This is a genomic window from Corallococcus macrosporus (genome assembly GCF_017302985.1).
GTDB lineage: Bacteria > Myxococcota > Myxococcia > Myxococcales > Myxococcaceae > Corallococcus > Corallococcus macrosporus_A.
In genome coordinates, this window is record NZ_JAFIMU010000007.1 from 1,768,661 (window position 1) to 1,824,509 (window position 55,849).

General features: G+C 70.7%; 53 protein-coding genes (3 of these 53 running past the window's edge). 18 read left to right on the forward strand and 35 right to left on the reverse strand.

Annotation, left to right across the window (positions count from 1 at the left end; translation table 11 throughout):
- The 3 genes from JYK02_RS19525 to JYK02_RS19535 form a co-directional block, all read right to left on the reverse strand.
- A protein-coding gene (locus JYK02_RS19525) for an NAD-dependent epimerase/dehydratase family protein (protein WP_207053063.1) crosses the window boundary here: on the reverse strand, positions 1-655 show its 5' portion. Its footprint begins 515 nt before the window's first position; 655 of the gene's 1,170 nt are visible here — the first part of the coding sequence; its start codon is at positions 653-655; its stop codon lies beyond the left edge, outside the window.
- A complete protein-coding gene (locus tag JYK02_RS19530) occupies positions 652-1,944 on the reverse strand; it encodes an NTP/NDP exchange transporter (protein ID WP_207053065.1) in 1,293 nt (430 codons plus the stop codon). The genes JYK02_RS19525 and JYK02_RS19530 overlap by 4 nt, the downstream gene beginning before the upstream one ends.
- Positions 1,945-2,012: 68 nt before the next feature.
- Positions 2,013-3,308 (reverse strand): pyridoxal phosphate-dependent aminotransferase, encoded by a 1,296-nt coding sequence (locus JYK02_RS19535; protein ID WP_207053066.1) that lies wholly within the window; start codon positions 3,306-3,308, stop codon positions 2,013-2,015.
- A 174-nt stretch (positions 3,309-3,482) separates the two neighbouring features.
- Here JYK02_RS19535 and JYK02_RS19540 point away from each other — a divergent pair, with 174 nt between their 5' ends.
- Complete coding sequence (locus JYK02_RS19540; RefSeq protein ID WP_207053068.1) at positions 3,483-4,160, forward strand: AMIN-like domain-containing (lipo)protein; 678 nt, start codon at positions 3,483-3,485, stop codon at positions 4,158-4,160.
- A gap of 21 nt (positions 4,161-4,181) precedes the next feature.
- On the opposite strand, the gene JYK02_RS19545 is transcribed toward JYK02_RS19540, so the two are convergent.
- Positions 4,182-4,595, reverse strand: coding sequence for a hypothetical protein (locus JYK02_RS19545; RefSeq protein WP_207053070.1), 414 nt, complete (start codon positions 4,593-4,595; stop codon positions 4,182-4,184).
- Positions 4,596-4,627: 32 nt separating this feature from the next.
- Positions 4,628-5,539: a helix-turn-helix domain-containing protein gene (locus tag JYK02_RS19550; protein WP_207053072.1), complete on the reverse strand. Its 912-nt coding sequence runs from the start codon at positions 5,537-5,539 to the stop codon at positions 4,628-4,630.
- A 50-nt stretch (positions 5,540-5,589) separates the two neighbouring features.
- Between JYK02_RS19550 and JYK02_RS19555 the strand changes: the two genes are divergently transcribed.
- A complete protein-coding gene (locus JYK02_RS19555; protein WP_207053075.1) occupies positions 5,590-6,705 on the forward strand; it encodes a putative glycolipid-binding domain-containing protein in 1,116 nt (371 codons plus the stop codon).
- A 663-nt stretch (positions 6,706-7,368) separates the two neighbouring features.
- Here the strand turns inward: JYK02_RS19555 and JYK02_RS19560 are convergent.
- The 9 genes from JYK02_RS19560 to JYK02_RS19600 form a co-directional block, all read right to left on the reverse strand.
- Positions 7,369-9,300 carry a 4-alpha-glucanotransferase gene (locus tag JYK02_RS19560; protein WP_207053077.1) on the reverse strand — a complete coding sequence of 644 codons (1,932 nt, stop codon included), beginning with the start codon at positions 9,298-9,300 and terminating at the stop codon, positions 7,369-7,371.
- Between the two features lie 72 nt (positions 9,301-9,372).
- Positions 9,373-12,558, reverse strand: a complete 3,186-nt coding sequence (locus JYK02_RS19565) for an efflux RND transporter permease subunit (RefSeq protein WP_207053079.1) — start codon at positions 12,556-12,558, stop codon at positions 9,373-9,375.
- A 45-nt stretch (positions 12,559-12,603) separates the two neighbouring features.
- A complete protein-coding gene (locus tag JYK02_RS19570; RefSeq protein WP_207053081.1) occupies positions 12,604-13,872 on the reverse strand; it encodes an efflux RND transporter periplasmic adaptor subunit in 1,269 nt (422 codons plus the stop codon).
- Positions 13,873-14,118: 246 nt separating this feature from the next.
- Positions 14,119-16,002, reverse strand: a complete 1,884-nt coding sequence (locus tag JYK02_RS19575) for a hypothetical protein (RefSeq protein ID WP_207053083.1) — start codon at positions 16,000-16,002, stop codon at positions 14,119-14,121.
- Positions 16,003-16,266: 264 nt separating this feature from the next.
- A complete protein-coding gene (locus JYK02_RS19580; RefSeq protein WP_207053084.1) occupies positions 16,267-17,235 on the reverse strand; it encodes an ADYC domain-containing protein in 969 nt (322 codons plus the stop codon).
- Between the two features lie 185 nt (positions 17,236-17,420).
- On the reverse strand, positions 17,421-21,236 hold the full coding sequence (locus JYK02_RS19585; RefSeq protein ID WP_207053086.1) for a protein kinase domain-containing protein: 3,816 nt from the start codon (positions 21,234-21,236) through the stop codon (positions 17,421-17,423).
- A 119-nt stretch (positions 21,237-21,355) separates the two neighbouring features.
- Entirely contained in the window at positions 21,356-21,826 is a 471-nt protein-coding gene (locus tag JYK02_RS19590; protein WP_014393311.1) for a response regulator, read from the reverse strand.
- 175 nt (positions 21,827-22,001) lie between these two features.
- Positions 22,002-23,840 (reverse strand): Ig-like domain-containing protein, encoded by a 1,839-nt coding sequence (locus JYK02_RS19595; RefSeq protein WP_207053088.1) that lies wholly within the window; start codon positions 23,838-23,840, stop codon positions 22,002-22,004.
- A 175-nt stretch (positions 23,841-24,015) separates the two neighbouring features.
- On the reverse strand, positions 24,016-25,665 hold the full coding sequence (locus tag JYK02_RS19600) for a carboxypeptidase-like regulatory domain-containing protein (RefSeq protein WP_207053090.1): 1,650 nt from the start codon (positions 25,663-25,665) through the stop codon (positions 24,016-24,018).
- Positions 25,666-25,806: 141 nt separating this feature from the next.
- On the opposite strand from JYK02_RS19600, the gene JYK02_RS19605 reads away from it, so the two are divergent.
- The 3 genes from JYK02_RS19605 (at position 25,807) to JYK02_RS19615 (ending at position 29,656) form a co-directional block, all read left to right on the forward strand.
- On the forward strand, positions 25,807-26,250 hold the full coding sequence (locus tag JYK02_RS19605; protein WP_207053092.1) for an HIT family protein: 444 nt from the start codon (positions 25,807-25,809) through the stop codon (positions 26,248-26,250).
- Positions 26,251-26,336: 86 nt separating this feature from the next.
- Positions 26,337-29,204 carry a TonB-dependent receptor domain-containing protein gene (locus JYK02_RS19610; RefSeq protein ID WP_207053094.1) on the forward strand — a complete coding sequence of 956 codons (2,868 nt, stop codon included), beginning with the start codon at positions 26,337-26,339 and terminating at the stop codon, positions 29,202-29,204.
- A 14-nt stretch (positions 29,205-29,218) separates the two neighbouring features.
- On the forward strand, positions 29,219-29,656 hold the full coding sequence (locus tag JYK02_RS19615; protein ID WP_207053095.1) for a GNAT family N-acetyltransferase: 438 nt from the start codon (positions 29,219-29,221) through the stop codon (positions 29,654-29,656).
- A gap of 3 nt (positions 29,657-29,659) precedes the next feature.
- On the opposite strand, the gene JYK02_RS19620 is transcribed toward JYK02_RS19615, so the two are convergent.
- Positions 29,660-30,871 (reverse strand): MFS transporter, encoded by a 1,212-nt coding sequence (locus JYK02_RS19620; RefSeq protein WP_207053096.1) that lies wholly within the window; start codon positions 30,869-30,871, stop codon positions 29,660-29,662.
- 129 nt (positions 30,872-31,000) lie between these two features.
- Here JYK02_RS19620 and JYK02_RS19625 point away from each other — a divergent pair, with 129 nt between their 5' ends.
- On the forward strand, positions 31,001-31,456 hold the full coding sequence (locus JYK02_RS19625; protein ID WP_207053097.1) for an FKBP-type peptidyl-prolyl cis-trans isomerase: 456 nt from the start codon (positions 31,001-31,003) through the stop codon (positions 31,454-31,456).
- 13 nt (positions 31,457-31,469) lie between these two features.
- Here the strand turns inward: JYK02_RS19625 and JYK02_RS19630 are convergent, their stop codons facing one another.
- Positions 31,470-31,694 carry a hypothetical protein gene (locus JYK02_RS19630; RefSeq protein ID WP_207053098.1) on the reverse strand — a complete coding sequence of 75 codons (225 nt, stop codon included), beginning with the start codon at positions 31,692-31,694 and terminating at the stop codon, positions 31,470-31,472.
- Between the two features lie 91 nt (positions 31,695-31,785).
- Here JYK02_RS19630 and nudC point away from each other — a divergent pair, with 91 nt between their 5' ends.
- Positions 31,786-32,622 (forward strand): NAD(+) diphosphatase, encoded by an 837-nt coding sequence (gene nudC / locus JYK02_RS19635; RefSeq protein WP_207053099.1) that lies wholly within the window; start codon positions 31,786-31,788, stop codon positions 32,620-32,622.
- 109 nt (positions 32,623-32,731) lie between these two features.
- Positions 32,732-33,424: a radical SAM protein gene (locus tag JYK02_RS19640; RefSeq protein ID WP_207053100.1), complete on the forward strand. Its 693-nt coding sequence runs from the start codon at positions 32,732-32,734 to the stop codon at positions 33,422-33,424.
- Between the two features lie 9 nt (positions 33,425-33,433).
- Here the strand turns inward: JYK02_RS19640 and JYK02_RS19645 are convergent, their stop codons facing one another.
- The gene (locus JYK02_RS19645) at positions 33,434-33,925 is read right to left on the reverse strand and encodes a hypothetical protein (RefSeq protein WP_207053101.1); all 492 of its coding nucleotides are present in this window, start codon (positions 33,923-33,925) and stop codon (positions 33,434-33,436) included.
- 13 nt (positions 33,926-33,938) lie between these two features.
- The gene (locus JYK02_RS19650) at positions 33,939-34,220 is read right to left on the reverse strand and encodes a hypothetical protein (protein WP_207053102.1); all 282 of its coding nucleotides are present in this window, start codon (positions 34,218-34,220) and stop codon (positions 33,939-33,941) included.
- Positions 34,221-34,312: 92 nt separating this feature from the next.
- Between JYK02_RS19650 and JYK02_RS19655 the strand changes: the two genes are divergently transcribed.
- Positions 34,313-34,618 (forward strand): hypothetical protein, encoded by a 306-nt coding sequence (locus JYK02_RS19655; protein ID WP_207053104.1) that lies wholly within the window; start codon positions 34,313-34,315, stop codon positions 34,616-34,618.
- A gap of 9 nt (positions 34,619-34,627) precedes the next feature.
- On the opposite strand, the gene JYK02_RS19660 is transcribed toward JYK02_RS19655, so the two are convergent.
- The 3 genes from JYK02_RS19660 to JYK02_RS19670 form a co-directional block, all read right to left on the reverse strand.
- Positions 34,628-35,032, reverse strand: a complete 405-nt coding sequence (locus JYK02_RS19660; RefSeq protein ID WP_207053106.1) for a hypothetical protein — start codon at positions 35,030-35,032, stop codon at positions 34,628-34,630.
- Between the two features lie 188 nt (positions 35,033-35,220).
- Positions 35,221-35,460: a GIY-YIG nuclease family protein gene (locus JYK02_RS19665; RefSeq protein ID WP_120527084.1), complete on the reverse strand. Its 240-nt coding sequence runs from the start codon at positions 35,458-35,460 to the stop codon at positions 35,221-35,223.
- 69 nt (positions 35,461-35,529) lie between these two features.
- A complete protein-coding gene (locus JYK02_RS19670; RefSeq protein ID WP_207053107.1) occupies positions 35,530-35,841 on the reverse strand; it encodes a CBS domain-containing protein in 312 nt (103 codons plus the stop codon).
- 152 nt (positions 35,842-35,993) lie between these two features.
- Here JYK02_RS19670 and JYK02_RS19675 point away from each other — a divergent pair, with 152 nt between their 5' ends.
- The 4 genes from JYK02_RS19675 (at position 35,994) to pdxA (ending at position 40,294) form a co-directional block, all read left to right on the forward strand.
- Positions 35,994-37,013 carry an alpha/beta hydrolase gene (locus JYK02_RS19675; protein WP_207053109.1) on the forward strand — a complete coding sequence of 340 codons (1,020 nt, stop codon included), beginning with the start codon at positions 35,994-35,996 and terminating at the stop codon, positions 37,011-37,013.
- Positions 37,014-37,190: 177 nt separating this feature from the next.
- Positions 37,191-38,201: a peptidylprolyl isomerase gene (locus tag JYK02_RS19680; protein ID WP_207053111.1), complete on the forward strand. Its 1,011-nt coding sequence runs from the start codon at positions 37,191-37,193 to the stop codon at positions 38,199-38,201.
- Between the two features lie 63 nt (positions 38,202-38,264).
- Positions 38,265-39,236 (forward strand): peptidylprolyl isomerase, encoded by a 972-nt coding sequence (locus JYK02_RS19685; protein ID WP_207053113.1) that lies wholly within the window; start codon positions 38,265-38,267, stop codon positions 39,234-39,236.
- Positions 39,233-40,294 carry a 4-hydroxythreonine-4-phosphate dehydrogenase PdxA gene (gene pdxA / locus JYK02_RS19690; RefSeq protein ID WP_347402530.1) on the forward strand — a complete coding sequence of 354 codons (1,062 nt, stop codon included), beginning with the start codon at positions 39,233-39,235 and terminating at the stop codon, positions 40,292-40,294. Before JYK02_RS19685 ends, pdxA begins: the two co-directional genes overlap by 4 nt.
- On the opposite strand, the gene JYK02_RS19695 is transcribed toward pdxA, so the two are convergent.
- Genes JYK02_RS19695 through JYK02_RS40775 form a run of 4 tightly spaced genes read right to left on the reverse strand, consistent with a single transcriptional unit; the run spans position 40,206 to position 43,024 of the window.
- On the reverse strand, positions 40,206-40,535 hold the full coding sequence (locus JYK02_RS19695) for a hypothetical protein (protein WP_207053115.1): 330 nt from the start codon (positions 40,533-40,535) through the stop codon (positions 40,206-40,208). The genes pdxA and JYK02_RS19695 overlap by 89 nt on opposite strands.
- An 8-nt stretch (positions 40,536-40,543) precedes the next feature.
- A complete protein-coding gene (locus tag JYK02_RS19700; protein ID WP_207053116.1) occupies positions 40,544-41,038 on the reverse strand; it encodes an SRPBCC family protein in 495 nt (164 codons plus the stop codon).
- A complete protein-coding gene (locus JYK02_RS19705) occupies positions 41,035-41,385 on the reverse strand; it encodes an ArsR/SmtB family transcription factor (protein WP_207053117.1) in 351 nt (116 codons plus the stop codon). The genes JYK02_RS19700 and JYK02_RS19705 overlap by 4 nt, the downstream gene beginning before the upstream one ends.
- Before the next feature lie 43 nt (positions 41,386-41,428).
- Positions 41,429-43,024: an AgmX/PglI C-terminal domain-containing protein gene (locus JYK02_RS40775; RefSeq protein WP_207053118.1), complete on the reverse strand. Its 1,596-nt coding sequence runs from the start codon at positions 43,022-43,024 to the stop codon at positions 41,429-41,431.
- A 265-nt stretch (positions 43,025-43,289) separates the two neighbouring features.
- Here JYK02_RS40775 and JYK02_RS19715 point away from each other — a divergent pair, with 265 nt between their 5' ends.
- Positions 43,290-43,562, forward strand: a complete 273-nt coding sequence (locus JYK02_RS19715) for a type II toxin-antitoxin system RelE family toxin (RefSeq protein ID WP_207053119.1) — start codon at positions 43,290-43,292, stop codon at positions 43,560-43,562.
- Here JYK02_RS19715 and JYK02_RS19720 read toward each other — a convergent pair.
- The 9 genes from JYK02_RS19720 to JYK02_RS19760 all read right to left on the reverse strand — a co-directional run bounded on the left by JYK02_RS19720 (position 43,486) and on the right by JYK02_RS19760 (position 51,855).
- A complete protein-coding gene (locus tag JYK02_RS19720; RefSeq protein ID WP_207053120.1) occupies positions 43,486-43,836 on the reverse strand; it encodes a type II toxin-antitoxin system Phd/YefM family antitoxin in 351 nt (116 codons plus the stop codon). The genes JYK02_RS19715 and JYK02_RS19720 overlap by 77 nt on opposite strands.
- Positions 43,837-43,908: 72 nt before the next feature.
- On the reverse strand, positions 43,909-44,994 hold the full coding sequence (locus JYK02_RS19725) for an aldo/keto reductase (protein WP_207053121.1): 1,086 nt from the start codon (positions 44,992-44,994) through the stop codon (positions 43,909-43,911).
- Positions 44,995-45,148: 154 nt separating this feature from the next.
- Positions 45,149-45,748, reverse strand: a complete 600-nt coding sequence (locus tag JYK02_RS19730) for a TlpA family protein disulfide reductase (protein WP_207053123.1) — start codon at positions 45,746-45,748, stop codon at positions 45,149-45,151.
- Positions 45,749-45,859: 111 nt separating this feature from the next.
- On the reverse strand, positions 45,860-46,195 hold the full coding sequence (locus JYK02_RS19735; RefSeq protein WP_207053124.1) for an HPF/RaiA family ribosome-associated protein: 336 nt from the start codon (positions 46,193-46,195) through the stop codon (positions 45,860-45,862).
- A gap of 101 nt (positions 46,196-46,296) precedes the next feature.
- Entirely contained in the window at positions 46,297-47,703 is a 1,407-nt protein-coding gene (locus JYK02_RS19740; protein ID WP_207053126.1) for a S41 family peptidase, read from the reverse strand.
- 54 nt (positions 47,704-47,757) lie between these two features.
- Positions 47,758-48,393: a DUF1360 domain-containing protein gene (locus JYK02_RS19745; protein ID WP_207053128.1), complete on the reverse strand. Its 636-nt coding sequence runs from the start codon at positions 48,391-48,393 to the stop codon at positions 47,758-47,760.
- Positions 48,394-48,488: 95 nt separating this feature from the next.
- Entirely contained in the window at positions 48,489-49,496 is a 1,008-nt protein-coding gene (locus JYK02_RS19750; RefSeq protein WP_207053130.1) for a zinc-dependent alcohol dehydrogenase family protein, read from the reverse strand.
- Between the two features lie 55 nt (positions 49,497-49,551).
- On the reverse strand, positions 49,552-50,394 hold the full coding sequence (locus tag JYK02_RS19755; RefSeq protein WP_207053132.1) for a GIN domain-containing protein: 843 nt from the start codon (positions 50,392-50,394) through the stop codon (positions 49,552-49,554).
- A 33-nt stretch (positions 50,395-50,427) separates the two neighbouring features.
- Positions 50,428-51,855, reverse strand: coding sequence for a hypothetical protein (locus JYK02_RS19760; RefSeq protein WP_207053135.1), 1,428 nt, complete (start codon positions 51,853-51,855; stop codon positions 50,428-50,430).
- A 126-nt stretch (positions 51,856-51,981) separates the two neighbouring features.
- Here JYK02_RS19760 and JYK02_RS19765 point away from each other — a divergent pair, with 126 nt between their 5' ends.
- Entirely contained in the window at positions 51,982-52,914 is a 933-nt protein-coding gene (locus JYK02_RS19765) for an aldo/keto reductase (RefSeq protein WP_242588812.1), read from the forward strand.
- 3 nt (positions 52,915-52,917) lie between these two features.
- Here JYK02_RS19765 and JYK02_RS19770 read toward each other — a convergent pair whose 3' ends face one another.
- Positions 52,918-53,412: a hypothetical protein gene (locus tag JYK02_RS19770; protein WP_207053137.1), complete on the reverse strand. Its 495-nt coding sequence runs from the start codon at positions 53,410-53,412 to the stop codon at positions 52,918-52,920.
- Positions 53,413-53,578: 166 nt separating this feature from the next.
- Between JYK02_RS19770 and JYK02_RS19775 the strand changes: the two genes are divergently transcribed.
- Entirely contained in the window at positions 53,579-54,100 is a 522-nt protein-coding gene (locus tag JYK02_RS19775) for a pyridoxamine 5'-phosphate oxidase family protein (RefSeq protein WP_207053139.1), read from the forward strand.
- Positions 54,101-54,532: 432 nt separating this feature from the next.
- Positions 54,533-55,849, forward strand: the 5' portion of a protein-coding gene (locus JYK02_RS19780; protein ID WP_207053141.1) for an inositol-3-phosphate synthase. 18 nt of this gene lie beyond the right edge of the window; only the first 1,317 of its 1,335 coding nucleotides appear in the window; its start codon is at positions 54,533-54,535; its stop codon lies off the right edge, out of view.
- Positions 55,845-55,849 carry the start of a phosphatase PAP2 family protein gene (locus JYK02_RS19785; protein WP_207053142.1) on the forward strand. It continues 931 nt past the right edge of the window, so the window shows 5 of its 936 coding nt (coding positions 1-5); the start codon lies at positions 55,845-55,847; its stop codon lies beyond the right edge, outside the window. Before JYK02_RS19780 ends, JYK02_RS19785 begins: the two co-directional genes overlap by 23 nt.

The following is a 55,849-nucleotide window of genomic DNA, read 5'->3' on the forward strand; positions in this document are numbered from 1 at the left end:
AGTAGGTGAAGCGGTCGGAGCCGTCATCCGGGCCCACGATGAGGCCGGGGCGGATGTTGAGCGTGCGGCCGGGCAGCGCGGCCTCGGCCGCCTTCTCGCAGAGCGCCTTGAGCGGGCCGTAGCTCGTCTCGCTGACCTCCTCCTTCGTCTCGTCCGGGAGGGTGCCCACGGCGTCGGACTCGTTGAGGTCCTTCTTCGTCATCTCCTTGTAGACGGACACGCTGGAGATGAAGACGTACTGCCCCACGTTGGGCGCGAGCAGCTCCGCGGACGCCTTCACGATGCGCGGCACGTAGCCGGACGTGTCGATGACCGCGTCCCACTTGCGGCCCGCCAGCGCCTTCAGGCCTTCACCCTTGTTGGGGTCGCGGTCGCCCTGGAGCTTCTCCACGTCCGGGAAGAGGCCCGGGTTGGACTTGCCGCGGTTGAAGAGCGTGAGCGTGTGGCCGCGCGCCTGCGCCGCCTGCACCAGCGCGGGGCCCAGGAACCGGGTGCCACCCAGGATGAGGATGTTCAGGGGCTTGCCCGGACCAGCGTCATCCCCGCCCTTGCTCGCGTCGGCCGGGCCCGCCTTGGGGGACGATGCACAGCCCAACACCTGGACCGCGCCCAACGCGGCCGCTGCTTGAATCACGCCTCTTCGGGACAGCTTCATGCCGTGGTTCCTCCGGGAAGGGTCGTCTGCGTCTGCGGAATGCTTTCAGCGGCGCGCGTCTTCTGCTGGCGCGCCAGGTACAGGGCCACCGCCAGCCACAGCGCGGCCACGGGCACGGCCGCCAGCGACAGGCCCGTCATGCCCAGGCCCAGCGCCGTGAGTCCGCCCTGCAGCCACGCGCTCAGCGTGTCGCTGCCGCGGTACACCACCGTGTCGATGAAGCTCTTGGACTTGTAGCGGGCCTCGCGGTCCACCGTGGTGAACAGGATTTCGCGCGACGGGCGCTCCAGCGCGTAGTGGCTCGCGCCCCTCAGCGACTTCACGCCGATGAGCACCGCCAACACCGGCGCGAACGCGAGCACCCCAAACCCTATCAACGTCAGCACCGGCGCCACCGCCATGGCCACGCCCAATCCCAGCCGGGAGATGACGCGCCCCGTGACCAGCGTCTGGATGCCCAGCGTCAGCACCTGCACCCAGAAGTCGATGTCCGCGAACGCCGCCGTGCGCGCCGCCGCGTCCTTCGCCAGGGAAGCGACCAACTGCACCTCCTGGTAGTACAGGAACGTGGAGGTCGCCGCGTACAGCAGCACCTGCATCCCCAGCGCGAGCAGGAACGGCGACGTCACCAAGAGCCGCAAGCCCGCGAGCATCCCGCCGCCCACCGGCCCCTCGCGCGTGGCGGGCTGGTGCTGCACGTCCCGCGCCCAGTGGCCCAGGCGGCGCACGCACTGCGCGCTCACCTCCAGCATCACCGCGGACACGAGGATGAGGTTCACCGGCCCCACCGGCTCCGCCAGCCGGCCCACCAGGAACGGGCCGACAATCATCCCCGTGGTGCCGCCCGCGGCGATGAAGCCGAAGAGGCGCTTGCCCTGGTCGCTGGCGAACACGTCCGCCATGAAGCTCCAGAAGATGGAGACGACGAACAGGTTGTAGACGCTCAGCCAGACGAAGAAGGCGCGCGCCACGCCCTCCTTCGCCACGCCCCACTTGAGCAGCGCGAAGAAGGCCAGCAGGTTGAAGAGGAAGAAGCGGTAGACGCGCGGCACCACCACCCGCCGGGGGTAGCGCGCCACCAGCGCGGAGAAGGCCGGCACCGCCAGCAGCATCACCCCGAACGTGACGCTGAAGAGCCAGGGCAGGTGCTTCACGTCCCCCGCGGTGCCCATCTCGTTGCGGATGGGCCGCAGGATGGCGTAGCCGCACATCAGCGTGAAGAAGTAGACGAACGCCCCGAGGACCGCCCCCACCTCCTCGTCACGGACGTCCACGAAGCGCTTGAGCATGATGGCGGCGCCCTCAACGTGCGCGGCGGCAGGCTATTCCCTGCCTGCCGGTCTGTGGAGGAAAGTGGCTATTTGGCCGCGAGGATTTCCCGCACGGTGGCCTCTACACGGGGCAGGGCCTCCTCGATTTCAGCCACCGAGGTCGCGCCCACGGAGAGGCGGAACCAGCCGGTGTCCGCCGCCAGGCCGAACGCCTGGAAGGGCACCACCGCGAAGCGGGCCTTCTCCAGGAGGCGCTTGCGGATGGCGTCATTGGTGGTGAGCCCGTCCCTGCCCACCACGTCGAAGCGCACGGTGAGGTAGATGGCGCCCTGCGGCGCGATGGCATCCACCGGCAGGCCCGCGTCCTTCATACGCTGGAAGCCCTTGTAGAGGGCGTCCAGGCGCACCTCCACGCGCTGGCGCATGGTCGTCAGGAAGGACTCGGTGGCCTGGGTGTCGTCCAGGTAGCGGGCGGTGGCGACCTGTTCGGCCTTGGGGGCCCAGGCGCCCACGTGGCCCAGCACGTCGCGCATGCGGGAGATGAGGGTGGGCGCGCCCACGCCCCAGCCCACGCGCACGCCGGTGGAGGCGAAGGCCTTGCTGATGCCGTCCACGAACACGGTGTACGGCGCCATCTCCGGCACCAGCGCCACCGGGGTGACGTGCTTCTTGCCGAAGTTGAGCACCCAGTAGATGTGGTCGTACATCAGGATGAGGGGCTTCTGGCCGCGGCCCTCGCGCGCGCGGTTCTCCTCCACGATGCGCTGGCAGATGGCGCGCAGGGCCTCCGGGTCCAGCATGGTGCCGGTGGGGTTGAGCGGGCTGCACAGGCACAACAGGCGCGCGGTGGACAGGTGCGGCTCCAGCTGCGCCAGCGTGGGCATGAAGCCCGCGGCCGCGTCCGTCGTCACCACGACGCTCTTCGCGCCCAGCATGTGGGCGTAGTGGTTGTTGTTCCACGACGGCACCGGGTAGATGACGACGTCCCCCGGGTCGAGCACCGCGCGGAAGATGGCGTAGATGACGGGGCGCGCGCCGCCCGCGATGGTGATGCCCTCCAGCGGGTACTTCAGCCCCAGGGAGCGCTCGTAGAAGCGCTGCACGGCCTGGCGCAGGTCCAGCACGCCGTCGGACGGCGGGTAGTTCGTCTCACCGGCCTGGAGCGCGGCGCCAATCTGGTCGCGCAGGCCGTCCGGGATGGGGAACTCCTTCGGGCTGAAGTCCCCCACGGTGAGGTTGCACACCTTGTTGCCCTTGGCCACGAGCTCGCGGATCTCCGCCGCGATGCGGAGGATTTCGCTGCCCACGAGCCCACGCGCCATGGAGCTCACGGTGGTGTCGTCGCGGGAGGGACGCGGGAGGGAGGTCAGGTCGAGGGCCATGGGGTGGAACTCTCCAGTGCACGAAGGGGGGCCGGGGAGACACGGCCGGCCGGAACCTATACGCAACGGGCCCGGCAGGGCGCATCTTCCAGGCACCGGGGGCATGGCCTCGGCCCGCGCGGTGTGCGAGGACTCGGGAAGTCCCCGGGTGACGGGGTTGATGGGAGGAACCGGATGCACCTGCGACAGGGGCTGTGCGCGTTGGGAGTGGTTTGTGGACTGCTGGGCCTGGGCTGCCAGAAGCAGGAGCCCCAGACCGTCCCCATGGACGTGCCGGCCGTCCCCCCGCCCTCCAACACCGTGCCCCGGGAGGGCCCGGCGGCCACCGCCCCGGTGGTGCACCAGGTGCTGGACGTGAAGGCGGCCGGCCCCACGGACGCGGGCAGGCCGGCGGCCACGGCGGACGTGGCGGCGGAGGCGGCGTGGACGACGGCGGCGGTGGAGCGGCCGCGCGGCGAGCCGCCCTCCATCACGCTGCGCTCGGTGCGCACGGGGACGCACCCGGACTACGACCGCACGGTGTTCGAGTTCGAAGGGCCGCGCCTGCCGGGCTACCACCTGGGCTACGTGAAGACGCCGGTGCAGCGCTGCGGCTCGGGCGACGACGTGACGCCCCCGGGACAGGCGGCGCTGGAGGTGCGCTTCACGCTGGCTCGGGCGCATGACGACCAGGGGCAGGCCACGGTGGCGCAGCGCACGCTCAAGCCCGCGCTGCCGTCGGTGCTGGAGCTGGAGCGGCTGTGCGACTTCGAGGGCGAGGTGACGTGGGTGCTGGGCACCGCGCGCCGCGCGCCGTTCCGCGTGCTGGAGCTGACGAACCCCACGCGCCTCGTGCTGGACGTCCAGCACTGAGGCGGGGGGCTTACGGGCTCCCTACTTCTTGGCGGCCGGAGGCTGGAGGCGCTTCTTCGCGATGAGGTCGCGCGCTTCGCGCTCCGAGTCCGCGAAGTCCACCTCCACCGTCCACTTGCCCGTGAAGTACAGGGCGAGCATGAGCGCCTTGGCGCCCGCGCGCTGGAGCGGGCCCGTGCCCAGGTAGACGTGGCCGCGGAACCACTCGGCCTTCGCCTGCGCCACCAGCAGCTCGCGCGCGTCCTTCTCGATGCTGGAGTTCGACACGTCGGAGATGACGAACACCGGCCCCTTCGCCGACACCTCCTGACAGATTTCCAGCACCTTCTTCGAGTCCTCCAGCTTCGAGGGCCCGTTGAACTTCATCACCAACAGGTCCGGCTCTTCGAATTGCGCGCGATGCGCTCCGAACTCCCACTCACGATGTTTCGCCACGCGGTCCGTGCCTCACCCAATCAAAGAATTGCCTAGACCGGATAGCATCGAGAACGAGGTTTTCCAAGGAGAGTGGCCGCGCCCCCGGTGTCTGTCCTATCTGACCCGGGTCGTGCGCGAACACGGTAGGCCGAGGGGGTGACGCCGAAGCGAGCGCGGAAGCGGCGGACGAACTCCGACAGGTCCCCGAACCCACACGCGAATGCGATGTCCGCGATGCGCTCTGGACCGGTCCTCAAACGTTCTGCGGCGAGTGTCAGGCGGCGGCCCAGGATGTAGCTGTAGGGGCTCTCTCCCACCACCTTGCGGAAGGTGCGCAGGAAGTGGTGGCGGCCCATGCCCACCTCCTCCGCGAGCAGCGCCAGGGAGAGGGGTTCCTCCAGGTGCGCCTCCATCCACCGCACGGCGTTCCCCATGCGCCGTTCGTCCTGGGACGTGACAGGACGCGCCCTGCCCTCGTGGACACCGCTCAGCGCCGCGCCCGCCATGCGCAGCACGAGTTCCTCCGCGCCGCGCGAGCCTGGCTGCTCGGCCAGCGCCTGGACGTCCGCGAGCAGCGGCGCGAGGCGCTGGAGCGGCGGGAGCCGGTGCACGGGGAAGTCCGTCCGCTTCACGCCGGGCAGTCCTCGCGCCACCTCCTCGATGAGCTCGGGCTCGAAGTGGAAGGCGACGCAGCGGTCGCCCACGCCGTGCTCGTGGCCGCAGCAGAAGGACGCATGCCGCTCCCCCAGCAGCAGCGAGCCGGGCGTCAGCAGCACCCGCCCGTTCCGGGAGCGGTAGGTGAAGCTGCCGGACAGCACGGCGGAGATGGACACGCCCGTGTGCTGTTCCTCGAAGACGGGGTCCTTAGGGCCAGAGCGGCAGACAATCTCTCGCACGCGCCACCCGTCCCCGGAGGCCAGCAGACGCGCGGTGGTCAGGTCCACTTTCCCCAAGTCGGCCACGGTCCGTCCCTCCATCCTGCCCCCCGCACATCCACCGGGGTGACCGAATCATGGCGATGGAAACAACAACCGTCACGCGCGAGCTCATCTGGCGACGCGTGATGGATGACCTGGGTTTCGAGCATGCACGGGCGCGGCGCGGCCAGGAGGGCGCGGAGCTGTCGGGCGTGATTCTCGTCGCGGAGCAGGGCGCACCGCTCCGAGCGGAGTACTCGGTCGTCTGTGACGAAGCGTGGCGCACGCGTCGGGTGAGCGTGACGCAGACCTGGCGCGGCGAGCGGCGGGCGCTCATGCTGGAGCATGACGGCGAGGGCCACTGGCGCAGGGACGGGGCCGTGGCCTCGGAGCTGGAGGGCTGCACGGACGTGGACCTGGGCCTGAGCCCCTCCACCAACGCCCTTCCCATCCAACGGCTGCGACTCCAGGAGGGAACCACTGCGGAGATCCGCGCGGCGTGGGTGCGGTTTCCCGCGCTGGAGGTCGTGCCCGCGCGTCAGGGGTACGCGAGAGTGGGGCCCGCGCGCTATCGCTACGAGAGCCTGGAGAGCGGCTTCACCGCGATGCTGGACGTGGACGCGGAGGGGCTGCCCGTCGAATACGCCGGCATCTGGCGCAGGCTCGCGGAAGGGCCGGCCGCGTCGGAGTCCGTGACACGGGAGTTCGTGGACGCGCTGGTGAGCCCGGGCCCTTCGAGTGAGCTGGGCGAAGCGGCGGCCACGTTCGGGTGGCTGGTCGGAGGCTGGGCCGGGACCATCCAGGACCACGACGCGGACGGAAGCATCCGCCAGAGCCAGGGCGAGTGGTGGTTCCACTGGGTGCTGGAGGGACGGGCGCTGCAGGACGTGTTCATCGTGCCGTCGAGGCACGCGCCTGCACAGTCAGGCCCCGGTGCGAACAGGCGCTACGGCACCACGGTGCGCACGTTCGACCGGGCCGAGCGGAAGTGGCAGATCACCTGGGTGAGTCCCACGGGCGGCGCCATCAACCGGCTCGCGGGAGGCCGTGAAGGAGACCGGCTCATCCTGCTGGGTGAGCACCACGGAAAGCCCATCCGCTGGAGCTTTTCCGACATCGGGCCGGACCGCTTCACCTGGCGAGGAGAGGTACAGGACAGCGCTGGCCAGTGGAGCCTCCAGTCCCGCTTCGACATGCGGCGCATCACCTGAGCCCCAGGCCCCGGACCTCCATGCCGGTTTCCAGAACCTGTCTGACAGTTGGACAGGTTTCCGCCGTGCGGGCACGGCGGCCGGCCACAGGCACGAAGTTCCAGAACCTGTCCGACTGTCCGACAGGTCTCCGCTGCGACGCGGCGGCAGCCCACCTGGCCCCGGGGCTTCAGAACCTGTCCGACTGTCGGACCAGTTTCCGCCGCGCGGACGCGGCAGCCGCCCCAGGCACGAAGTTCCAGAACCTGTCCGACTGTCGGACAGGTTTCCGCTGCGCGGACGCGGCGGCTGTGCTCAGGCACGAGGTTCCAGCACCTGTCCGGCTGTCGCCGCACGGACGCGACGGCAGCCCACCTGGCCCCAGGGCTTCAGAACCTGTCCGACTGTCGGACCGGTTTCCGCAGCGCGGACGCGGTGGCTGCCCGCCCAGGCCCGGGGTTCAGAACCTGTCCGACTGTCGGACAGGTTTTCGCCGCACCGACGCGGCCGTCCCAGGTACGGGATCCAGAACCTGTCCGACCGGTTTCCGCCGTGCGGACGCGGCAGCCCACCCAGGCCCCGGAGATTCAAAACCTGTCCGACAGTCGGACAGGTTCGCGCGATACGCCCCGGACGGGCTGTCGCTACCGGTGGCTCGCCATGCCCTGGCGCGGATGATGCAACTCACCACGCCCCGCTTCGAAGGAGGGCAGCGGCGGCATCCAGTCGCGTCAGCAACTCCGCGTGCCGGGTCCGCACCTCGGCGCCGCCCGCGCGCAGTGCCATGGCCAGGACCTGCGGCAGGTTGAGCGCGGCGCCCGCGCGCAGCCGCTGCTGATAGTGCGCGGTCCAGTCCTGCGGGATGCGCAGCGACCAGTTGCGCGCGTCCACGGAGCCCGGCGCGTTGTACGTGTCGGGCATGCCCAGCAGGTCCGCGAAGAACACCATCACGCTGCGCGCACGGCTGGCGAACAGGTCCGCGAACTTCGCCTGCGCGAGCAGCCCGGGGTCCTGCGCCAGCTCGCGCGCGAAGTCCTCGCGCCCCTCCGCTTCCGGATGCAGCCGCCACGCGAGGTAGTCCGCCTGGGCGCGCAGCGCGTGCTTCCACTGCCATTCGGACACGAGCCGCCAGAGCGACTTCGTGTCGTGGTTACCCACCATCACCCAGTCCTCGGGGGCCACGTTCTCGCTGCGGTACACGTCCGCCGGGTTGTTCAGGTCCGCCTTCTGCGTGACGCGGAAGCGGCCCAGGCCATCCCGCGCCATCACGCGCGACAGCTCATGGGGCAGCGTGCTCAGCACCTCGCACAGCACGTCCTCGCGGGCCCGGCCGCGCTCGCGCGCCGTGCGCACCACGGAGTCGAAGAGGATGGCGTACCGCCGCACCTGCTCCTCCGGGAGCGACTTCACCCACCCATCCGCGTGACGCGGCACCGAGCGGTCCAATTGCTCCGGCGCCACGAGGGCGTAGCGCGCCAGCGCCGGATGGTCCGGCAGGTCCGGCGAGGAGAACAGCCGCGCCCCACCCTGCACCGCGCGCAGCGGATCCGCCGAACCCGCGCGGTACACCCACGGGCACACGAGCCCGTGCGGATGATCGATGCGCAGCCCGTCGTACTCGGAGAGCATCTTGCCCAGCCGCGCGTCCAGGTAGCGCAGCACGGGGCCGGGACCGTCCGGCGCGACGTACTGTTCCGGGTCCAGCACCGGGTAGTTCCACGGCTGGCCCTCCGGGTTGGTGCGGCTGGGCGGCGCGCCCATCAGGTAGTCGCGCAGGAACAGCCCCTGCCGTGCCCACGTGTCCCGGGGCGAGAAGCCAATCTGGAGGTCCCCGTACAGCTTGAGCCCCCACGCCCCCGCGCGCTCGCGCAGCAGCCCGTGCTGCTCATGCACGAGGAACTGGCGGAAGGCGTACTGCGCCACCGCCTCCGCTTCGACGGTGAGCAGCTCGCGGATGCGCGCCTCGGCCTGTGCCTCTTCTCCCGGGCGCGGCGCGAACAGGCGCCCCGCCAGCGAGTCCGCCCAGCCGCGCCAGTCATCCGGCGTGTGGTGCCGCGTGGCGAGCACGTCGAAGAGCGCATCCCGCTCCAGCCACTCCCGGTGCTCCACGCGGAAGGCCTCGAAGCGCTGCACGAGCACGGGCTCCCGGGTGCGGCGGAACGTGTCCCACGCCTCCTGGAGCGCCAGCGCCTGTCCCCGGCACGCGGAGTGGTAGCGCGCACCCGGTCCACCGTCCGCGGGCACGTCGGAGGCGAGCCGGGCCAGCGTGCCGGAGGACAGCAGCGCGCCCCAGGGCCCGTGGGGATCCGTGAGCGGCGCGAGCGCCACGTTCAGCGTGTTGCGGGAGAACAACGTGCCGTCATAAGGCGACGGGTTGTGCGCGGTGGTCTGCCCCTGCGGCCCCAACTGGATGCCGGTGAAGCCCAGGTCCCGGGCGAAGGCGAGGAAGCGCGCGGCGCCCTCGGAGTACGGCGAGCCCCGCCCCAGGTCCTCTCCAGGGAGGCCCGGGAAGCTGGGGTCATGGATGCTCAGGACCCAGCGGGTGACGCCCAGCGCTTCCAGGGCTTCGGTGACGAGCGAGCGGTGCGAATCGGGCAGCGGTGACAGGAGCTCCACACTCCTGACCCTATGGCCCCCCGCCCCATGCGCCAACCGTTCCTTGAGGGTGACGCGAGCTTCCTCCGCGCGTCAGTCCTGCCGGGCCTGCGGCTGTGGCCGGGGCTCGCCGCCGCCGTGCGCCGGCCCGTGTGCCTGCCCGTTCGCCTTGAACACCCGGCGCAGCTTGCCGCCCATCCACGTGCGGGCGTCCGCCAGGATTTCATACACCGTTGGAATCACCAGCAGCGTGAGCAGCGTGGACGTGATGACGCCGCCAATCACCGCGCGGCCCAGCGGCGCCCGGAAGTCGCCGCCCTCACCGTGGCCCAGCGCCACCGGCACCATGCCCGCGATGAGCGCCAGCGTCGTCATCATGATGGGCCGCAAGCGGATGCGCCCCGCTTCAATCAAGGCCTCACGCAAGGGCATGCCCTTCTCATGCTGCCACTTGGCGAAGTCGATGAGCAGGATGGCGTTCTTCGCGACGATGCCCATCAGCAGGATGACGCCGATGAGGCTCATGATGTTGAGCGTGTCCCCGGTCAGCACCAGCGCCAGCACCACGCCGATGAGCGACAGCGGCAGCGACACCAGGATGGCCAGCGGATCCAGGAACGAGCCGAACTGGATGACGAGGATGAGGTACATCAGCATCACCGCCACGCCCAGCGCCAGGAACACCCGACCGAACACCTCCTGCTGATCCGCGGACTCACCGCCCGTGGAAATTTCGTAGCCCGGCGGCACCTTCACCGCCTTGAGCCGCGTCTGCACGTCGTTCATCACCTCCGACAGCGACCGGCCCGCCACGTTCGCCTGCACGTTGATGACCTTCTCGCGGTTGAGGTGATCGATCTGCGCCGGCCCCACCGTCTGCTTCACCGACGCCACCTGTCCCAGCGGCACCGTCACCGGCGTGCCCGTGGTGCTCATGCCCACCACCAGGGGCAGCTGCGCCAGTTGGGACGGGTTCTCACGGAACTGCGGCGCCAGGCGCACCATCACGTCGCGCGTCTCGCCAATGGGGTCCACCCAGTCACCGGAGTCCAGGCCCGCGAAGGCCGGCCGCAGCGACTGCGCCACCTGGCCCACCGTCACGTTGAGCTGGCCCGCGACGCCGCGGTTGAGCTCCACCTCCAGCTCCGGCTTCTCACCGCGCGTGGACAGCCCCACGTCCACCGCGCCCGGCACCTGCTTCACCTCCTTCATCACCTGCTGCGCGAACTGGTTGAGCCCCTTGGACTCCGGCCCGCGCAGCTCCAGTTGGATGGACTTGATGGCGCCGCCGAAGCCGCTGGTGAACACGGACACGTTCGCGCCGCCCACCGCGAGCAGCTCCTGGCGCAGCGTCTTGCCCAGCACCTCCTGGCTCGCCTTGCGCTCGTCCTTCGGCTTGAGCCGCACGTACACCAGCGCCTGGTCCACACCCGGCGAGCGCAGGGGCAGCGGCACGCCGATGGTCGTGTACGTGTACGCGACCTCCGGATGCTGGCGCGTGAGGCGGGACACCTCCTCCACCTTGCGCCGCGTGTAGTCCAGGCTGGAGCCGGCGGGCGTCTCCACCAGCATCTCAATCTCCGCGCGGTCGCTCACCGGCACGAAGCCCGCGCCGCCGAAGACGCCCTGCAGCGCCACCGCGCCCACCAGCGAGCCCACCGCCAGCAGCACCATCGCGAGCCGGTGGTCCAGCGCCCAGGCGATGACGCCCTTGTAGCGGTCCGCCTGCCGGTCGAACCAGTGGTTGAAGCGCGTCAGCCCGCGCGAGATGAAGTTGCGCCGCTGGCCCTTCTCCACCTGCGGGTCGGGCCAGTACGCGCTGAGCATGGGGTCCAGCGAGAAGCTCACGAACAGCGACACCAGCACCGAGCACGCGATGGTGAGCGCGAACGGCTTGAACCACTGTCCCGCCACGCCGTACATGAACGCCACCGGGACGAACACCGCCACGATGGAGAACGTCGTCGCCGCCACCGCGAGGCCAATCTCGTTCGTGCCCTCGCGCGACGCCGTGTAGTGGTCCTTCCCCATCTCCACGTGCCGCACGATGTTCTCGCGCACCACGATGGCGTCGTCGATGAGGATGCCGATGGCGAGCGTCAGGCCCAGCAGCGACATGGTGTTGAGCGTGAAGCCGAACGCCCACACGCTCACGAACGACGCCAGCACGGACACCGGCAGCGCCAGACCGGTAATCACCGTGGAGCGCCACGAGTTGAGGAACAGGAACACCACCAGCACCGTGAGCAGCGCGCCTTCAATCAGGGCCTGCTGCACGTTGACCACGGAGTTCTCCACGCGCGTGCCCGCGTCGCGGACGATTTCGAGCTTCGCGTTGGCGGGCAGCCGCTGCTGGAGCATCTTCACGCGCTCGCGCACGCCGTCCGCGACCTCGGTGGTGCTGTAGCCCTTGGCCTTGATGACCTCGATGCCCACCGCCTGCGCGCCGTTGTAGAGCGACAGGGTGCGCGGCTCCTCGGTGCCGGCGAACACGTCCGCCACTTCCCCCAGCCGCAGCGTGCGCCCGCCCCGCTCCGCGATGGGCACCTGCGCGAAGTCCTCCGGCGTCTCCAGGCGGCCCTTGAGCCGGATGGTGCGCTCCTGCAGCTCGGTGTTGAGCCGGCCCACCGGCGCGGCCAGGTTCTGCGCCTGGAGCGCGGCCACCACCTGCGCCACCGACAGGCCCGCTGCCTGGAGCGCCGCGGGCCGCACCTGCACCGTCATCTCCCGGTCCACGCCGCCCACCACCGTGGCCTGCGCCACGCCCGGCACCGAGCGCAAATCCCCCACCACCAGCGGATCCGCGATGAGCGTCAGCGCGGGCACGTCCAGCGCCTGCGACGTCAGCACCAGCGACACGATGGGTTGGTCCGCCGGGTCGAAGCGCGTGAGGATGGGCTCCTCCATCTCCTGCGGCAGGTCCGCGCGCTTGCTGGAGATGGCGTCGCGGATGTCCTGTGATGCCTCCTGGATGTCCTTCTCGAAGTCGAAGAAGACCGTGAAGTTCGCCAGGCTGTCCGTGGAGCTGGAGGTCGTCTTCTTCCCGTCCACGCCCGAGATGGCGAAGATGGCGTCCTCGATGGGCTCGACGATTTCACGCTCCACCGTGTCTGGTGATGCGCCTGGGTACGCGATGGTGACGTTGATGACCGGCTGCTGAACGTCCGGGAACTCGTCCGTCTCCAGGTTGATGAGGGCGACGATGCCGAACACGACGAGCGCCACCATCGCCGTGACGGTGATGATGGGGCGCTTGATGGCGAAGTCGGAGATGAACACGGACGACTCCTGCGGTGCTGCTTCAAGAAGTGGAGACGCCTGGCGCTACTTCGCGGGAGCCTGCTGGGCGGGCTGCGTGGGAACGCCCGCCGCCGCCGGCGCCGGAGCCTGCGTAGCCCCGCTGCCGCCCACGCCCTGCTGGGCCTCCGGTGGAGAGGCGGGGCGCTGCTTCTTCAAGCCCTCCGGCGCGGCGGTGAGCTTCACCGGCGTGCCGTTGGTCAGGTCGCGCGCGGAGCCCAGCAGCACCACGTCCCCGGCCTTCAACCCCGAGCGCACCTCCACGGTCTGCGCCACGTCGTCCCGCAGGCCCAGCGTCACCGCCACCTGCTCCACCTTGCCGTTGGAGACGCGCTGCACGGTGGGCGGCTCCTGGCGCGTGTCCAGCGCGTCCACCGGCACGGCCAGCGCCTCCTTCGACTGGGACGCCACGCGCCCTTGCGCAAACAGGCCGGACAGGAGTGTCTGCTCGGTGTTGGGGATGCTGACGTAGATGCGCACCTGTCCCGTGGCCGGATCCACCGCCGGGTTGATGCGCTCCACCTCCCCCTTGAAGGCGCGGTCCGCGTAGCCGTTGACGCGGAACTCCACCGACGTGCCCACCTCCACCTGGGACAGCTGCGCCGCGGGCACGGAGGCCTCCAGCCGCAGCGTGGCGGGGTCCACCACCGTGAAGAGCGGCGCGCCTGGCTGGACGATGTCGCCCGCGTTCACCTGCCGCTCGCTCACCACGCCCGCGAAGGGCGCGGTCACCTTCGTGCGCCCCAGTTGATCCTGCGCCAGCTTCAGCCGCGCCTGCGCGTCCGCCAGCTGCCCTTCCGCCTGCGTCCGCGCAAGCTGCGTGCGCTCGAAGTCGCGGCGGGTGATGACGCCCTGCTTGACGAGCATCTGGTTGCGCTGCTCATCCGCCTTCGCCACCTGCAAGGCATTGCGCGCCACCCGCAGCGTGGAGCTGGCCGCCAGCACCTGCTCGCGCAGCGTCCCCTCGTCCACGCGCGCCAGGAGCTGCCCTTCCTTCACGGCCTGCCCCTGGTCCGCCTTCACGTCCAGGATGCTGCCGCCCACCTGCGCGCGGACGCTGGCCAGCCGCCGCGCCTGGAGCGACCCGGAGATGACGGGGCCGCTCTCCAGCCGCGTGGGCTCCACGCGCACCACGTTCTCCGGTCCCAGAGACACCACCGTGGGCGCGGTGGGTGCGACGGCCTCCTCGGAGCGCTGCCCGCAGGCGCCCGCCAGCCAGACGACGGCCAGCACGGCCCCCAGCCGCGCACCCCTGCTCCGGGCGCGGCGTCCCGCTCTCGTTTCGGTGCGTCCCACGGCCTGCCTCCACGGCCCCCGCTGACAGCCCCGGTCCAACCCGGGGGCATCCCCGGAGCCGGGTAAACGTGGTGCTGCCCCCCCGCCCGGGGAAGTCGTGCCACCACGGAGCGTGAAGCTGGAGAACACCCCCGGCCCGTCCCCACGGCAGGCGGGGAGCCTGGCGAGCGGCGTCCTGAACGGCGACGGCCTCCGCCCCCAGGCAACGGGACGGAGGCCGCGGAAGCCCTCACACCGGAGAGAGGCTCAGTGGACGCTGGGCGGGGCCGTCACGAACGACGCCGTGAGGCAGCTCTGGTTGGCCATCTGGTCCAGGAACGTCTGGCGGGCCAGCACCTCGTTGAAGGTGCGCGTGGGCGCGCCGTCCGCGCGGTCCGGCACGGTGAGCGCGCCGCTGAGGAAGGGCGACAGCGCGCCGTTCCAGTTCACGTGGGTGAAGTTCGTGCCCAGCTCGTCGCCGTGGCAGCCATCGCAGGTGTTGAGCGAGAAGACATGCCGCGCCTGACGGTTGGGGATGACGGACGCCGGCTGGCTCCAGAACGGGGGCGTGGCCACGGGGTTCGTCACCACGGCACGGCCTCCGCGGAACGGACCACCGCCCCACGGCAGCGGGACGGAGTACGTGCCCGCGACGATGGGCCCCGTGTTGGCGTTCACGTAGGACGGGAACAGCGTGTTCTGCGTGGTGCGGTCCGGGGTCTGAGCCACGGTGTGGCTGTTGAGCAGGCCCACGATGGGGGGCGGCGTGGTGGAGAACGAGTTCGGGTTGATGGTGCTGTTCCAGAGGCGGAACTCGCGCAGCTCCCAGGGGCTGGCCAGCCACTCCTCGTTGGTGCGCACCTGGTTGATGGAGCTGCGGTTGGGCTTGCGCGGGGACAGGTCGCGTTTGGCGAACTGCTCCGTCAGGGCCTCCAGCGCCGCGTTGTAGGACGCACTGCCCAGCGGCAGCCCGGACAGGGCCTGCCACTGCTGCGCGTAGCTCTTGATGGCCGCGCAGCCGTTCTTGTCCACCCCGTACTCCAGGATGACCAGGAAGGGCACCGTGTAGCAGGAGGCGCCCGTGCCCGTGGTGGCCGCGAAGATGAAGCGGCCCTCCCCCGCGCTGCCGGAGCCGTAGGCCGGATTGCTGCCGGCCAGGTCCAGCCGGTTCACGATGGCGATGAGCTTGAACGGCGACTTCGCCAGGTTCAGCTCGCCGGACGACAGCTTCGGCCAGGGACCGATGATCTTCGTCCCGATGGACGTGCGCGGCGGGTTCACGAAGCCGTTGACCGTGCGCGGCTGCTCCCACTGCCGCAGCCATTCGCGCACGAAGGTGGAGGGGGCCACGCCCGTGAAGGGCTGGTTGGCCATCTCCGTCATCAGGTAGTTGAATGTCCACTTCCCGTTCGGGTTGCCCGCGCCGGTGCACGGGTCATAGGTGCGCGTCGTGTCGTTCACGACGGCGGGCGCCCGGATGATGAGCGAGCGCGCCGGATCCACCAGCGACGCCAGGCCGATGGGCTGGATGGGCACGGGCTGGCCCACCGGGAAGTTGGGGTTGAGCGCCGTCACCGGCACGGTGCGCACGAGCCGGCGGTTCTCGAACACGGCCGTCGTCAGCTGCGTGGGAGACTGGGACTGCGCCTGGGCAATGCGCTGCTGCTCCGCCTGGAGCGCCACGAAGTCGAACGTGCCGGAGGCGGTGAAGAGCAGGTCCCCCGCCACCGCGTCGCCGCTCTGCCCGTTGTCGCGGAACACCAGCTGCTGCTCGCCGTCCGCCATCGTCAGCGTCCCGCCGCGGAACGCCTCGTTCTCCACGCGCTTCGCGTCCAGCTTCAGCTGGAACACCGTCGCCGTGGCCCGGCTGACCGCGGCCTGGGGAATGGCGACCAGCGACTCCACCACCGGGCGCGCCGCATCCCCCTCCAGGGCCTGCAGGGTCGAACCGAGCGCCGCCTCCAGGGGGCCGGACGGGTCCACGGCCCGGGCGGAGGACTCCGCCTGGGGCGCGGAGGGCGCGGGGGTCTCCGTCGTCTCCGGGGCGGGCTGACCACAACCCACCACCAGCGACGAGGCCAGGAGCGCGAACGGCAGGCGCCGTCCCAGCTTCCCGGGGTGCTTCCACAGCAAAGACAGCTCAGGCTTCATGGGGTGTGCTCCACTCACGACGGGGATACCGCGATGACAGCCGCGCGGATGGGGCACCCTCCCCTCCTCACCGTTCATGGGCCCCTGGAACCCCCGGGTCCCCTCCCCCCCTGCCGTGAATGCGGAAAACGCCCCATCCCCCTCCGGTCCTTGCGACACGGAGGCGAACAGGGCGTTCTCATAACATGAAACACTGACAATTATCGACTTCCAGAGATTGTAACCTAATCCGCTACAAGTCTGGGGTTGCCGTAACCTGTCTGGCTACAACCCGCTGGCGCCGTAGGGCGACTCGCTGATGAGGCGGGTGCCGGACTGGAAGTGGCCGGTGCTGCCGCAGTCCGGGATGGGGCTGAAGCCCGAGCACGTCACGGGCACGTGGGCGCGGGTCTCCGCGGTGAAGCAGCGGGCGCCGGCCTCGCTCCACTCGGCCTCCAGGTTCCAGGACTCGGTGTCGGCCTGGACGCCCACGCCGTCGTAGAGGTTGACCCACTGGCCATCGGAGGTGTGCGACTCACCGTCGCCGCAGAAGTCCGCGCGCACCATGCGGGTGCAGGCCTGGTGGTGGCCCGCGAGGCTCTCGCCGTTGGCGGCGGTGGCCCAGGGCTTGTAGCCAAAGTGCATGCACTTCGCGATGGCGGCGCCCTCGCAGGCGAAGGTGAAGGCGGTGGCGTCTTCAATCTTGTCGCCGCCACCCGCCACGCCCTGGAGGTAGTTCCAGCGGCCGGCCACGGCGATGGCGGGGAGCGCGGCGCCGTTGGCGTCCTGGCACACGGAGCGCCAGCTGCCGTCGGAGCCCTGGTAGGAGACCTGGTAGGACCACAGGTCGCTGTCACCGCCGCTGCCCTGGGTGACGCTGTCCACGCGCAGGTGCAGGGTGGAGTCGTCGCCCATCTTGCCGACGAAGCGCGCCCCGGTGAAGTCCGTGCCGGAGAGGGACGTGGTGCCGTCCAGGCCGAAGAAGGCCGAGCCCTGCAGCCGCACGTTGCTCAGCGGCTTGCCGGCGGCGGAGTGGGCGCCCGCGTACGCCACGGACACCAGCATGCCGCCCAGCTCGGTGTTGTTGAGGTTGCGCCCGTTGAGGTTGCGTCCGTTGAGGTTGCGCCCGTTGGGGGAGACGACCTCCGCCACCTGCGTGCGCAGGGAGGGAGCGTCGAGCTCCGACGATTCCGTGCCACAGCCCACCGCCACGACGGCGAAACACGCCGCGACCACTCGCTGCAACGTCCTCATCTGGATGCCCCTTCCCTTCCCCGACCCCGACCCGCACCGTCTTGCACGGTCAAGGTCAGTCCGGGGGGAGGGAGCGGCAACCGCGGCAGGCCCGTCCGGGCACTTGCAGCGTCCACTGGCTTCCAGTTGGGAGCGACCCCGGGGCGAGCCCAGCGGTTCCCGGGGGTTTCAGTGTCCGGTGGTGCTCAGCCGCCGGACACGGGCGCGTCCGCGCACACGCGCAGGCCCACCGTGACGTCGCGCAGCGAGGGCTCTGGCAGCTCCCGGTTGGAGGACCGGGCGCTCGTCACGTTGAAGGCGAAGCTGCCGCCGCGGGCCACCGGGCGGCCGGGCTCCAGCCACGAGCGCGTCCACTCCCACACGTTGCCCGCCATGTCGTCCGCGCCGAAGGGGCTGCGGGACGCGGGGTGGCTGCCCACGACGTCCGGGCCGAAGCCGCCCGGGTCCTTGCCGTAGGTGACGTCCACGTTGGCCTCGTCCGCGCCCAGCCGGGAGCCGTGGGGGTACTCGCGGCCGTCCACGCCGCGCGCGGCCCGCTCCCACTCCAGCTCCGAGCACAGCCGCGCCCCCGGCACCCGCCCGGACGTGGACAGCCACGTCACGTAGGCCTCCGCGTCCGCGAAGTTGATGCCGCTCACGGGGAACTGGCGCCAGTCCTGCTCCGTGCGCTGCGAGCGCCGCGCGTACCTCACGGGCTCGCCCGTCCGCGCCGTATAGCGCACGCCGCCGGGCTGGAAGCGCAGCCGCCAGCCGTTGCCGTCCGGCTCCAGCGCCAGGCCCCCGGCGTAGCCGCCCGTGCCCACGCGGGGCTGGCGCGCGGCGCGGGCCTCGGGGGGCAGCGACGCCAGGTACTGGAGCCAGTCCGCGTACGTCGTCTCGTGCCGGGCGATGAGGAAGCCCTGCACGGGCACCGTGTGCAGCGGGGTGGCGTTGAGGAAGTCGCGCACGCTGGACTCGGCGGCGCTGCCAAAGCGCACGTCGCCCGGCGGCACGTAGGCGAAGCCCGGCGGGAGCGCCCCCGCGCGCACGAGCGGCACGGCGACGCGGCGCGACTCCCCGCGCGTCAGCAGCAGCGGCTGCACGGACTCTTCGTGGCCCGGCGCGCGCACGCTGAGCTGCCAGGTGCCTGGAGGCACGGTGACGTCGGTCCAGGGCAGCGCGCCCGGGGAGGGCAGCGGCTCGCCCACGACGTCCGGTCCGCCGGCCTCGCGCGACACAGGGCGCAGCTCCGCGGAGGCACCGGGGGCGTCCACCTGGAGGGACAGGCGGGCGGGCGTGTTCCAGCGGCTCCAGCGCTCGCCGTCGACGTCGTAGAGGCGCAGGCGCTGGAGCAGCGCGGGCAGCACGGGCTCGCGCTCGCTTTCGGCCCACAGGGCGCGCTCGTAGAGGAAGTCCGCCAGCGCGTCGCGCACGTCGGTGCGGGTGGGGGCCAGCGCCAGCGCGCGCTCCAGCCGGTCCGCCACGGCGTCGAAGTGGTGGGAGAGCTGGGCCCCGTGCCCGGCCACCTTCGCCCAGGCCCGGTCGCCGTCCGCCTTGTGGCCGGTGTCGTAGAGCCCGAAGGCCTCCGCGCGCTCGGCCTGGAGCGCGTCGCGTTCGCGGCGCACGGCGTCCATCTCCGAGCCGGCCGCGGCCAGCTCGCCGCGCACGCGCGCGTTGAGCACGTGGCGCTCGCGCCACTGGAGGCCCGCGTACACGAGCCCCAGCGACACGATGAAGCCCAGCGCCAGGCCCAGCTTCAGGCGCCGGCTGCGCACGCCGGTGCGGCGGGACGTGCTGAGGAAGGACTGCTCGCGCTGGGTGAGCTCGGACGGCTCCAGCAGCTCCGTCTCCGCAAGCTGGCGCGGGCCCCAGAGCGACTCGCGCGCGTGGCCCAGGCGCTCCCACTGCGCGGCGGCGGCCTCCAGCCGGGCCTGCACCTCGCGGCGCTCGCCCGCCTCCACCAGCCAGCGGGCCAGCGTGGCCCAGCCGGTGAGGAGCGCCTCGTGGGCCAGTTCGTACGCGGTGCCACCCTCCCCCTCGCGCGCCACGAGCAGGCGCGCGCGAACCAGCGCCTCCAGCGCGGCGCGGTAGCGCGGGTCGTCACCCACGAGCTCGCGGTCCGTCTTGCGCGCGCGGGTGCCGTCCGCCGTCACCAGGCGCAGCATCACCCCGCGCGCCGCCGAGCGCTGGTCCGGCAGCAGGCGGGCCACCGCGGCGTCGGCGTGCCGGGCGAGCGCGCCGGACACGCCGCCCAGCGAGTCCAGCGCCGCCTGGGTCATCACGCCCTGGGACTCGTCGCGCGCGTCCCACAGCTCCGCCAGCGCGAACTGGAGCAGCGGCAGGCCGCCGTCGGAGGCCGCCGTGGAGGCGACGAGCGCGTCCACCACGGCCTCGGACTCGAAGCGCACGCCCTTTACGCGGGCCGGGCCCACGATGGCCTCGCGCGTCTCCTCCGGGGTGAGCGCGCGCAGCAGGTACAGCGCGTGCGGCACCTCCGGGCCCAGGCCGGGCACGGCGGTGAGGCGGGTGAGGAAGTCGCTGCGGCCGGTGGCGAGCAGCCGCAGGCCCCCGGCGGCTTCCGTGAGCGACCCCAGCGCGGCGCCCGCGAGCGCGGCCTCCTCCGGCGGGGACAGCGTCACCAGCTCCTCCAACTGGTCCATGTAGACGAGCAGCCCGCCCTGCGTGCCCAGCTTCGCGCGCAGCCTGCGGCCGAGCGACGTGGGGTCCTGGCGCAGCGTCTCCGCGAGCGGCTCCTCGTCCACCTCCAGCACCGGCGCGAGCGCCACGGCCAGCGCGGACACGGGCCTGCGTCCGGGCACGAGCCGCGCGGTGCGCCAGCGGCGGCCGTCCTCCAGCGCGCCGTCCGCCACGGCGGGGAGAATGCCCGCCAGGCACAGGGACGACTTGCCCACGCCGGAGTCGCCCGTCATCAGCAGGAAGGCCTCCGCCTTGAGCCGCTCCAGCACGGAGCGCTGCTCGCGGCGGCGGCCGAAGAAGAGGGCGCGGTGCTCGGCCTCGAAGGCCTGGAGGCCGCGGTAGGGATTGCCCTCCGGAACGGAGACCGGCGTCTCCTCGCGCGTCAGCGCCTCCAGCGCGTCGAGCAGCTGCGCGGCGGACGCGTGGCGCTGGGCCGGGTCGCGCTTGAGGCACTTGTCGATGGCGGCGGCGAACCCGGGGTCCACCGACGGGGCCACTTCCAGGAGGGGGCGCACGTCGCGGGTGCGCACGGCCTCGGACAGCTCGCGCCAGGGCACGTCGCGGAAGGGGCCCCGGCCCGCGCACAGCTCGTAGAGCACGACGCCCAGCGAGTACACGTCACTGCGCGCGCTGAGCTCCTCGCCCGCCCAGGCTTCCGGGGACATGTAGTAGGGCGTGCCCACCAGCGCGCCGCGCGGCAGGGACGGCAGGAAGACGCCGTCCAGCGAGCGGGCGCCCAGCGCGGGGCTGGACTCCGGATCCCAGTCCGCGGGCAGCTCCGGCGGCGGCAGGGGCGCGCGCGGCGCGGTGGACTCGCCGGCCTCCGCGCGGTCGAGCAGCTTGGCGAGGCCGAAGTCGAGCAGCTTCACCTCGCCGCTCTCCGTGAGCACGGCGTTGCCCGGCTTGATGTCGCGGTGGAGCACGCCCCGTCGGTGGGCGGCACCCAGCCCCCGGGCCAGGTCCCGCCCGATGCCCAGCGCGCGCTCCCAGGGCACCGGCCGGGCCAGCCGGTCCAGGCTGACGCCCCGGATGAACTCCGAGATGAGGTACGGCTGATCCTCCAGCTGCCCCACCCGGTACAGGGTGACGACGTTGGGGTGCTGGATGCGGGCGGCGGCCCGGGCCTCCACGAGGAAGCGCGCCAGCGCGTTGGAGCCCAGCGACGGGATGAACTTCACCGCGACGGGGCGCTCCAGGAGCGTGTCATGCGCCAGGTACACCCGGCCCGTGCGCCCCCGTCCGAGCGGCCGCACGATGCGGTACTCGTCGAACTCCTCGGGGGGAGTCCACGCGTCGGGAGGTGGGGACGAGGCGGGAGAGCCCACCAGGGTTGCCTACGTTTCCCGCGTCCGTGGGTCAACCGGGGGGCCCGCGGGAGCCCGCCCCGGCGCAGGGTGCCGCACCCGAGTGTCCATCCATGGACACTCCCGGGTGGGACCTGGGATTACTCCTGACCCGAGCGGGGCTTTGCCTTGCTGGGTTTGAGCATGTTGCGGATCTTGTTCTCCAGGTCCTGGGGCAGACAGGGCTTGGCGACGAACTCGTCCGCGCCCACGGAGAGGGCGTGCTCGGCGTTGCCGGCGAGCACGTGGCCGGTGAGGGCCATCACGGGGATGTCGCGGGTGCGGGTGTCCTGCTTGATGCGCCGCGTTGCCTCCCAGCCATCCATGACGGGGAGGGACAGGTCCATGAGGATGATGTCCGGCTCCCCCTCCTGGGCCTTCTCCACGGCCTCCAGGCCGTTCTTGGCGGTGTCCACCTCAAACCCGCAGAACTCCAGGTATTCGGCGTACATCTCGCGGGCGTCGTCGAAGTCGTCGACGACGAGGACGCGCTGCTTGGCGGAGTTCACGGGAGCGGGCCCACCGCTCGCGGTTGGCTCACCCTCTGGAGATGTCAGGACCGCGTTCTTCATGGAGCAGAGGCCTCGCATGCAGGGGAGGGGCGGGACGAATCTAAACACGTCCACGAAAAAGCGCCCGTTCTCGCAAGATTTCCCTGGACGGCTCCCAGGGTAGGTCCGTTGTCCGCCGCGCGACAGGGGGACACGAGCCGACAGTGTAGGTGGGCGGAGGGACTGGGGGTGGTGGCTAGTGGTTGGGGCGGTGGACGTGGAGCCTGGGCTGGGTGGGGTCCTGCTCTTCGACTTCGGTCCAGGCCAGGAAGATGCGCCCGTCCTTGTCCGTGCCGACCTGGGAGTGGCTCACCGGCGTCGCGCCGGGATTGGCGCTCAGCGCGCCTCCCATCTGCTCCCAGTGATCCGTGGTCCACCGCTGGACGAACAGGCTTCGCACGGAGGACGAGGCTTCGGACTCGGGCTCTTCGAGCAGCATGATCAACCTGTCCTGCGCGTCGAGCTTGAGAGCGGTGGCGGAAGCGTCAGTCCGTCCAGGGACGCGGTCGTAGGTATTTCCCACGCGCTCCCAGCTCCCCGCCATTGGCCACTGCTGCACGAGGACGGACTGACTGCCATTGGACTGGACCGGGCTGGCGACGACGGTCCTGCCATCCCCGCCCACCGTCATCGCGAACATGGACGACGCGGCTTGTCTGGATGGAGCCGTATACCCGAGATCACTCCCGCCTGACGAACGATTAACGGAAATCGCCCACCCGGGAAATCCATACTCCGTATTGCTCCAGCCCAGGATCTGCTCGTTCCACTGGTTCAGTTCCAGATGCAGAGAAGTGAGGTTTGGGACGCCCTGGGAGCCTCCCCCGACCCGTGATCTCCACTCTCCCGCCTGCAGGCGGAAGACACTGACTCGGAGCTCCGAAGCATTCCTTTCCTTGAAAGCAATGACAGGGATCCCCCCAAAGCTTTCCACCTTCATTCGCACGTCAGTCACACTGGCTTGCGACAAGACAGGAATGACGGGCGCCCCCAAGGCAGTCCAGGCGCTCCCGGACCACCGCCGGACATGGACCTCCACGCTTCCATCGAGCTTGGGTTGGACCCAGGCCACGTGCGGGGTGTCCGACGAGTCGAGATGCAGAACACACTCCGTTGCCTGGGGATCTCCAGCGCTGCCTTGGAGCGGGGCTCCCAGGGCTTGCCAGGCCACCCCGGTCCAACGTTCAACCTGGACGCTGGACGTCCCCGCTCCCAACCGCGCCACCAGCGGAGTTCCCCCGCGCTCCACCTGGAGCGAAAAGGAATCCACACGGGGCCGAGGGGTCTGCGCGTCGCCCAGGGGGAGAAAAGCAGGAACCCGCCAGGACCATCCCTGGGAAGGCATCGCCACGGAGTTGCCCGCGGCATCCGTAACGCTCGCATCGAACACCACCCGCATCACTTCGCGCACAGGCAGAAGCTCAAGCGGCTGAAGCGTCAGGACGCGGCCGTCCTGCGATAGCGAAACCTCCGCGGGGACCTCGCTCTGTCCCGCCAGCAACCGGACCGTCCTGGTGTTCACGTTGCCCGCCATCACGGGCTCGGACAGCTCCGCGCGAACGGTCTGGTGCACGGACACCCACTGCGCACCGTCCTCGGGAGTCCGCGACACCAGCGTGGGACCCGTCCGGTCCACCACCAGTTGGCGCGGGGCGCTCAAGAACTCCTGCCCGCATCGGCGCGCACGGATGACGAACGCATGCGGGCCCTCCGAAACGGATTGGGTCTTCCAATCCAGGACGAAGGGCTCCTCCAGGGAGGTGACCGCGGTGCCGTCCACGAGCAGGTCCACGGTGTCCGGTTCGGCCCCCGTCAGTTGAACCTGAAGCCTCGCGGTGCTCCCGACCGGGGCTCCGTCCGCGGGTGACACCCATTGAAGGTCAATCGGCTCTTCACCTGCGTCACTGCAGTCAGCCACATCGGGGGGAGCCACAAGGTCGGGAACCTGGATGCATGCTGCGGGCATGAGCAGCAGCGCCACCAGGACGGAACAGGGATTTTTCATGGGGGTACGGCTGAGCAAGGACGAATCCATCCGGAAGTGGCCCCGTTCCGTATGCATTCCGAGAGGTTGCGCGTCCAGCGACGGGGGGACACGTCTTCCGTCAAGACGGGAGGATCCCGCCCTGGAGACAGCTTGAAACGAAGATGCCCCCGCGAAGCCTGGGCTTCACGGGGGCATCCTGGATGCGTCAACTCCCTACGTCAGCTCAAGGAGCAGCGGTCGGCGCGGGGTGCTGGCCAATGCCCGTCGCTTCCAGGTCCGTGTTGATCCCCTGGCCCCAGATGGACTCGTAGACGTCGTTGGTGCCCAGGACGGGCGCCAGGTTGCTGAACGAAACGACGAGACGAACCTGGCTCGGGTTGAGGGCAACGGTACCCGTGTAATTGAAGAAGTAGCGGGTGCTGTACCCAGACGGCTGGATGCCGAAGACGGGCAGCTCGGCCGGCGTGCGCGTCTGGACGGGCCTCGTCGGCTCAGCGATCTCCAGGGGGAAGCCCTGGCCGCTGTAGTTGCCGACCTCACCGAAGGAGTTGCCACCCACGGTGCCGTTGTTGTCGATGTCCGAGGCGAAGAAGACCTGGACGGACTGGCCGACCTGCTTCGCGATGGGCGCGCTGAAGTTCACGAACACGTCTTCAAACTGGTTGAGCTGCGTCGCGGTGGCCGCGGGCGGCAGCGACTTCTCCTGGTACCGGAGCTCCGCGATGGTCACGGCCTTCGGCGTGGACTGGTCGCCGCCGAAGAAGAAGCCCGTGCGGCTGTAGTTGCTGCCACCCTCGGCGGACACGGCGCGCACGAAGATGTTGTACTCCTTGCCCTCCTGCACGATGCCGTTGGACGGGGTGATGGTCGCCGAGTAGCCGCCGACGTTCACCGAGGCCGTCACCGGCAGCGACTCCTTCGCGTACTCGTCCGTCAGGCGCACGAGCAGCGAGCCCGGCTGCACCGGCTGGTTGAAGTACACGTAGATGGGCTCGCCCGGACGCACCATGTTCCGGAGCGGATCCAGCTCGGTGGCGCCCTTGAGGCTGGACACGTTGCCACCCTCGATGGTCAGCGCCACGTTCGACGGCTTCGAGTAGGCCAGCTGCGCGAGCGTCGTGGTCTGCGTCCCCACGATGGAGCCACCCGAGTAGCTCTTCACGTAGCCGCCCGTGTCCACCACCCCGTCGCCGTTGGAGTCCATCGGGGCGATCCAGAGGTTGTAGGTGCCGTTCAGCCGCGCCATCTCCACGCCGGAGGGGATGCCGTTGAAGGTCAGCACGCCGTTGGCGTCCGCCGTGGCCTCCACGTAGACCTTGCTCACCACGGAGTTGGCCTGGTCGTAGTTGCTCAGGATGACCGAGCCCGCCTTGTCCACCTCGAGCACGCCCTTCGCGCCCACCGCCGGACGGCCCTGCGGCGTCACCACGTTGACCACCATCGAGCCGTTCAGCTGCGTCAGCGTCACCGGGCCGAAGCTCGCGTTGCCGTTGTTGATGGGGACGTTGCCCGCCGTCGAGGGCACCACGGACGTCGCGCGCAGCGTGGAGTAGCCGCTCTTGCTGAACGTCAGCAGCACCTGCGCGCCCGCCGGCACGTCCGCCATCACGAAGTTGCCGCTGGCGTCCGTCGTCGCCGACTTGCCCGTCGCCTGGCTGCCAATCGTCATCGCGACCGTGACGTCCGCGAGCGGCTGCAGCGTCGTGCTCAGCACCTGGCCCGACACCGTGCCCTTCGGCGTGGAAGGCACCACCACCGACACGTTGTTCGGGTCGTAGACGCCGTCCGCGATGCCATCGTTGTTCGCGTCAGTCGAGTCACCGCACCCCCAAACCATCAGCGGCAACACGGCCATCAGCACTTGCTTCTTCATCGTCCCCACCTTGAATTTATGACGGAATTTTCACGCCCCAGCTGCTCCCAAAGGGCGGAAATCGGACACTCCCTGACCCGGGCACACGCCGTCAAGGTGGGGTGAAATCTACCCAAGCCCATTGAAAGAGGATGACTCACCATGTCAGACGTCAACGACCCCTGCCTGGGCTGCGCCATCCTTCAGGGGGAGGTCCACCCACCGGGTGGCGTGCTCGCCCGGGCACCCGGACTCGTCCTGCACGGGGTGGCGTCCCCCAGTCCTCTGCCGGGCTGGGTGGTGCTCACCAGCGATCAGCATGTGCGCGGCTGGTATGACCTGGACGAGGGGGCGGCTCGGGAGCTGGGGCCCTTCGCCGCCCGGGTGATGCGCGCCCAGCGCGAGGTGCTGGGGGCCGAGCACGTCTACGCCTTCGCCATTGGCGACGTGCTCCGGCACTTCCACCTGCACCTCGTGCCCCGCTTCGCGGACACCCCGTCCCACCTCCGGGGTCGGGGCGCCTTCGACGCGGCCCCGGCGGAGCACCTCGCGCCCCAGACGCTGGAGGCCGCGGCCCGGCGGCTGGCGGCGGCGCTCGCCCGCTGACCCATGCCGGGCGTGCACTGGGCGCCCGGGAGGGTCCACTGTCATGGACCTGACACCGTATCGGGGGAAGAATGCACGCCGTCCTCATGCGTGCGTCCCCCCTCGGTCCCTGGCTGCTGTCCCTCTGGCTCCTCACCGCCGCCAGTTCCGCGTTCGCGGACAACAACGCGGACGAGGCGGACATCGCCTTCGAGCTGGGCAACGACGCGTACTCGCGCGGCAGCTACACCGAAGCGCTGCGCTCGTACTTCACCAGCTACCGGCTGGTCCCCAACCGCAACGTCCTCTTCAACATCGCGCGCTGCTTCGAGGCGCTGGGCAAGTTCAACGAGGCGTACCGCTACTACAACGACCTGCTCGGGGAGGACCTGCCGGCCGAGGACGCGTCGGAGGTCTCCCGCTCGCTGGAGCGGCTGCGTCCCAAGGTCGCCCTGGTGCGCGTCACCACCAACCCCCGGGGCGCGGACGTCTTCGTCGACCGCGCGGACCTGGGCAGCCGGGGCCGCTCGCCGCAGACGCTGGCGCTGTCGCCGGGCCGGCACAAGGTCCTGGTCCAGAAGTCCGGCTACCGCCCCACCGAGACCACCGTCACCCTCACCCGGGGCCGGGAGGTGCCGGTGGATCTGGACCTGGCGCTCATCACCGGCGTGGTGGACGTCACCGGCACCCCCGAGGGCGCGGAGGTGCGTGACAGCCCCACGGGCCCCGTCCTGGGCCGCATCCCCGTGAAGCTGCGCCTGTCCCCGGGCCAGCGCGTGCTGCACGTGCGCGCCCCCGGCCACGCGCCCGGCCAGTACGTCATCGACGTGCCCTCCGAGGGCACCCTGCCGCTCGCCGTCACGCTGAATGCGCAGACGGCGCCCAGCGGCCGCGTCGTCGTCACCGCCAACCATGACGGCGCCACCGTGCGCGTGGACGGCCGGCCCGCGGGCTTCACCCCCACCGTCGTCACCCTGCCGGAGGGCGAGCACGTGCTGGAGGTGGAGAGCCGCGACGTGCGCCCCGTGCGCCAGAAGGTCACCGTCATCCCCGACCAGGAGGTGAAGGTCCACGCCACCCTGCGCTACGAGCCGCCCCCCGTGCGCGCCGCGTCCAAGCGCCTCTTGGCCGTGGACGAGGCCCCCGCCTCCACCACCGTCCTCACGCCGGAGGAGCTGCGCGCGTTCGGGTGGCGCACGCTGGCGGAGGCCCTGGCCGGCGTGCGCGGCTTCTTCCTCACCGACGACCGGACGTACACGTACCTGGGCGTGCGCGGCTTCTCACCACCGGGCGACCTCAACACGCGCATCCTCATCCTCTGGGACGGCCACGCGATGAACGACGTGTGGGCCGGCCAGGGCTACGCGGCGCACGACCTCAGCGTGGACCTGGAAGAGGTGGAGCGCATCGAAGTGGTGCGCGGCCCCGGCAGCGCGCTGTACGGCACGGGCGCGTTCTTCGGCGTCATCAACGTGGTGCCTCGCGAGTCGCTGGGCCTGGACCGGCGGCTGGAAATCACCGGCGCGGTGGGCGCGCTGGGCGCCACGCGCGTGCACGCCACCACGTCGTGGGAGGACCCGACGCGCTCGGTGCTCTTCAGCCTCGCGGGCATGAAGTCCCACGGCGCGGACACCACCCGCCTGGGCGACCCGGGCCCCATCGTCACCGGCCTGGACGGCGAGCAGGCCGGCACCGGTTCGCTGCGCGCGCGCCTGGGCAACCTGTCGCTGGTGGCCCAGCTTCACGGGCGCAGCAAGGACGTGCCCACCGCGCCCTATGGCACGGTGGTGGGCGCGCAGGGCACCCGCGTGCAGGACGTGCGCGGCTTCGCCGAGGCGAAGTACGAGCGCCCCCTGTCCGAGCGCTTCGTCCTGTCCCTGCGCGGCGCCCTGGACCTCAGCCGCTACCAGGGACATTGGAACTACGGCGGCGACAGCACGGCGACGAACACCGACTCCGGCGCGGCGGACTGGCTCACCGCCGAGGCGCGCCTGCTCGCGGGCCTGTCCGACGACAACCGCCTCACCGTGGGCGTGGAGGGCCAGGCCCAGCTGCGCGTGGACCAGAAGAGCGTGGGCCCCGCGGTGGACGCGCCGCTGGACACGCGCACGCGCTCGCTGGTGTCCGTGTACGCGCTGGACGAGTGGCGCCTGCACCCGCGCCTGAACCTGTCGCTGGGCTTCCGCGTGGACAAGTACTCGGACCTGGACACCCTGCCGCTCACGCCGCGGCTGGCGGTCATCGGCCGGCCGTATGAGAAGGGCCTCACGAAGCTCGTCATCGGCCGCGCGTTCCGCGCCCCCAACGTCTACGAGCTGTTCTACCAGGACAACTTCCTCACCCAGCGCCCCGCGGAGCAGCTGAAGCCGGAGACCATCACCACCTTCGAGGTGGAGCACTCGCACGACCTGTCGCACGAGCTGCGCGTGACCGTGGCCGGCTATCACAACCGCATCTCCCAGCTCATCACGCTCATCAGCGAGTCCGCGGCCGCGCCGGCCTGCGGCACGGCGAGCGCGCCCACGCAGTGCCTGGTGTACGCGAACAACTCCGGCGAGACGCTCGCGTGGGGCGCGGAGGCCGGGCTGCACTGGCAGCCGGGGCGCTGGCTGCTGGTGGACCTGAGCTACTCCTACGTGACGCTGCGCAACGCGTCCCAGGACGTGGTGGACGCCGCGCCCGCGCACCTGGCCTCCGGGCGCCTGCTGCTGCCCGTGGGCAACGGCGACATGCGCATCGCCACGCAGGCCACGTACCAGAGCGCCCGCGTGCCCGGCATCGCGGGCGCGGACAGCGGCGAGGCGCTGCTCGTGGGCTTCGGCGTGTCCGGCGACTACGGCCGGCTGCGCTACTTCGCGGGCGTGAACAACCTGCTCGACTCGCGCTACGCCTTCGTCGTCAGCGACGACGTGTCCGCGGGCCCCGTGCCCCAGTACGGCCGCACCTTCAACCTCCAGCTCACCGGCAGCTTCTGAGAGACTCTCGCGCCATGGTTGAACTCCGCTTCGACTTCATCCACCCCGGCCACCCGCTCTACGAGGCCGAACTGGACCTGCGCTTCCGAGTGCTGCGCGAGCCCCTGGGCCACACCCGCGCCTCCGTGAAGTTCCCCTTCGAGGACGACAGCCTCCATCTGGTGCTCCACGTGGAGGACGACGTGCTGGGCTGCGTGCTGTTCCACCCGGAGGACGCGCACGGCGGCCGGCTCTTCCAGATGGCGGTGGCCCCCACGCTGCAGGGCAAGGGCTTCGGCGCGAGGCTGGTGCGCACGCTGGAGGATGAGCTGCGCAGACGCGGCTTCCGCCACGTGCACCTGCACGCGCGCGCCCCCGTCGTCCCCTTCTACGAACGCCTGGGCTACACGGTGTACGGCGAGCCCTACGAAGAGGTGGGCATCCCCCACCGGAACATGCAGCGCGACCTCTGAGGCTCAGGTCGCGGGGACCTCCGCCGCCGGCAGGCGCCGCGCGCCCCAGAGCACCGCCACCAGCGCCGTGAGCGACATGCCCGCGCCCACCGCGCACACGCCCGGCCAGCCCGCGCGCGTCCACGCCGCCATGCCCGCCCACGCGCCCGCGGCGCCGCCCACGAAATAGGTCACCATATAAATCGTATTGAGCCGGCTCCGCGCGTCCGGCCGCAGCGAGTACACGCGCGCCTGGTTGGCGATCTGATTCGCCTGCGCGCCCAGGTCCAGCAGCACGACTCCCAGCGCGATGCCCCACAGCGAGTGGCCCAGGAGCCAGAGCACGACGAAGGACGCCAGCAGCACCGCGATGGCCAGCGCGTTGATGCGCCGGCCGGCGCCCCTGTCCGCGAAGCGCCCCACCAGCGGCGCGATGACCGCGCCCGCCACGCCCACCACGCCGAAGAGGCCCGCCACCTGCGCGTCGTAGTGCCCCGGCATGGAGCGCAGGTAGAGCGCCAGCGTGGCCCAGAAGGCACTGAACGCGCCGAAGGTCAGTCCGCCCAGCAGCGCGTGCAGCCGCAGCACCGGCTCCGTGCGGGCCAGGTGGATGAGCGACCGCATCAACTGCGGATAGGGCATGGCGGCCACCGGCGGCGCGGAAGGCAGCGCGAAGCGCAGCACCACTCCCATCACCACCATCAGGCCCGCGGCCACGAAGAACATGGTGCGCCAGCCCAGGTGCGTGCCCACGAAGCCCGCCGCCGTGCGCGACAGGAGGATGCCGATGAGCAGCCCGCTCATCACCGTGCCCACCACGCGGCCGCGCTCGGCAGGAGCCGCCAGCTGCGCCGCGAACGGGATGAGCATCTGCGGCACCACCGTGGTGACGCCGATGGCGAAGCTCGCGGCCACCATCACGTTCAGACTGGGAGCAAGTCCCGCCGCCACCAGCGCCGCGCCCACGCCGCCGCACAACACGAGGATGACCTTGCGGCGCTCCAGGCTGTCACCCAGCGGCACCAGGAACAGCATGCCCACCGCGTAGCCCACCTGCGTCAGCGTGGGCACCAGCCCCAGCGCGCTCCCGTCCGCATTCAGCGTCCGGCCGATGTCTCCCAGCAGGGGCTGGTTGTAATAGAGGTTCGCGACGGTGACGGCGCCGGCCACCGCCATCAGCCAGACGAGCGAGGGACGGAGCGAAGCGGAAGGCGCGGGGTCGGAAGGCGTCTGCATGGTGAGCGGCGCAACGGATAAGCCTCGCGTGGACGCGCTTCAAGCAGGACGTGCGTGCGCGGGCGCCGTCCGGGCGGGCAGGCCACGCCCCCCTTCCCCACGGCGTCCGCGCGCGGCAGGCTGCGGGCCATGCTTCGTTCCCTTCTGCTGTGCGCGGTGCTGGCCCTGGCCGGCTGTGGTGGCGATTCCTCCTCGGGTGACCCTGCCAAGGTGACGTACGCCGAGTCCCTGGGCGTGAACCTGTCCTCGATGACCCGGAGCGAGTCCGGGCTCTACACGCAGGACCTGGTCGTGGGCACCGGGACGGAGATCGTCAACGGGAGCCGCGCGCAGGTGCACTACACGGGCTGGTTGCCGGATGGCTCCCAGTTCGACAGCAGCCGCGGCGGCACGCCCTTCACCTTCGCGGTGGGCGCGGGTCAGGTCATCGAGGGCTGGGACGAGGGACTCGTCGGCATGCGCGTGGGCGGCCAGCGCAAGCTCGTCATCCCCTCGGACCTGGGCTACGGCTCGCGCGGCTCTCCGCCGGTCATCCCGGCTGACTCCGTGCTCGTCTTCGACGTGGAAGTGATGCGCGTCTACTGACGCTCCGCGGCCTTCAGACGCCGGGCGTCCCACCGGACACCGGCGGCGCCGGGGGCGTGCGCTTCTTCGGAATCGTGGAGCGGCCCTTCGGCCCCTTCAGCGCCACGCCCAGCAGCATGGTCGCGGGCAGCATCATGCCCAGCCCCTGCGTGAGGTCCTTCGGAGGGTGGGTCACCACGCCCAGCACCATCCCGGCGAAGAGCAGGCCGCACACGATGCGAAGGATCAGGGCGTTCACGTTCGAAGGCTCCCAGGCGGGCAGTGCCCGTTCTCGGGCGGCCGGAGCATAGCGCGCGGCGCCCCGGCGCGCCGTCCGTTAAGGTGGCCCCGTGAGCCCCCTGAAACGCTTCCAGCCCGGGTATGACCCGCCTGCCCGCTCGCGCGACACCGCGCTCCTTTTCGCCGCACGCGGCATGGACCTGCTCGTGTCCGAAGACGACGGCCGCCTCGACCTGCCCCGGGGCTCCGCCCTGCCAGACGCCGTGGCCAGCGCCCACTTCCTGGGCGTGCTCGACGACACGGACTGCTACGCCACGCCCGTGCCCGGCGACTTCACGCCGCCCCAGGGGCTGAAGTTCGTCCCCGCCCGCTCGCTGTACAAGCAGGTGGACGAGGCGACGTTCGCCGTGGCGGGCCGCGCGCTCTCCATCGCGGAGTGGGACCTGAACCACCGCTTCTGCGGCAAGTGCGGCACGGCCACGCAGGGGGTGCCCGGTGAGCGTGCGCGCCGCTGCCCGGTGGACCACACGCCGTTCTACCCGCGCATCTCGCCGGCGGTCATCGTCCTCATCACCCGGGGCGACGAGATGCTGCTCGCACGCAACGCGACCTTCCCGGAGCCGTTCTTCAGCACCGTGGCGGGCTTCGTGGACCCCGGCGAGTCGCTGGAGGAGACCGTGCTGCGCGAGGTGAAGGAGGAAGTCGGCGTGGAGCTCAGGAACGTCACCTACTTCGGCAGCCAGCCGTGGCCCTTCGGCCGCTCGCTGATGGTGGGCTTCATGGCCGAGTACGCGGGCGGCGACATCGTCGTGGACGGCAAGGAGATCGCCGAGGCGCGCTGGTTCGGCGTGGACGAGCTGCCGCGCATCCCGCCCCGCCTGAGCATCGCGCGCCACCTCATCGACACCTTCATCGACCAGGTGAAGGCCCGCCGGCCCCAGCCCTGAGCTTCCCCGGAATTCCCCGCGCCCCTGGACGCGTTTCCCCCGGATGGGCGCACCGGGCTTGACCCCCGCCCCCCGGGTGCGCTTGATGCGCCCCTTCGCACGCACGCCAATGCCCGCCGCACGCCCGCACATCGAGCCCCGCCGCGTCCCCACCGCCGACTCCGTCGTGGTGAAGGAACTCTACCTCTCGCTCCAGGGCGAGTCGTCCCATGCCGGCATGCTCTGCGGCTTCATCCGCCTGACGGGCTGCCACCTGCGCTGCTCGTACTGCGACAGCGAGTTCGCCTTCCACGGCGGCAGCCGCATGAAGAACGCGGACGTCGTCACGCAGGTGCTGGCCTGGAACACGCCCACCGTCGAGGTGACGGGCGGCGAGCCCCTGCTCCAGCCCGGCGTGTATCCGCTGATGGAGTCGCTGCTGGACGCGGGCCTCAAGGTGCTGCTGGAGACGAGCGGCGCCATCGACGTGCGGCTCGTGCCGCCGGCCGTCCACAAAATCGTGGACATGAAGACGCCGTCGTCCGGCGAGTGCGACCGCAACGACTACCGCAACCTCACGTCCATGAACGCCAACGACGAGCTCAAAATCGTCATCGGCTCACGCGAGGACTACGAGTGGTCACGCGCGCTCGTGCGCGAGCACAAGCTGGGCCAGAAGCCCTACGGCGTCCTGTTCTCCACCATCTTCGACAGGCTCCACCCGCGCGAGCTGGCGGAGTGGATCATCGAGGACCGGCTGCCGGTGCGCTTCCAGCTCCAGATGCACAAGTACCTCTGGGACCCCAACGCGCGCGGCGTGTGACGCCGGTCTTCAGTTCCGCCACCGGAACACGAACAGCACGACGACGATGAGCGCGCAGTACAGCAGGGCTCCCACCAGGTTCAGCGCGGACAGGACGCGCAACCCTCTGGCGAGCCCCCGGTCGCCTACCTCTTCGCGGCGCCGCAGCTTGCGCGTGGCGATGACGGTGCCCGCCACCGCCGCCGCCAGCGTGAGCACCAGCGCGGGCAGGAACCCCCACTCCCTGCTCCACCGCTGGAAGCCCGACGACGCGCCCTGAAAGGGCACGCAGAGCAGCAGGAACCCCAGGACGTTGGCCCCCAGCGCCAGCCGCACCGCGCGCGACGGCCGCGTCTGCTGCTTGCGCCGCTCCGCGCACGGCGCGCAGTACGCCGTCTCCTCCAGCACCTCCGTGCACGCGCCGCACAGGAAGCCGCCGCAGCGCGCGCAGAGGGCCACCGCGGCCACGTCCGGATGCTGGCCACAGTGGGCGCCCGCGAGGCTCGCGACCGTTCCAGCCATGGGGGCTTGCCGCCTAGAAGCCGGGGGGCGGCGTGCGGGCCGCCAGCGCCGCGATGCCGTGCATGCCCATGCCCAGGAACACCGCCGTCAGCACGGTGCTGGCCACGAAGCCCGCGACGATGAGGTTCTTGCGCGGGTGCTCGAACTGGCTGAACGCGTAGACCAGCATGTAGCAGGGGATGAGCAGCACCATCACCCCGGTGCCCACGCTGCGGCGGAAGGCGTGCATCAGCAGGAGGGCCGCGCACACGAGCGAGACGACCCCGAACAGGATGGCGAGTGGCAGGAGCGGCACACCCGCCCCCTTAGCACGCCTTCGCCCCTTTCGCGGCGGGCGTGCGCATACTAAGGACGGCCCGCCGCCCACCCGCCGAGGAGGTCCCCGCCATGGCCGTGTTCAAGACGTTCCTCATCTTCATCCTGGCCGGCACGCTGCTGGGAACCTTCGTCGCGTCGCTGACGGCCCCCTCCTACATCGAGTGGAACAACAGCACGCCGCTCGCCACGCAGACCATGTGCAACCTGCCGGAGGTGGTGCGCGGCGTGACGGCGTCGCTGCTGCACTCGCAGCTCATGGGCGCGGCCATTGGCGCGGGCGCGGGCCTGGTGGTGGCCATCCTCGTCGCCGTGCGCGCCCGGAGCCGCTCGAAGCAGCGTCCGGGCACTCCGCCTCCCGCGGCCACCGCCGCCTGAAGCGGACCGCTACTGCTGCTTGGGCAGGACGTAGATGGCGGGCGACTGGCCCAGCAGCACGCCGCCGTTGCCATCCTCCACCTCCACGTAGAGGTGGAGGGCCTGGTTGGGGTCCTCCGGCGGTGACGGCACCGTCCACGTGGGCGTGGCGATGCTGGTGCTGCTGAACGCGCCCGCCGGGTTCGCGGGCACCTGCGACCAGCGGAAGAAGATCTCGTCCTCGTCCTGGTCCGTCACCTCCAGCTGCAGCTGGATGACGGTGCCCTCCTCGAACTTGAGTCCGCCCGGCGTGGACGGCGAGCCCAGCGGGCGCGGTCCGGCGGTGATGACGGGCTGGTGGTTGGGCGAGTAGCACCCGGCGCTCCCCAGACCCAGGGCGAGCAAGACGAACAAGAACGAGCGAGAACGCGGCATGGACTTCCCCCTGCTAGGAACGTCCACACCCTAATTCGGGCCCCCGCGTTCCGTATACCCACCCGGAGGCCCCGGCCCTTTCATCACCAGGCGATGAAACAGTCGCGAGCCGCGCGCCAACTGTCGCGCGACGCGCATCCCGCCTCGCGAAGAAAATCCGTCCCGCCAACAAGCCCGGGGGACGAGCGTCAACGCCTTCCCGGACGCCGCGTGAAGAGCCGCAGCTTGTCCGCGCGCGTGAGCCGCTTGATGGCGGCCTCCCGGCGCAGGGCGGCGCCGCGGTCCTCGGCGGGCTCGCTCCAGACCAGCGTCACCGGCAGCCGGGCGCGCGTGTACGCGGCCCCCTTGCCCCGGCCATGCGTGGCCAGACGGCGCTCCAGGTTGTTGGTGGCGCCCGTGTACAGCGTGCCGTCACGGCAGCGCAGCATGTACACGGTCCAGGCGGCGGGGGGGGCTTCCGACACGGCGCCCCCACTCTACCGCCAGGACGGCCCACGTCAGGAGGGCTTCTGCACGCCCCCACGCCTGCCCTGCTGCCGCGCCAGCCGCCGCTTCTGGCTGCGCACCGCGTGCGTCTTCCGCACGCGCGCCATCACGTCCGACACCTGCGCCAGCGGATCCGTCCGCCAGCCCGCCAGGACCTGCGTCTCATGCACCACGCCCACCAGACTGCCCCCCGCCCCCACCACCCCGACCACCTGCACGTGGTACTGCTCCATCACCTTCAAGGCTCCCAACAGTGTGTCTGTGGGAAAAACTGTGGCGATGAAGGACGACAACGCTTCCCTGAACCCCCGGCCCTGCCCCATTTCCACGACCTCCCCGAGATGGACTCACACCTCCTGCAACTGTCCTGCCGTCCCGGGTTAGTCCTCGAACGACACTCCGGCATCACCCGGGCGTCGGGCGTAGACTGAGGGATGTGACATCACGACAGGCACCAGCACCCCGGTTGAGCCGGATGGCGGACCTCTTCACCAAGGCGGTCGAGCGGAGCAAGGAGGGGCTGTTGACCCTCAGCTTCAAGCCGGACGAGCTGTACAGGGTGCCCACGGACGACGGAGCGGCCATCGCGCTGGGGCGCTATCACCCTCGAGGGGAGCGCCGGTTCGCGGAGCCCGTCCTCCTGTGCCATGGGCTGGGAGCCAACCGCTTCCACATGGACTTCAACGAGCAGTACAGCCTGGCGCGCTACCTGGCGCGAGCGGGGTTCGAGACCTGGGTCATCGAGCTGCGCGGCCGGGGCCTGGCGGGGGCCTGCGCGGACTGGAATTTTGATGATCAGGCTGAACACGATGTGAGAACGGCTTTGCGCACCGTGATGTCCACGGGTGCCCAACAGGTCCTCTGGGTGGGCCACTCCAAGGGCGGGCTGATGCTCTATGCCCACCTGGCCCGCAACCCCCAGGCGCCGGTAAAAGCTGCCGTGTCCCTGGGCGCTCCATTCACCTTCGCGGTGCAGCCGGGCTTGCGAGCCTTCGTGCAGCGCGTGGAGCCCTTGCTCAAGCTCAAGGTCATCCCTACCCGGCGTGTCACCAGCATCGCCTTCTTCGGGGCGCCGCCGGGGCCGCTCACCCGGTACATGATGCTGGCGGACAACATGGATCCGCAGGTGGTGCGCTGGGCGCTGGCCAACGTGCCCGCGGACGTGGCCGGGGGCGTAGGAAGGCAGTTCGCCCGGTGGATCACCACCAGCCAGTTCACGACCTTCGACGGCGGCTTCGACTACCGCGAGCCGCTCGCCGGGGTGCGCATCCCCTTCCTGCTCATCGCCGGCAGCCGGGACCTGCTCGCGCCGCCGCTGGCGGTGGCCCGGGCGAAGGAGCACCTGGGCGGCCCGGTGAAGATGCTGGTCGCGGGCCGGGGCCACGGCTTCGCGGCGGACTATGGACATGCGGACCTCATCCTGGGCCGCAAGGCGCCGGACGAAATCTTTCCCCAGGTGGAGGCCTTCCTGTCCTCCAACGCCACGCCCCTCTAGGGGGCCGCCCCCTCCCGGGGCGCGGTTGTCCGGGCCCGCCCGGCGTGCTACCCGGAAGCCCCGCTCCATGGCCCCATCCGTTCGCTTCCCATCCCGGCCGTGACGTCCCGCTTGAAAGCCCGGCGGCCCGGCACCACCGTGGAAGGTCCCCCGTCTCCTCCCCCGAGGCCTCCGCGCATGCGTCCCGCTTCCTTCCGCGCCTCCCCGATGCCCTGTTCCGTCGTCCTGAGCCTGGGGGTCGCCCTGGGCATCCTGGGGCTGACGGGCTGCCGGCCGCAGGCCCAGGAGGGGCCGGACCCCACGGTGGTGGCCACCGTGAACGGCGAGTCGCTCAGCCGCACGGACTTCGAACAGGAGCTGGCGCGGGAGCTGGCCACCACCGAGGGCCCGGAGCCCACGCCCGAGGAGGTGGAGCCCTTCAAGCGGGCGCTCGTGGACACGCTGGTGAAGCGCATGCTGCTGCTCCAGGCCGCGAAGCAGAACAACATCGCCGTGACGCCCGAAGAGGTGGACCGGGGCGTGCTGCGGCTGTCGGGCGACTACCCGGCGGGCAACTTCAATGAAGTCCTGGCCCAGGGGCAGCTGTCCATGGCGGAGCTGCGCGCGCGCGAAGCGAGCCGGCTCACCATCGAGAAGCTCTTCACCCACCACGTCTACTCGCGCGTGGCGGTGACGGAGGAGGAGCTGCGCGCGTACTACGCGGCGCACGAGGCGGACTTCCAGGAGCCGGAGGAGGTCCACGCGGCGCAGATGGTGGTGAAGGGGCTGGACGAGGCGCGCAAGCTCCAGGTGCAGCTCAAGGCGGGCAAGAAGTTCTCCGACCTCGCCCGGCGCTACTCGCTGAGCGCGGACGCCAAGGTGGGGGGCGACCTGGGCTTCTTCCCCCGGGGACAGATGCCGCCGGCCTTCGATGAGGTGGTATTCAAGCTGGGGGTGGGGCAGGTTTCGGACGTGGTGTCCACGGAGTACGGCTACCACCTGTTCAAGGTGCTGGAGCGCAGGCCGCCGAGGAAGCGGGAGCTGGCGGAGGTGCGCGCGAAGGTGGAGGGGCGCCTCTTGGAGGCCAAGCGGGCGGCGGCGCAGGAGGCGTTCGAGAAGGAGCTGCGCGACAAGGCCCAGGTGGTGGTGAACGAGGCCACGCTGCAGACCATCCGTGGGCGGCCGGCGCCGCATGCGGCGGCGAAGTAGAGGACTTTTCCGGGAGCCAGGCGGTTGGGCTCGCCGACGTTTTTTGTGGAGAGGGTCGTTGCGATGAAGAACCTGGTGGCGTTCCTGGCGGCGGTGATGCTCTTCACGGGGGCCACGTCCGCCCGCGCGGAGCTGGTGGACAAGGTGGCGGCGGTGGTGAACCGCGACGTCATCCCGCTGTCGGAGGTGCAGCAGCGCGCCGCGCCGGAGCTCCAGCGCGTGAACTCGGAGATTGATCCGAACAAGCGCGCGGAGGCCCGCGCGCAGCTCATGAAGACCGCGCTGGACACGCTCATCGGCGAGAAGCTGATGGAGGGCGAGGTCGCCATGCTCGGCATCACCACCACCGAGGCGGAGGTGGATGAGCTGGTGCAGGACGTGCTCAAGCAGAACGGCGTGAGCGACATCGCCCAGTTCGAGCAGCTGCTCAAGAACGAGGGGTTCACGCTCGCCAGCTACAAGGACATGCTGCGCAAGCGCGTGGTGCGCGACAAGCTGCTGCGCATGAAGGTGGGCCCCAAGGTGAAGGTCACCGAGGAGGACTTGAAGGCCGCCTACACCCAGTACACCCGCATGGAGAGCGAGGACGTGGAGGTGCACGCCCGCCACATCCTGGTGCAGGTGGACGCCAAGGCCACGCCGGAGCAGGTGGCCGCCGCGAAGCAGAAGGCGGAGGGCATCGCGCAGGAGGCCCGCCGGCCGGGCATGGACTTCGCCTCCCTGGCGCGCGCCCGCAGCGAGGGCCCCAGCGCGGCGGACGGCGGCGACCTGGGCTACTTCAAGCGCGGCGTGATGGTGCCCGCCTTCGAGAAGGCCGCCTTCAACCTCAAGGCGGGTGAGGTCAGCGAGCCCATCCGCACCAACTTCGGCTGGCACATCCTGAAGGTGGAGGAGCGCCGCAACGTGGCCGTCACCTCCTACGAGGAGATGAAGCCGAAGCTGGAGGCCAAGCTCCTCAACGAGAAGACGGAGAAGTTCCTGGACCAGTACGTCCAGGAGCTGCGCTCCAAGGCCAACGTCGAAGTGAAGATGTGAGCCCGTCCCCGGTGGCCGCCGCGGACGCGCTGCCCCGCGTGGGCATCTCGCTGGGGGATGTGTCGGGCATCGGGCCGGAGGTGACGGCCCTGGCGCTGGCGAAGCCCGCGGTGCGCCGCGCGCTGGTGCCCGTGGTGTTTGGCGACGGGCCCACGCTGGACGGCTTCCCCCTCTTCCGCCGCTTCCCGCGCGTCGCCCTGGAGGACCTGGGGCGCACCACGGGACCGGCGGTGGTGGAGGTGACGCGCCTGGCCCAGAAGCACCGCGTGCCGGGCAAGCCCACGCGCGAGGGCGGCAAGGCGCAGTACGCGTACGTGCGGGCCGCCATCGACGCGATGCGCGCGGGCACGGTGGACGCGCTGTGCACCGCGCCCGTGTCGAAAGAAGAGATTTCGCGCGCGGGCATCCCGTTCATGGGCCACACGGAGGTGCTGGCGGACGCGTTCGGCGTGGACGTGCTGATGATGATGGACGGGCCGCGCGTGCGCATCGCGCTGGCGACGAACCACGTCCCCATCTCCGCGCTGCCGAAGCTGCTCACGGTGGAGAAGCTGGTGGCGCAGCTCCAGCTCCTGTCGCGCAGCCTCCAGCCGGTGGTGGGGCGCAAGCCGCGCATCGCCGTGCTGGGGCTCAACCCGCATGCGGGCGAGGGCGGGATGCTGGGGCGCGAGGAGGTGGAGGTGATTGGCCCCGCCATCCGCGCCGCCCGGGCGAAGCGGGTGGATGCGCACGGGCCCATCCCCGCGGACGGGCTGTTCGCGCGGCCCGACGAGGTGGGCGCGAAGTACGACGTGGTGCTGGCCATGTACCACGACCAGGGGCTCATCCCGGCCAAGGCGCTGGACTTCGAGCGCACGGTGAACGTGACGCTGGGCCTGCCGGTGCCGCGCACGTCGCCGGACCACGGCACCGCCTATGCCATCGCCGGCACGGGGACCGCGAGCTGCGTGCCCATGATGGAGGCGCTGCTCAAGGCAGCCCGGCTTTCGGCGGGCGCGGGACGAGCCGTGCCTCCAGGTGCTTCGCCAGGTCCTCGCCGTCCTCCTTCGGGTCGATGAGCTTCGCGTGCGTGCCCCGCGCCGTGGCGTCGGGGACGACGAGCACGGTGACCTTCCCCGTGGGGCAGTGACCCAGACAGGACGCGGGGATGAGCTGCGTCCTGCCCGCCAGGCCATGGGCCTTGAGGGCTTCACGCACGCGGCGCGGAAGGTCCACCCCGCCCGCGTCCACCGGCAGCCGCATCAGGCAACGGTGACACAGGTGCAACTCGATGGGGTCTGGGTCCTCCCGCGTGGCCATGCCCCAATCTAGCGCTGGAACCGCGGGTCGAGCTTGCGAAGCTGGCTCTCCCAGCCCGCGGACGCCCGCTGCGTCCACTCCTCGCTGTGCATGGCGTCGCAGGTCACGGTCATCCGCACGTTCCCGCCTTCCGCCCGCAGCTCCACCACCGAGGAGGCGGTGTACGGCGCGACGCCGGGGATGAAGTCCACCGTGTGCTGGTAGCCGATGCGGCGCTGGGGCTTCACCTCCGTGAACGTCAGGCTGCTCGGGGTGGAGGTGGGCATGCCTGCCTGCTTCATGAAGGCAATCGTCTCCGGCGCGGAGGCCATCATGTCGTAGCGCAAGACGCCGCCCGGACGCGCGTCCAGCTCGTGCACCTTCACGGAGAAGCCCTCCGGGCCCCACCAGGACTCGAAGCCGTCCTTCGTCGTCCACAGCGCCCACACGTCATCGAGCGTCGCGGGATAGGTGCGCTCGAAGGTGAAGGTGCGGCGCTTCGGGGATTCGGTCGGGGTCGTCATGGGGGCTCCTCCTCGGGCTTGGGGGCGTCCATGCGTGCCTTCCGTCTTCGCTCGAGCGCCTGGCCGAACCGGTCGAGGCGGGCCTCCCAGAGGCCGCGATACCCGGTGACCCAGGCATCGAGCTCCTGGAAGGGCTCCGGGCGAAGCGAGTACAGCCGCTTCGTCCCCTCGGGGCGGACCTGCACGAAGCCCGCCTCCTGGAGGATCCCCAGATGACGGGAGACACCCGACTGCTGGATGTCTACCCGCGCCACCAGGTCGTTCACCGACAGCTCGCCGCCCTTCAGCGCCTCGACGATGCGGCGGCGCGTGGGGTCGGCCAGGGTCTGGAAGACGTCAACATTCATGGACGTGTATATACATATCTGTGAATGTTTTGATTGTCCAGGGCTAGAAGACGAAGGGGAAGCGCACGGGGGCGTTCATGGCGACGCGGTGGACGGGGAACTTCCAGCCGCGCACCTGGTCCTCGATGCAGCCGGCGAGCGGGGAGCCCTTCAGGGCCTCGGTCTCCATGGCGACGCCGGAGACGGAGCCGGAGGTGTCCACGGACCAGCGCACCTGGAAGCGGCCGCCGTTCTCCAGCGCGGTGCCGGCCTTGAAGTTCTGGACGCAGGCGGCGATGGCGGGCTGGTTCGTGACGACCACGTTGGTGACGTCCGAGGGCGTGAGCTGCTCGCGCTCGGAGGTCGGGGCGGGCGGGATGTAGACGGTCTTCTCCTGGGCGTGCTTCGAGGCGGAGGCCTCCGGGGACTCCGCGTCGTCGGTGAAGCCGAGCTCGCGGGCGAAGTCCTCGTCGATCTCGGACTCGGGCTGCGCGGCCTCCTCGGCCTCCGCTTCGGCGGCGGCCTGACGGGCCCGGGCCATCTCCTCCTCGGAGATCTCACCGCCGAAGGACATCTCGCGGACCTCGCCGGAGTCCTCGGGCGTTTCGAGCGTGGCCGCGCGCTGGGCCACGGGGGCCTTCTTCTTCGTCACCGGGGCGGGCTGCGAAGGCACGGGGTCCGGGGCCAGCGTGTGCAGGCCGGTGGTCAGGCCCGCGCTCGCGGGGCCCGCGAGGACCGTCGTGTTCGGAGTGAGCGCCTGCGCGGCGCGCTGCGCGTCCGTGAGCGCGGGAGTGTTCACACCGCCCGCGATGGACTGCGCGAAGTCCTGCGTACCCGGCGCGCCGAAGTAGCCCTGCACGCCCGAGCTGCCCTGCGTGCCCGACTGAGCACCTGCGAAGCCCTGCGTGCCCTGGGCGCTCGGCTGAGCACCCGCGAGGCCCTGCGTGCCCGGAGCGCCGGATTGCGCGGCCACGACGCCAGACGGAGCAACCGCGAGGCGCTGCTGGGCGCCCACGGTGCCAGCCAGGGCCTGCGGCGCGAGCTGCGCGGTACGCGGATCATCCTTCGCCGTCAGGCGCAGGCCCGCGACGACGAGGAGGCCCGCGGCGAGCGCGCCCATGGCCACGGCGCTGACGAAGGACATGGGGCTCATGCCGAGGATGCGCGTGGACGCATCGGCGATGGCGGGCGGAGGAGGCTCGGGCGCCTCGTACGGCATCCACGGCTGCGGCGCGTAGGCCGCGGCGGGAGAGCCGGGCGTGGCCCAGGCGGGCGACGGCGCCGTGGCACTCCACGACGTCACGGCTCCACAGGAGGGCTCCTGCGAGGCGCTGGACGGGGACTCCTCGGCGCGCAGCCACTCCGGGATGACGATGTTCGCGGCTTCGGCGGACAGCGTGAGCTCGGGCTCCACGTTGTCGTTGGAAGGCGGCGGCAGCGACTGCATCCACGACTCTTCCGTGGAGGCCAGGTCGAGCAGCGTGCGCAGCGGGCCGGTGGCGAAGGACTCCGGAACGATGTCGTTCTCTTCGGAGGGAGCGGTGAGCGCGCGATCCAGGCACGCATCCAGCTCGGCATCGAAGGTTTCGGGGTCGCGGGAGAAGTCCGAACCGCCCACCTGCGCCCGCGAAGACACATCACCCGTCAGTAGCTCGCTCACGCCACCCTCCCCGCCGCCCGTACCGCGCCAGACCGCCCCAACACCGACTCACTGCCAGGGGGCCGATGTTAGGAACGACCCCCGTTCGCGCTACCGCGAGCGTCCACCCGTGAACGCTCCAGCGGCCATTTGCCCGCGAACGAGGCCCGAAACGTAAGGCCCCGCACTCCACACTGTACGCCGGTGTGCCGACAGGCCCCGGGTTTCACCGCCCGACCCGTCATGTCAGGCGCGGGAGGTAGACCCTCCGGGCCCACCGGCCCGAATGAGCGCGAAACCCTCCACCACCTATACGGTCGAATTCCTCCAGGCCGCCGTGAAGCAGCTCGCCGCGGTGGATCCGGTCCATCGGCGCCGCATCGCGAAGCACATCGATGCGCTGGCCCGGGAGCCACGTCCCATGGGTGCGGAGAAGCTCAAGGGGAGCGACTACCTGCGGATCCTCGTTGGCGACTACCGCGTCATCTACCAGGTCGAGGACGGCCGGCTCGTGGTGTTGATCGTCGAGCTGGGCCACCGGCGGGAGATCTACCGCTAGCTGGTTTCTTCGCCTTCTTCGCGAGCCCCAGCTCCGCCTTCACCTGCTTCCAGGCGACGCGCGGCTGTCCCTCGGCGTCGCGGAGTGCTGCATCCGCCTTCTGGATGTCCCGGCGGTTCTCCAGTGCCTCCAGCGCTTGGAGGTCCTCGAAGGGAATCACCGCGACCAGCTTCTTTCCATGCCGGGTCAGCACGAGCCGCTCCTTACCGTAGGCCGCACGGTTGAGCAGCTCCGCCAGGTCGTCGCGCGCTTCGGTGATGCTGACTTCCATCATGGCCGTTCCTCAGGAAACGTACGTTCTGTACGTATCATACGGAGCAGCCCGACACGGCGCCTTCCTCCAGCTTCAGTACCAAGGGGTGCCCGGCTTGGGCATCAGGTTGCTGGGTGGGGCCTGGACTCCGTTCACTCGCAGGCCCGCGTGCATGAAGGACGGGGCTCCCTGGAGGAAGGCCGCCGGGAAGTTGAGCGTGGGCTGGGATTCGTCATCCAGCGCCTTCACTTGCTCCGGCGTGAGCTTCACGTCCAGCGCGCCCAGGTTGTTGTCCAGCTGCTCCAGCGTGCGCGCGCCCAGGATGGTGGACGCCACGCCCGGCCGGCCCTGCACCCAGGCCAGCGACACCCGCGCCACCGTGGAGTTCTGCTCCTTCGCCACGCGCTGGAGCACGTCGATGAGCCGGTACGTCTTCTCGTTGAGCGACGACTCCGCCCACGCGCCCCGGTCCGCCTTCTGCCTGCCCGCGTTCTCCCGCGTGTACTTGCCGCTCAACACCCCGCTGCGCAGCGGCGACCACGGCGTCACGCCCAGCCCCAGCTCCCGCGCCATCGGGATGAGCTCGCCCTCCACCGTGCGCTCCAGGAGCGAGTACTCGATCTGCAACGCCACCAGCGGCACCCAGCCCCGGAAGTACGCCGTCACCTGCGCCTGCGCCACCTTCCACGCCGGCGTGTCGGAGAAGCCCACGTAGCGGACCTTGCCCGAGCGCACCAGGTCGTCCAGCGCCCGCATCGTCTCCTCGATGGGCGTGTTCGCGTCCCACGCGTGCATCCAGTACAGGTCGATGTAGTCCGTCTGCAGCCGGCGCAGCGACTCCTCGCACGCCGCCACCACCGACTTGCGGCCCGCGCCGCCACCGTTCGGATCCTTCTCGAAGAGGTTCCCGAAGAACTTCGTGGCAATCACCACCCGGTTGCGTTTCGCCGGGTTCCGGCCCAGGTGGTCCCCGATGATCTTCTCCGAGTGCCCGAACGTGTACACGTTCGCCGTGTCGATGAAGTTGCCGCCCCGCTCGATGTAGTGGTCCAGGATGGCGCTGGAGGTGTCCACGCTGCTGCCCCAGCCCAGGTCCTCGCCGAACGTCATCGTCCCCAGGCAGAAGGGACTGACGCGCAGGCCGGAGCGGCCCAGGGTGACGTAGTGGTCGAGCGACATGGACCTGGATTCCCCCGCGATGAAGTGACACGTCCTGCGAAAGCGCGCGGAGCCAATCCCAGACGCCTTTCCCGCGCCACCCGGTCCAGGCCCCGGACGTCCAACTCCAGACACGTCCCGCGTCCATCCGGCCGCTTGCGGACACCCGCGCGCCTCAGCCCTCCCGGCGCTCCCGCAGCGCGCAGCCATACACCGGCGTGCCGCCACCCTCGCCGTCCTCGAGCAGCACCCGCTCCAATGCCTCACGTCCCGGACTGTCCCCCACGTGCCCGCGCGCCACGGTGATGCCTCCGCTGAACCTCAGACGCCCATCCGCGCCGTAGAGCACCACGTGCCCGGAGGTCGTCGCGCCAAAGCGCTTCGCCTCCACGCCGTCCGGGTCGCGCAGCACCGTGACGCCCGGGATGCTCGCGGCCGTGCGCCACAGGTCACCCTGCTCCCAGCCGTCCTCCAGTCCCTCCGGCCGCAGGAACAGGACATACGCGTCCGCGCGTCCGCGGGCGTGCGCCATCACCTCCGCCAGCTCCGCCAGGCTCGCCCGCGTGCAGGTGCACTTCGGATGCGCGAGCATCACCAGCACCGGCCGCCCCGCCAGACGCGACAGCCGCGTGCCCTCCGGCCATGTCACCGTCGGCACCGGCGCGGCACCGGGCGTGAGCGAGTACCGCGCCAGCGCCGCGACCCCCGTGCCGATGCCGCCCAACCACAGCGCTCCCGCGAGCACGAGCCAGCCGCGGGTGGAAGGTCCCTTCATGCCGCACGACTCCCGCGAGGTGTCCGTCCCCCCGACGCTAGCGGCTCGCGGCCCTGGAGCCCTTCCGTCCTCCAGGGCCGGGTCAGTGTCCAGCGTGCGGCAGCGGTCTGCTCAGCGGTGGTGCGCGTGCTGGCGCTCCGCGTGGTGCTGAAGCTGGCGCCGCGCGGCCTCGAAGGCGTCGGTGACGGCCTGGTAGGCATCCGCGTGGGCCGCGGGCTCCGTGGGCTCACGGTCCGCGATGATGTCCCTGCCCGGCACGTGCAGCTCCACGCGGACGTGGAAGCGGTGTCCCTGCGCGTGGTGGCGGTGCGGCTCCTCCACCACCACGTTGCAGCCGGTGATGCCGTCGTAGAACTGCTCCAGCTTGTCCGCCTGATCGCGGATGTGCTCGTTGAGGGTGTCGCTCGTCTCCATGCCCCGGTAGGTGATTCGCAGTGCGCGCTTCATCGTCCGCCTCGGGTAGGGCTCCGTGCTCCGGAGCCGGTTTGAATGACGGCATTGCATGGCCCCTGCCAACCGCGGGAACCCACTGAGACACCTATAACGGCTCACGGCAGCTTGCGCAGGCGGGGCAGCAGCTCCGTCACCGGGCGCCCCAGCTCCTCCGCGTCCAGGTACACCTGCACCGCGTGTCCCACGCCCTCCACGGGTTCGGCGAAATAATTGCGCTTGGTGGGCACCACCCACGCGAAACCCGTGCGCGGCAGGACGAAGCTGGGGGCGTTGCCGTAGGTGAGGAAACCACCCGTGCGCTCGCCCACCATCGGCGCGCCGGTCGCCCGGTGCAGGGCGTAGGCGCCGCTCTCTCCCGACGACGAAGAGTCCCGATCCACCAGCACCACGATGCGCCCCGTGAAGGGCGTCTTCGCGTGGCCCTCCACGCGGCCGCTGTCGAACACGGGCCGCGAGGGCTCCGGCGTCACGGGCCACTTCGCGTGCAGGGCGTCGCGCTCCGCCTTCGCCTCCGGCGTGTCCAGCCGGCCATCCATCGCCTGCCGCTGCACGCGCGAGTTCCAGAGGAAGCACGGGTAGAACGCGCCGTGCATCCACACCTCGCCGGAGGAGAACCACGGCCCGCGCACCATCGTGTCCAGCCACTGGTACACGTAGCCGTCGTCACCGCCGCTGTTGCCGCGCAGGTCGAACACCAGCAGCTTGTGCTTGCGGTGCTTCGGCGCGTCCGCGACGAACTGGCGCAGCCCGGCCTCCGCTTCCGGCGGGCCGGAGAAGCGGCGGATGGTGATGATGCCCACGTCGCCCTTCGGCTCGTACGTATAGGTGTCCTTCGGCGCGAACTGAAGGGCCGGACGCGGAGGCCGGACCGTCAGCGGCAACGACGTGTCGCCGCACCGGAGTGTCCGGGTGTCCCCGCCGCCGCGCGCGGACACGGTGAGCCGCTGTCCCCTGGAGCCATCCGGCTTCAGCACCGGCGCCACCCGCAGCGTGTCCGCCTGCGCGCCCGTCACGGTGCTCGCGTCGCAGGACGCCAGCGTGAATCCCGGAGGCGCGTCGGCCTGGTACTCGCGGAAGGAGAGCCGTGGCTCCTCGCGCAGCATGCTCAAGAAACCGGACGGGCCGAAGTGGTTGTCCGTCAGCGCCTCGCGCACGGCGAGGGTCGGCGTGAGCACGCCGTCCTGGAAGGACACAGTGGGCCCGGACGCGGCCACCTTCGCGGCCCAGTCCTCGAAGAAGGCATCCGGCTCAAACGTGCGGTGCGCCAGCAGCTCCGGCCATCCGGAGTACGTGGTGCTCAGGAGCCGGTGCAGGAAGCGGATGTCCTCGGCCAGCGCGGCGCTGTCCATGGGCGTGGCCGGCGTGGGCTTCGGGCCCCGGTAGGCCTGGCGCAGCACGGGGCTCGCCGGGTCGTAGCAATACGCCGCGCCGGTGGTCTTCGAGTCCAGGTAGGGAGAGGGGGCCGCCGTCAGCAGGCCGCCCACGAGCAGGAAGAGATGCATGCATCCCAGCCTACGCCGCGGCGCCCCCCTCCATTGCCCACGTCGTCAGCCCCTTCAGCTCGGGGACGGGATGGGCGCGCGGCCCGGCTCCACGACCTGCGGCCCACGGCCGGGCAGCTGAACCTCGGCATCGGCGTCGGCCTGGCGCTGCTGACGCTTCGCCAGCATCTGCGCCTGCGAACGGGTGCGGTGCAGGCTCTCGCCCAGCCACTCATAGGCGCGGTGCAGGTAGAAGGACGCGCCGCTCAGCGCGAAGATGGAGGCCACGAACCGCGTCTGACGGGGCCGCAGCGTGGCGGACATCAGGAAGGACGCGGCCACCCACGGGCTCAGGCAGAAGGGGCAGTCCAGCAGCTCACCCATCACGCGGCGGAATCCCGTGCCCCGGGCCTTCTCGCTCACCTCGCCCGCGCTGGCGTTGCCCTTGAACTGCGTGAACGGGGCGCGCACCACCGCCGTGACCTTGTCCGCCGCCACCACCCGGGTGACGACGTGCGTGGCGGCGCCCAGCAACGCGAGGTCCGCGCCGCTGAACCGCTCGGGCAGGCTCCGCCCCGATGCCCCCATCCAGCCCAGGAAGCCCAGCACCGTCGTGCTGAAGGTCCCCAGCAAGAGGGCGTACGAGCCCAGCGGGTGGGTCTGCTCCAAGTCATAGCCTTCGAACGGCCCCGTCTCCTGAAGCGCTTTCATGGGGTGCACAGCCTCCGTGACACGAAAGCTGTGCATTCCCCCCGTGCCCAAGCATCCAGGCGGGCAGGCGCGCGGGCACTCGTTCCGACGTGGCCCTACTCCATCAGGGTCATGTCCAGCACCGCGGCCCCACGCACGCGCCCTTCGCGCAGGGCCTGGAGCGCCTCGTTCGCGGCGGACAGGGGGAACACCTGGACCTCCGTGCGTACCGGCACGCGCGGCGCGAGCGCCAGGAAGTCCATCGCGTCCTGCCGCGTGAGGTTCGCCACCGAGCGCACCCCGCGCTCCTCCCACAGCACGGAATAGGGGAAGGACGGGATGTCACTCATGTGGATGCCGCCGCACACCACCACCCCGCCCTTGTCCACGGCCTTGAGCGCGGCGGGCACCAGCGCGCCCACCGGAGCGAAGAGGATGGCCGCGTCCAGCGGCTCCGGCGGCAGCGTGTCCGAGCCGCCCGCCCAGACCGCGCCCAGCTCGCGCGCGAACGCCTGGCCCTTCGCGTCGCCCTCGCGCGTGAAGGCATACACCGCGCGCCCCTGGTGCCGGGCCACCTGGATGAGGATGTGCGCGGCGGCGCCAAAGCCATACAACCCCAGCCGGCCGCCCTCCCCCGCCATGCGCAGGCTGCGATACCCGATGAGCCCCGCGCACATCAGCGGCGCGGCCTCCACGTCGCGGTACAGCGCGGGCAGCGGGAAGCAGAAGCGCGCATCCGCGACGGTGTACTCCGCGAAGCCTCCGTCGAGGTCGTAGCCGGTGAAGCGCGCCGTGTCGCAGAGGTTCTCCCGGCCGGAGCGGCAGAAGCGGCACTGCCCGCAGCTCCACCCCAGCCACGGCACGCCCACGCGGGTCCCGGGAGCGAAGCCCTCCACCCGCGCGCCCGCCGCCGCCACCGTGGCCACGATTTCGTGGCCCGGCACCAGCGGCAGCTTCGGGCGCGTCAGCTCTCCATCCACCACGTGCAGGTCGGTGCGGCACACCGCGCAGGCCCGCACCTTCAACAGCACCTGCTCCGGCCCGGGCTCGGGAATGGGCCGGTGCTCCAACCGCAGGCGCGCGCCGGGTGCGTCGAGCACCATTGCCCGCATGGTCTCCGCCATGGCCCGCCTGCCTCCCCACCCGTGCCATCCACGGGTGTTGAGGACAAGCTAGTCATCAGTGCCAGTTGACCCGGCCGCTGCCGGTGACGCGGACCTGCGTGGACAGCGCGTGGCCGTACAGGTCCACGTTCCCCGACGAGTCGAGCGTGATGGCCGCCCCGCCCCCGTCCACGTACGCGGTCATGGTCCCCGCGCCCCGCGACGTGAGGTTCACGTCAACGGCCTTGAGGCCCGACGCTCCGATGCCACCGCTGCCGTCCAGCCAGGCATCGAGCCGGTTGGTGACTCCCGTGAGCGTCATGAAGCCGGAGCCATCCACCCGGGCGCGCACGTGCTTCGCGGAGCCCGCCCACTTCAGGTCCCCGGAGCCCGTCTGCACCAGGTCCCCCCACTCCGCCAGGCCCTCACCGGCCGAGCACAGCTCCATGTTGCCGGAGCCGCTGAGCTTGGCCTCCAGGGTGCGCACGCCGCCGCAGAAGCTCAGCGAGCCGGAGCCCTTCGCCACCAGCTTCACGTCCTCCTTCACGTGCTCGAAGCCCTCCACGCGCACGGAGCCGGAGCCGTCCTGTGTCGCGCCCACCATGCGCGGCACGAGGATTTCGACCCGCGCCGCGCCCCGGGGCTCGAACGAGCCGTCCGTCTCGATGACGAGCGTGCTGCCCGGCGACACGAAGGTGCGCACGCGGTGCTGGAGGTTCTCATCCAGCGTGACCTTCACGTCCGGCGCCTCGCCCTCGCGCACCACCACCTCCAGCGAGCCCCGGTTCTCCACGGTGAGGAAGTCCGTCACCGCGCGCGTCTGCGTGACGGTGTTGCCATCCCCCTGCTGCTCGTCGGTGAAGTAGCAGCCGGACATCAGGCCCGCGCCGAGCGCGGCCATCCCCAAACGGTTCCACATGGTTCCCTCCCTGACTTCGAATCGAATGCCGCGTTAGAGCTGCACGCCCAGCAGGACGCCCGGCCACACGCGCACGGTGGTGCTGCCGTTGTCGGAGACGCTGCGCCACTCCGGCCCGATGCCCAGCTCCTCCCAGCGGTCCCCGTTGTCCCAGGTCACGAGCGTGTTGCCGGTGACGCCGCCGATGAGCGCGAACCGCTTCGCCACCTGCCAGCCCGCCACCAGCCGCAACTGTCCCAGCACGTTCAGCCCGTCGCCATCGCGGAAGAGGTTTTCCGCGTGGACGCTGCTGCCAATGACGTCCAGGTCGAAGAACAATGACCCCGCGGGGATGTGCGCGCCGAAGCCCGCGCCCGCCACGTAGCGCCGGCGGTGCGTGTCCGTGCCCGGGTTGAAGCCCAGCGTCAGCAGCGTGTGGAAGTGCCGGCCGCCGAACTTCACCGCGACGTTGGTGTACGCGACGTCGCTGGCCCACAACTGCAGGTGGGCCTGGCCGTTGCCAATGAAGCTGAGCAGGCCCACGGCCTCGCCCTGGGACTCGCGAGCCACGTTGATCAACCCGAGCTGGAGGCCGTCCGCCTTGCCCGCGATGTTGACGAGCCCCACCTGCGCGCCGGACACGTCCCCGCCGATGTTGAGCAGCGACAACTGCGCGCCCTCCATCCGGCCCGCGTAGTTGAGCCCCGAGGACGCCTGGAGGCCCGACATCGACTGGGCGATGTTCGCGCCCGCCGCAGCCTGCACGCCCTTGAACGACGCCGTCGCGATGTTCGCCCCCGCCGCGAACTGGCCGCCCACGCCGCCCGAGCCCGCGATGTTCGCGCCCACGGAGAACTGGCCGCCGGACAGCGCGCCCCCGGCCACGTTGCCGCCCACCGCGAACTGGCCCGCCGCCGCGGCGCCCTTCGCCACGTTGAGGCCCACCGCGGCCTGGATACCCTCCAGGTCGCCCGTGACGACGTTGCCTCCCACGGCGAACTGCGCGCCGGACGCGGGACCGCGCACCACGTTGGCCCCCAGCGTGAGCTGCGCGCCGGACAGCTCGCCCTGCCAGTTGGCGCCCAGCGACATCGCCATGCCGTCCACCCGCTTCGCATGCGTGCCCAGCGCACCGAGCGCGAACGTGGTCACCAGCCGCTCCGTGGCCGTGCCCGCGGTGCTCACGTGCGGCATGGCCATCAGCACCGCCGGGACGTGGATCTCCTCCGTGTCCGAGCGCTGCTGGACCCCGGCCGCGGGCTTCACGGGCTCGCCGCCCGTCGCGGCCTCCACGAGGGGCGCGGGGGACAGCGCGGCGACCGGGGCCGCGATGGCCGGGGCCGCCTCCGGAGCGGGGGCCGCCTGCACGGGCGCCGGGTGCGGCTCCGCGACGGCGGTCCCTTCCGTCCGCTCCTCGGCTCCGGCCGCTCCCGCCGCCACCGCGACCATCACCCCGACACACACCGCGACCTTGCGCTTCATCGCCTGGACCTTCCTCAAAAAGGGATTCGGCGAAGGGAACACCGGTGCCTTCCAGAACTGTCACCTGCCCGTCTTCGCCCCCCGCGAATCCCGGTGCCCGGCCCTGCCGGCCGCTACGCTTCCCCCATGTCCCGTCCCCCTCCTCCTTCCCGCCGCGAGGTCCTGGTGGCGGGCATCGGCGCCGCGCTCGCGCCGTCCGTCTCCGCCCTCGCCCAGGCTCCGGCTCCAGGTCCCCGCATGCTCACCCGTCCCATCCCCAGCTCCGGTGAAGCCCTGCCCGTCATCGGCATGGGCACCTGGCAGACCTTCGACGTCGGCGGCGCCGCGAACGAACGCGCGCCCCTGGCCCAGGTCCTCCAGAAGTTCTTCGCCTCGGGGGCGCGGCTCATCGACTCCTCTCCCATGTACGGCCGCTCAGAAGCCGTCGTGGGCGACCTGCTCAAGCAGTCCGGCCAGGAGAAGACCCCGTTCCTCGCCACCAAGGTCTGGACGCGCGGCAAGGCGGAAGGGGCGGCGCAGATAGCAGCCTCCCTCCAGAAGATGGGCCACGGCCGCATGGACCTGATGCAGGTGCACAACCTGCTGGACGTGGACGTGCACCTGCCGGTGCTGCGGGAGATGAAGGCCGCGAAGAAGCTCCGCTACGTGGGCGTCACCCACTACCAGCGCGGCGCCTTCGACGACCTGGAGAAGCACATCAAGGGCAGCAAGCTGGACTTCGTGCAGCTGCCCTACTCGCTGGCGATGCGCGACGCCGAAGCGCGCCTGCTGCCCGCGGCGAAGGAGCACGGCGTCGCGGTGCTGGTCATGGAGCCGTTCGACAAGGGCAACCTCTTCCGCAAGATGAAGGGCAAGCCCCTGCCGGACTGGGCCTCGGAGTTCGACTGCACCAGTTGGGCCCAGTTCTTCCTCAAGTTCATCCTGGGCCACCCCGCCGTGAACTGCCCCATCCCCGCCACGTCCGACCCCGCCCACCTGGAGGACAACGTGAAGGCGGGCTTCGGACGGCTCCCCGACGACAAGCTGCGCGCGCGGATGGTGAAGCTCTTCGAGTCCTGACTACTAGAGGTCAGGAGACGGCGTGTAGCGCAGCTCTCCGCTCGGCTCCAGCACCAGCCCGGTGCCGGGCTCGCCGGCCTCGTCGTCGCGGCCCACCTCCAGCACGCCCTCCTCCGCGTCCCACTGGCCCAGGTAGTACTCACCGCCCGCGGCCATGCACGCGCGGCCCTCGGACACCACCGTCTCCACCACTTCCTTCTTGTCGCTGGTGAGCCGGAAGAGCGTCCACGTCTTGCCGTCCTCGCGGAAGCCCTTCACCAGGTCCGCCAGCTCCTCGTCGCGAGGCGTGCCACCGGCCGTCTCCTCGCGCTTCCACTGACGCGGCTCCTTCGCCGGCTGCGTCTGGTGCCACGCCCGCGCCAGCTCCAGCAACTTCTGCTGGGCCCCGTCCTGGAGCGCGTGCATCGCGTCCGGCAGCTCGATCTCCTCCAGCGCCAGCAGCGCCGTCTCCAGCTGCAGCGCCTTCAAGCTCCACTCGTTCCACGCGGTCTTCAGCATCCGTGTCGCTCCCGGCCGTCACGCCTCGTGCCCAGGGGGGAACAAGCGGGCTGGCCCGGCACGCCCCCTATCACACGCCCGGCTGCCCTGGTGCCGACCCGCCCGCACGGACGGTGTTCCCCGACGGAGCGCTGCCTACCTTCAACCCCCAAGGGGAGGCGAGCACATGACGACGACGACGAAGAGTCCGCAGGACGTGGTGGAACACCTGGGCAAGCTCATCCACGGCATCAGGGTCGCGATGATGACCACCGTGGACACCGACGGCAGCCTGCGCAGCCGTCCGATGTGGACCTACGACAAGGACTTCGACGGAGAGCTGTGGTTCTTCACCAACGACCACACCCACAAGGTGGACGAGGTGCAGAAGGACCACCACGTCAGCCTCGCGTACTCGGACCCCACGCGGGACAGGTACGTGTCCGTCAGCGGCCGCTGCGCGCTGATCCACGACAAGGCCAAGGCGAAGGAGCTGTGGAACCCGTCCCTCAAGGCCTGGTTCCCCCAGGGCCTGGATGATCCGAACCTCGCCCTCTTGCGCGTCTCCGTCGAGAAGGCCGAGTACTGGGATACGCCCAACAGCAAGATGGTCCAGCTGGTCGGGTTCGTGAAAGCCGTCCTCACCGGCGAGAAGTACCACCCGGGCGACAACCAGAAGCTCGACCGGGGCGCCCCCCGCCACAACTGACCGGGCACCCGAACGGGGCCGCCGGAAGGCCGGCGGTTCCCACGCTCTCAAAACCTGACACGTGTGTCAGGGGGTGTGTGAAAGCAAGACAGGCTCAGACCCGTACCACCTTGACCCACCCGGCGAGCGCCCCCGAGGGAGCCCGCCGTGGTGGGTCAACCATTTGCCCTCCGGATGCTGTTTCTCTGACAGGGCCGTTCGTCCTGGCTTGTAGCGCCCCCCCGGCCCGAGTCATGCAGCCAGGGCCGCCGTGGTACGAGCCGCTTCGCCGTCCTCACATCACGTTGAAGTGACAGACGGTTTAGAGTATCAACCATCCGCTTTCGAGATTTTCCACCTTCCGTCCGGCAGCCTGCCGGCGCCGGATGGACGGACTCGGAGACGCTCATTACGGGCGGAGCGAATTTCCCGCCTTTCGAAGGAATCAGGACGATGGAGAACAAGAAGAAGGTCGCGAAGCCCGAGGGCAAGCTGGCGGTGCTCATCCCGGGCCTGGGCGCTGTTTCCACCACGCTGATGGCGGGTGTGGAGCTGGCGCGGCAGGGCAAGGGCGCCCCCATCGGCTCGCTCACGCAGATGGGCACCGCCCGTCTGGGCAAGCGCACCGACGGCCGCACCGTGAAGCTCAATGAGCTGGTGCCGCTCGCCACGCTGGACGACGTCGTGTTCGGCGCGTGGGACATCATCAGCGAGGACGCCTACCAGGTGGCCGTGCGCTCGGGCGTGCTGAGCGACAAGCACCTGGAGCAGGTGAAGCCCTTCCTCCAGGGCATCAAGCCCAAGCCGGGCGTGCACGACCCGGAGTTCGTGCGCCGCATCACCGCGAACCACATCAAGGCCACCAAGACGCACCGCGAGAGCATCGAAGCGCTGCGCCAGGACATCCGGGACTTCAAGAAGGAGCTCAACGCCAAGCGCGCCGTGATGGTGGTGTGCAGCAGCGTGGAGACCTTCCGCCCGCTGCCGGAGGCCTTCCAGACGCTGGCCAACTTCGAGAAGGCGCTGGACGCCAACAGCACGGACATCAACCCGACGGCGCTCTACACCTACGCGGCCATCAAGGAAGGCGTGCCCTTCGCGAACGGCACGCCGAACGCCGCGGTGGACACGCCCGCGCTGCAGGAGCTGGCGAAGCTGGAGGGCGTGCCCGTGGCGGGCCGTGACCTCAAGAGCGGCCAGACGATGATGAAGACGGTCATCGCGCCCGCGCTCAAGGCGCGCATGCTGGGCCTGGAGGGCTGGTTCTCCACCAACATCCTGGGCAATCGGGATGGCGAGGTGCTGGATGATCCGGCGGCCTTCAAGGCCAAGGAAGTGACCAAGTCGAGCGTGCTCGACACCATCCTGCAGCCGGACCTGTACCCGGAGCTGTACAACAAGTACTCGCACAAGGTGTCGATCCACTACTACCCGCCCCGCGGCGACGCGAAGGAGGGCTGGGACAACATCGACATCACCGGGTGGCTGGGCTACCCGATGCAGATCAAGGTCAACTTCCTCTGCCGCGACTCCATCCTGGCGGCGCCGCTGGTGCTGGACATCGCGCTGTTCATGGACCTGGCCAAGCGGCTGGAGTGGCGCGGCATCCAGGAGTGGATGTCCTTCTACTTCAAGAGCCCCATGGCCCACCCGGGCCTGCCGGTGGAGCACGACCTGTTCATCCAGCTGACGAAGCTGAAGAACACGCTGCGCGTCGTCGCGGGCGAAGAGCCCATCACGCACCTGGGGATGGACTACTACGGGGATGAC

What these genes read in the sequence shown, in the direction of transcription:
- JYK02_RS19530 (WP_207053065.1), bottom strand. Translation starts at nt 1,944, where the DNA reads ATGCTCAAGCGCTTCGTGGACGTCCGTGACGAGGAGGTGGGGGCGGTC.
- JYK02_RS19535 (WP_207053066.1), bottom strand. Translation starts at nt 3,308, where the DNA reads ATGGCCCTCGACCTGACCTCCCTCCCGCGTCCCTCCCGCGACGACACC.
- JYK02_RS19540 (WP_207053068.1), top strand. Translation starts at nt 3,483, where the DNA reads ATGCACCTGCGACAGGGGCTGTGCGCGTTGGGAGTGGTTTGTGGACTG.
- JYK02_RS19555 (WP_207053075.1), top strand. Translation starts at nt 5,590, where the DNA reads ATGGCGATGGAAACAACAACCGTCACGCGCGAGCTCATCTGGCGACGC.
- JYK02_RS19575 (WP_207053083.1), bottom strand. Translation starts at nt 16,002, where the DNA reads ATGAAGCCTGAGCTGTCTTTGCTGTGGAAGCACCCCGGGAAGCTGGGA.
- JYK02_RS19580 (WP_207053084.1), bottom strand. Translation starts at nt 17,235, where the DNA reads ATGAGGACGTTGCAGCGAGTGGTCGCGGCGTGTTTCGCCGTCGTGGCG.
- JYK02_RS19590 (WP_014393311.1), bottom strand. Translation starts at nt 21,826, where the DNA reads ATGAAGAACGCGGTCCTGACATCTCCAGAGGGTGAGCCAACCGCGAGC.
- JYK02_RS19595 (WP_207053088.1), bottom strand. Translation starts at nt 23,840, where the DNA reads ATGGATTCGTCCTTGCTCAGCCGTACCCCCATGAAAAATCCCTGTTCC.
- JYK02_RS19600 (WP_207053090.1), bottom strand. Translation starts at nt 25,665, where the DNA reads ATGAAGAAGCAAGTGCTGATGGCCGTGTTGCCGCTGATGGTTTGGGGG.
- JYK02_RS19605 (WP_207053092.1), top strand. Translation starts at nt 25,807, where the DNA reads ATGTCAGACGTCAACGACCCCTGCCTGGGCTGCGCCATCCTTCAGGGG.
- JYK02_RS19610 (WP_207053094.1), top strand. Translation starts at nt 26,337, where the DNA reads ATGCGTGCGTCCCCCCTCGGTCCCTGGCTGCTGTCCCTCTGGCTCCTC.
- JYK02_RS19615 (WP_207053095.1), top strand. Translation starts at nt 29,219, where the DNA reads ATGGTTGAACTCCGCTTCGACTTCATCCACCCCGGCCACCCGCTCTAC.
- JYK02_RS19620 (WP_207053096.1), bottom strand. Translation starts at nt 30,871, where the DNA reads ATGCAGACGCCTTCCGACCCCGCGCCTTCCGCTTCGCTCCGTCCCTCG.
- JYK02_RS19625 (WP_207053097.1), top strand. Translation starts at nt 31,001, where the DNA reads ATGCTTCGTTCCCTTCTGCTGTGCGCGGTGCTGGCCCTGGCCGGCTGT.
- JYK02_RS19640 (WP_207053100.1), top strand. Translation starts at nt 32,732, where the DNA reads ATGCCCGCCGCACGCCCGCACATCGAGCCCCGCCGCGTCCCCACCGCC.
- JYK02_RS19645 (WP_207053101.1), bottom strand. Translation starts at nt 33,925, where the DNA reads ATGGCTGGAACGGTCGCGAGCCTCGCGGGCGCCCACTGTGGCCAGCAT.
- JYK02_RS19655 (WP_207053104.1), top strand. Translation starts at nt 34,313, where the DNA reads ATGGCCGTGTTCAAGACGTTCCTCATCTTCATCCTGGCCGGCACGCTG.
- JYK02_RS19660 (WP_207053106.1), bottom strand. Translation starts at nt 35,032, where the DNA reads ATGCCGCGTTCTCGCTCGTTCTTGTTCGTCTTGCTCGCCCTGGGTCTG.
- JYK02_RS19665 (WP_120527084.1), bottom strand. Translation starts at nt 35,460, where the DNA reads ATGCTGCGCTGCCGTGACGGCACGCTGTACACGGGCGCCACCAACAAC.
- JYK02_RS19670 (WP_207053107.1), bottom strand. Translation starts at nt 35,841, where the DNA reads ATGGGGCAGGGCCGGGGGTTCAGGGAAGCGTTGTCGTCCTTCATCGCC.
- JYK02_RS19675 (WP_207053109.1), top strand. Translation starts at nt 35,994, where the DNA reads ATGGCGGACCTCTTCACCAAGGCGGTCGAGCGGAGCAAGGAGGGGCTG.
- JYK02_RS19680 (WP_207053111.1), top strand. Translation starts at nt 37,191, where the DNA reads ATGCGTCCCGCTTCCTTCCGCGCCTCCCCGATGCCCTGTTCCGTCGTC.
- JYK02_RS19685 (WP_207053113.1), top strand. Translation starts at nt 38,265, where the DNA reads ATGAAGAACCTGGTGGCGTTCCTGGCGGCGGTGATGCTCTTCACGGGG.
- JYK02_RS19695 (WP_207053115.1), bottom strand. Translation starts at nt 40,535, where the DNA reads ATGGCCACGCGGGAGGACCCAGACCCCATCGAGTTGCACCTGTGTCAC.
- JYK02_RS19700 (WP_207053116.1), bottom strand. Translation starts at nt 41,038, where the DNA reads ATGACGACCCCGACCGAATCCCCGAAGCGCCGCACCTTCACCTTCGAG.
- JYK02_RS19705 (WP_207053117.1), bottom strand. Translation starts at nt 41,385, where the DNA reads ATGAATGTTGACGTCTTCCAGACCCTGGCCGACCCCACGCGCCGCCGC.
- JYK02_RS19715 (WP_207053119.1), top strand. Translation starts at nt 43,290, where the DNA reads ATGAGCGCGAAACCCTCCACCACCTATACGGTCGAATTCCTCCAGGCC.
- JYK02_RS19720 (WP_207053120.1), bottom strand. Translation starts at nt 43,836, where the DNA reads ATGATGGAAGTCAGCATCACCGAAGCGCGCGACGACCTGGCGGAGCTG.
- JYK02_RS19725 (WP_207053121.1), bottom strand. Translation starts at nt 44,994, where the DNA reads ATGTCGCTCGACCACTACGTCACCCTGGGCCGCTCCGGCCTGCGCGTC.
- JYK02_RS19730 (WP_207053123.1), bottom strand. Translation starts at nt 45,748, where the DNA reads ATGAAGGGACCTTCCACCCGCGGCTGGCTCGTGCTCGCGGGAGCGCTG.
- JYK02_RS19735 (WP_207053124.1), bottom strand. Translation starts at nt 46,195, where the DNA reads ATGAAGCGCGCACTGCGAATCACCTACCGGGGCATGGAGACGAGCGAC.
- JYK02_RS19740 (WP_207053126.1), bottom strand. Translation starts at nt 47,703, where the DNA reads ATGCATCTCTTCCTGCTCGTGGGCGGCCTGCTGACGGCGGCCCCCTCT.
- JYK02_RS19745 (WP_207053128.1), bottom strand. Translation starts at nt 48,393, where the DNA reads ATGAAAGCGCTTCAGGAGACGGGGCCGTTCGAAGGCTATGACTTGGAG.
- JYK02_RS19750 (WP_207053130.1), bottom strand. Translation starts at nt 49,496, where the DNA reads ATGGCGGAGACCATGCGGGCAATGGTGCTCGACGCACCCGGCGCGCGC.
- JYK02_RS19755 (WP_207053132.1), bottom strand. Translation starts at nt 50,394, where the DNA reads ATGTGGAACCGTTTGGGGATGGCCGCGCTCGGCGCGGGCCTGATGTCC.
- JYK02_RS19760 (WP_207053135.1), bottom strand. Translation starts at nt 51,855, where the DNA reads ATGAAGCGCAAGGTCGCGGTGTGTGTCGGGGTGATGGTCGCGGTGGCG.
- JYK02_RS19765 (WP_242588812.1), top strand. Translation starts at nt 51,982, where the DNA reads ATGTCCCGTCCCCCTCCTCCTTCCCGCCGCGAGGTCCTGGTGGCGGGC.
- JYK02_RS19770 (WP_207053137.1), bottom strand. Translation starts at nt 53,412, where the DNA reads ATGCTGAAGACCGCGTGGAACGAGTGGAGCTTGAAGGCGCTGCAGCTG.
- JYK02_RS19775 (WP_207053139.1), top strand. Translation starts at nt 53,579, where the DNA reads ATGACGACGACGACGAAGAGTCCGCAGGACGTGGTGGAACACCTGGGC.